Below are 54831 nucleotides of genomic sequence, written 5' to 3'. Positions count from 1 at the left end.
GTCACTCGCCGGTGCGGATGCGGGAGTCCGAACCCAGTGCGGCATCTCGTAACGTGCGATGTGTACATCCACGATATCCGGATCGATCAGGGTTGATGCAACCGCAAACTCGAGTCCGAACGGCTCAAATAGAGCCTCAAGGCTTTGCCGTACATTTTGTTCAATTGCCTCCCTCTTTGCTTGGCCCTTCATGGTTAGCGCCAGCACAAGATACCAAAAGATTTTCCCGAAATCGGGATTGGTCAAGGGAAGCCTCCCCTTTAGGTAGTTTACATCCGAGAAGATATCTCGGTCAGATCGCATTTTTTTTACCGTCGTTGCAAAAGCCTCATCCATATCCCGCCCTCTCTTGAGACCAAGGGAAAGGAGAGGCTTGTGATTAAAAGCCACAATGAAGACCTCATGGTCTATTTTAAATTTCTGAAACCTAGCCTCTGAATCCTTGCGAATCAGAGCCATTAGCGCTTGATCCATCTATTTTTCCTCGCATATCTTGCTCAAATAACGCGACTAAAATCGCTAGATTTTCTTGAAAGAGCACGTCCTCGCTCGAATAGCGAACATGATTATGAGCAAATCATGGCGACGGATGTCGGATGAGAGGATATCACGATACTTTTAGTCGGCAACGGAGATGCCTTCCACCCCCGATAAACATCCCTAATCTCCTCCCCCTGCACGCATCTCAAGCCCTGAATGACTAGTCACGCATTCCTTAACTGTCACTGGGCTCTATATGACAGAGAGAAAATCGCTAACCCGTTGCGCACCGCAACTTGCTTTCATTTGAGACCAACTCCTACACTCCGCCGCATCACAGGTGTCCTGCCGCCGTCACGTTGCGCAGGGTGAAACGGGAAGCCGGTCCGATGCCGGCGCTGCCCCCGCAACGGTAGGCGAGAAAGCCCGACGGACGACCACTGCGCGCAGCGCGGGAAGGTGTCGGATTGATGCGCGACGCATCGCTCGCAAGCCCGGAGACCGGCCTGTGCGGGATGTCTGGAAAGGCATCCCTCTCGGGCGTTGCGGTGGGCGACTCGGCGAGCTGATGGAGCCGCCTTGCGCGCCCGTCATCTTGTCCTGTCCTCCACCCCGCCTTCCTTCGCGGGTGTGCGATTCGGAGACAGGCAAATGAATGAGATGCATCGTGTTGCGGCCAGCGCCGCGACGGTCAAGCTGCTGATCGATGGCGAGTTCGTCGAGTCCGGCAGCACGCAGTGGCGCGACGTGGTCAACCCGGCGACGCAGGACGTGCTGGCGCGGGTGCCATTCGCCACCGCCGGCGAGGTCGATGCCGCCGTCGCCGCGGCGAAGGAGGCCTTCAAGCGCTGGCGCAGGACGCCCATCGGCACCCGCGCGCGCATCTTCCTGAAGTACCAGCAGCTGATCCGCGAGCACATGGGTGAGCTGGCCGCCATCCTCACCGCCGAGCAGGGCAAGACCCTGCCCGATGCCGAGGGCGACGTGTTCCGCGGCCTGGAAGTGGTCGAGCACGCCGCCGCCATCGGCAACCTGCAACTGGGAGAGCTGGCCAACAACGTCGCCACTGGCGTGGACACCTACACCCTGCTGCAGCCGCTGGGCGTGTGCGCCGGCATCACCCCGTTCAACTTCCCGGCGATGATCCCGCTGTGGATGTTCCCGATGGCGATCGCCACCGGCAATACCTTCGTGCTCAAGCCGTCGGAGCAGGACCCGATGGTGACGATGCGGCTGGTGGAACTGGCGCTGGAAGCCGGCCTGCCGAAGGGCGTGCTCAACGTCGTCCACGGCGGCGAGGACGTGGTCAACGCGATCTGCGACCACCCGGACATCAAGGCGGTGTCGTTCGTCGGCTCGACCAGGGTCGGCACCCACGTCTACAACCGCGCCTCGCTGGCCGGCAAGCGCGTGCAGTGCATGATGGGCGCGAAGAACCACGCGGTCATCCTGCCCGACGCCAACAAGGAGCAGACCCTCAACGCGCTGGCCGGCGCCGCGTTCGGCGCGGCCGGCCAGCGCTGCATGGCGGCCTCGACGGTGGTGCTGGTGGGCGAGGCGCGCAGCTGGATTCCCGGGCTCGTCACCAAGGTCAGGACGCTGAAGGTCAACGCCGGCACCGAACCCGGTACCGACGTCGGCCCGGTGATTTCCTGCGCCGCGCGCGAGCGCATCGAGGCGCTGATCGCCTCCGGCATCGAACAGGGCGCAACGCTCGAACTCGACGGCCGCAAGCCGAACGTGAGCGGTTACGAGAATGGCAACTTCGTCGGCCCGACGATCTTCTCCAGCGTGAAACCCGGCATGCGCATCTACGACGAGGAAATCTTCGGCCCGGTGCTGGTGATCCTCGAGGCGGACACGCTGGACGACGCCATCGCGCTGGTCAATGCCAACCCCAACGGCAACGGCACCGCCGTGTTCACCCAGAGCGGTGCGGCGGCGCGCAGGTTCCAGGAGGAGATCGACGTCGGCCAGGTCGGCATCAACCTACCCATCCCGGTGCCGCTGCCGATGTTCTCGTTCACCGGCTCGCGCGCGTCCAAGCTCGGCGACCTCGGCCCCTACGGCAAGCAGGTCGTCACCTTCTACACCCAGACCAAGACGGTGACGGCGCGCTGGTTCGACGACGAGACCGCCGGCCACGGCGTCAACACCACGATCAACCTGAAGTGATGGCCGCCGTCATGAACCTGCACGCCGCACGGCCGCCCGGACTGGGCGAAGAGCAGCTCGCATTCCGCGAGGCCGCGCGCGATTTCGCGCTGGCCGAGCTGGCCCCGCACGCGGCACGCTGGGATGCCGATGGCCTCTTCCCGCGCGAAGCCATCGCCAAGGCCGGCGAATTGGGCTTCTGTGGGCTTTACACGGACGAAGCCGCCGGCGGCAGCGGGCTGACCCGGCTGGACGCGGCCATCGTGTTCGAGGAACTGGCAACGGTCGATCCGTCCACCGCTGCCTACATCAGCATCCACAACATGGCGACGTGGATGCTGACCGCACACGCTCGCCCTGCCCTGCGCGGCATCTGGGGCGCGGCACTGGCGAGCGGCGCGAAGCTGGCTTCGTACTGCCTGACCGAACCGGGCGCCGGCTCCGACGCGGCCTCGCTGAAGACCCGTGCCGTGCGCGACGGCGACGACTACGTGCTGGATGGCAGCAAGGCCTTCATCTCCGGCGCCGGCGCGACCGACATGCTGGTGGTGATGGCGCGTACTGGCGGCGAAGGCGCGCGCGGCATCAGCGCCTTCGCGGTGCCCGCCGATTCCCCCGGCATCGCCTACGGGCGCAAGGAAGAAAAACTCGGCTGGAACAGCCAGCCCACGCGCGGCATCACGTTCGAGAACGTGCGCGTTCCGGCGGCCAACCTCCTGGGTGAGGAAGGCGAAGGCTTCAGGATCGCGATGAAAGGGCTGGACGGCGGCCGCCTCAACATCGCCGCCTGCTCGCTGGGTGCGGCGCAGGGCGCACTGGACGCCGCGCGCCGCTACCTGGGCGAGCGCCGCCAGTTCGGCAAGCGGCTCGCCGAGTTCCAGGCGCTGCAGTTCAAGCTGGCCGACATGGCGACGCAGCTGGTCGCCGCGCGGCAGATGGTGCATACGGCGGCAAGCAAGCTCGATGCGCATACCCGCGATGCCACCGTCTGGTGCGCGATGGCCAAGCGCTTCGCCACCGATGCCGGCTTTGCGATCTGCAACGACGCCCTGCAACTGCATGGCGGCTACGGCTACATCCGCGAATACCCCATCGAACGCCTGCTGCGCGACTGCCGCGTGCATCAGATCCTGGAAGGCACCAACGAAATCATGCGCGTGATCGTTGCGCGCCACCTGCTGGACACCGAAGAGGAATTGCGATGAGCACCGACGTCATCAAGCACTACCGCAGCCGCGAATGGGCGGGATTGAAACTGGAGATCGACGGCCACACCGCCGTCGTCACCCAGTACAACCCGCCGGCCAATACCTGGACGGTGCACAGCCTGGCGGCGCTGCGCGACCTGGTCAAGGCGCTGGACGAGGACCGCGACATCTACGCGCTGGTCGTCACCGGCGAAGGCGAAAAGTTCTTCTCCGCCGGGGCGGACCTCAAGCAGTTCGCCGACGGCGACAAGGCGCTGGCACGCGAGGCCGCGCGCCGCTTCGGCGAGGCGTTCGAGACGCTGGCCGCGTTCCGCGGCGTGTCGATCGCCGCGATCAATGGCTACGCGATGGGCGGCGGGCTGGAATGCGCGCTGGCCTGCGACCTGCGCATCGCCGAGGAACAGGCGCAGATGGCGCTGCCCGAAGCCACGGTCGGCCTGCTGCCCTGCGCCGGCGGCACCCAGAACCTGCCGCGCCTGGTCGGCGAGGGCTGGGCCAAGCGGATGATCCTGCTGGGCGAGCGCATCGACGCCGCCACCGCCCTGCGGATCGGACTGGTGGAGGACGTGACTCCCAGGGGCGAAGCGAAGGCGCGTGCGCTGGCCTGGGCGAAGCAGGCCGGGAAACAGAGCCCCAGCAGCGTGGCCGCGTGCAAGCGCCTGGTGCAGGCCACCCGCACGCAACACCACGCCACCGCGCTGGTATCCGAGCGCGAGGCCTTCGTCGACCTGTTCGATCGCGCCGACCAGGCCGAAGGCGTCAACGCTTTCCTCGACAAGCGCGCCCCGCAATGGAAGAACGCATGAACGCCACCGCCGAGGCACCGGCTTCCGAACCGTGCGTGCTGTTCGAGGAGCGCCCCACCGGCAACGGCATGCGCCTCGGCATCGCCACCCTGAACGCGCCGAAGACGCTCAACGGCCTGTCCCTGGAAATGGTGCGACTGCTGGACGCGCAGCTGGTGCAATGGGCCGGCGACGACGGCATCGCACTGGTCGTCCTGCAGGGCGCGGGCGAAAAAGCCTTCTGCGCAGGCGGTGACCTGCACGGCCTGTACCGCGGCATGCGCGAGCACCAGCAGCGCGATCGCTGGGAAGGCGATGCCTTTGCCGACCCCCGCGGCAACCCGCACGCCGAAGCCTTCTTCGCGACCGAATACCGCCTCGACCACCGCATCCATACCTATCCCAAGCCGGTGCTGTGCTGGGGCCATGGCATCGTGATGGGCGGCGGCATCGGCCTGATGTCGGGAGCCAGCCATCGCGTGGTCAGCGAGCGCTCGAAGCTGGCCTTCCCGGAAATCACCGTCGGCCTGTTTCCGGACGTGGGCGGTAGCTGGCTGCTGCATCGCGTGCCGCAGCGCGCCGGCCTGTTCCTGGCCCTGACCGGCGCGCCGCTGGATGCCGGCGATGCCATCCACGCCGGCATGGCCGACGTGTTCGTGCCGGAGGCGCGGCGCGCCGAGGTGTTCGACACGCTGGCCGCCGAAGCGTGGACGCTCGACGGCGCATGCGCGCAGCTCGAGGTCCTGCTCGCCCGCTTCGCGCAGCCGTCCGCGCCTGGACCGTTGCAGCGCCATGCGCAGACCATCGCCGCCGCCTGCGCTCACGGCGCGCTGGAAGCCATCGTCGACGCCATCGCCGCAATCGATGCCGGCGAAGACCCGTGGCTGCACAACGCGCAGGCCACGCTGGCCGCAGGATCGCCCGGCTCGGCGCGGCTGGGTTACGAGCTGCAGCAGCGCGCCGCCACGCTATCGCTGGCGGCGGTGTTCCGCCTCGAATGCGTCGTCGCCCTGCACTGCGCCGCGCACGGCGATTTCGCCGAGGGCATCCGCGCCCTGCTGATCGACAAGGACCGCACCCCACGCTGGCAGCCGGCGACGCTGGCCGCCGCCACGGCAGGCTGGGCGCAGGCGTTCTTCGCCGCGCCGTGGCCGGCCGACGCCCATCCACTGGCCGACCTCGGCCGCTGACGGAGAACCCCTTATGTCCCGCATCGCCTTCATCGGTCTCGGCAACATGGGCGGGCCGATGGCCGCCAACCTGCTCAAGGCCGGCCACGTGCTGCGCGTGTTCGACCTTGCGCCTGCCGCGGTGGATGCCGCCGTCGCTGCCGGCGCCAGCGCGGCGTCCGGCGCCATCGAGGCGGTGGTTGACGCCGAGATCGTAATCTCGATGCTGCCGGCCAGCCGCCACGTCGAAGGGCTGTACCTCGGCGACGCCGGCCTGCTGGCGGCGATTCCCGCCGGCGCGCTGGTCATCGACTGCAGCACCATTGCCCCGGCTTCCGCGCGCAAGGTCGCCGAGGCCGCCGCCGCGCACGGCCTGGCCATGATCGACGCGCCGGTCTCCGGCGGCACCGCCGGCGCGGCGGTCGGCACCCTGAACTTCATCGTCGGCGGCAGCGCCGAGGCGCTCGAACGCGCGCATCCCGTGCTGTCGGCGATGGGCAAGAACATCTTCCACATGGGCGACGCCGGTGCGGGACAGGTCGCCAAGCTGTGCAACAACATGGCGCTGGGCGTGATCATGGCGGCCACCGGCGAGGCCATCGCGCTGGGTGTGGCGCACGGGCTGGACGCCAGGGCGCTGTCGCAGATGATGGCGGTCAGCACCAGCCGCAGCTGGGCCACCGAGGTCTGCAACCCATGGCCCGGCGTGCTGGAGAACGCACCTGCCTCGCGCGGCTACAGCGGCGGCTTCGGCAACGACCTGATGCTCAAGGACCTCGGACTGGCCGCCGAGGCGGCGATGGGCACGGGCGCGTCGATCCCGCTGGGCGAGCTGGCGCGCAACCTGTACGCGATGAACAGCCGGCAAGGCAACGGTGGGCTGGATTTCTCCAGCGTGGTCAAGCTGGTGGCGAAAAACGCATGAACGCCACCCGCGAGAAATTGGTGCTTCCCGGCGGCGGCGACAAGCTGCTGCTGCATTCCTGCTGCGCGCCATGCTCGGGCGAGCTGATGGAAGCGTTCGTGGAATCGGGCATCGACTACACGATCTTCTTCTACAACCCCAACATCCACCCGCTCAAGGAATACGAGCTACGCAAGCAGGAGAACATCCGCTTCGCGCAGAAGCACGGCGTGCCGTTCGTCGATGCCGACTACGACACCGACAACTGGTTCGCCCGCGCCAAGGGCATGGAGAACGAGCCCGAGCGCGGCATCCGCTGCACCATGTGCTTCGACATGCGCTTCGAGCGCAGCGCGCTGTACGCGCACGAGCATGGCTTCCGGGTGATGACCAGTTCGCTGGGCATCTCGCGCTGGAAGAACATGGCGCAGATCAACGACTGCGGGCATCGCGCGGCCGCGCCTTACCAAGGCCTGCTCTACTGGGACTACAACTGGCGCAAAGGCGGCGGCAGTTCTCGCATGATCGAGATCAGCAAACGCGAGAACTTCTACCAGCAGGAGTACTGCGGCTGCGTCTATTCGTTGCGCGACAGCAACCGCCACCGCCGCGACCAGGGCCGCGACAAGATCCGACTCGGGGTAAAGTTCTACGGCGCACAGGACACGGAAGGATGATCCTGCGCGGCGCCCCACTACCGTTGCCGGTACGGAGCTGATGGCAAAGCCCACCTACCTGGTCACGGTGGTGTACCGGGGCAAAGAGGCGCTGTTCCGCGACTTTCTGAAACAGGAACGACATCAGCGCCAATCCGGTGTTGAAACCATCCTGCCTGCCGAGGAACTGGCTTTCATCGAACCCGTCCGCGCGAGCAACCGACACGAAGCCCTGGTTCTGGCCAGGGCGCTCCACCCGGGGCACGATATCGCGCCTCGAATCGTCAAGCGGGCGGCACGGCCTGGCCGGGGATGAATCGAAATTGGGCAACCGCTGGTTGCCCCTGCCCGTCCTTGTGCAAAGCACGCTCATGCGGACATACCGGCCATTGCTTTGGGGAACACTGCGGGAAGGTGAAGATGCCCCGCTCGGCACATCATGCGTGCCCGAGGTGGCTGCGAGCGCGGTAGTTCTCCGCCCATTCCACGGACTGGGCGATGCCTCCGAACGGAAAGAAATGCAGGTTCACCTTTCCGTGCGCTTCCGTCAGGCCATTGGCCAGGCGATCGACAAACAGATCCGGCCCGGCCGTGCCAAGCAGCTTGCCGATCGAGATACCGTACTTGGACCAGATCGATGCGCTTGCACTGACACCGCACATGGCCGCGTAACGCAACAGCACCGCCACACCTGCAGGACCTGGCACGCCCACGCGTACCGGATGCTCGATGCCACGCTCGCGCAATGCCTCCAGCCAAGCCACTACGGCGTCGGCATCAAACCCGAACTGCGTGACGATCAGCGGCGTCATGCCACGGCCTTCGATGCTGAGGCACTTGCGTGCAAGTACCTCCCAGCGAGTCGCCTCGCCCATCACCGGATGACCTTCCGGGTGTCCGCCCACCCCCAGAAGCTTGATGCCCGCACGTTCGAACACACCGGTTTCAATAAGCGAGGCGCTGTCGGGAAACGGCCCCTTGGGGCGGGACGAATCACCGGCGATCACGAAGCACCGCTCAGCCCCGGCCTCGGCGACCGCGCGCGCGACGAACGACTCCAGTTCAGCATGCGAGGCGATGCGACGTGCCGGGACATGCAGCATGGGCTCGAAGCCGAGCCCACGAACCGCAGCGGCTGCACTCAACCGTGCATCGTCGTCTTCGCCCGGCAGGTAGGGAATGAACACCGTTGTGCCGGGAGCTATCCGGGGTGCCACTGTGGCCAGCACAGGAATCGCTCTGGCGCTTACTTCCAGCGAATAGCCGTCGGTGATGATGCTGGCAAGCCTGGGCATATCGGGAAGCCGCGCGAGCGAGCTGCGACCGGTGTTGTCATTCATCGCCTGGCTCCCGGCCGGGCAGCAGCGACCGCGGCCGGGTGCCGGGCCAGGTCGATGAAGGCCCGCACGTAATCGATGCCGGTGTCCGCCTCACGCGCGCCAAGGAATATCTGCTTGGCGATGCCGCGTGCGCCCAGCCGCACCGGCACCACCTCCATCCTGCTCGCATACTCCTCCACCAACCAGCGGGGCAGCGCGGCCACACCGCGGCGGCTGGCTACCATCTGCACCATGATGTCGGTCGTTTCGATGGTCTTGTGCCGCCGCGGCGTCACGCCGGCGGGCAGCAGGAATTGGCTGTAGATGTCCAGGCGCTCGATATCCACGGGATAGCTGATCAGGATCTCCCGGGTCAGCTGCTGGGGCTTCACGTAAGTTGCCGACGCCAGGGGGTGATCCCTGGCCACGACCAGCACCTGCTCGTAGTCAAACACGGGCTCGAACTTCAGGCCCGGTTTGTACAGCGGGTCGGGGGTGACCAGCAGGTCGATCTCGTAGCCGAACAGCGCACCGATCCCGCCGAACTGGAACTTCTGCCTGACGTCCACATCCACGTCCGGCCATGCGGCCAGATAGGGCGACACCACCTTGAGCAGCCACTGGTAGCAGGGATGGCATTCCATGCCGATGCGCAGCGCCCCACGCTCGCCCTGTGCGAACTGGTCCAGGCGCTCTTCGGCCAGGTCCAGCTGCGGCAGCACACGGCTCGCCACTGCCAGCAGGTATTGACCGGCCTGGGTGAGACGCAGGCTTCGGCCTTCGCGCAGCCAGATATCCGTGCCCAGTTGCTGCTCCAGCTTCCGGATGCTGTGGCTCAACGCCGATTGGGTCAGATTCAATACGCCCGCCGCGGCCGTCAGCGAGCCCTGCTTTTCGACCTGCTGGACGATGTTGAGGTGGATGCGCTCAAGCATATTGATGAATTCCAATCATGGATTCTTGAATTAATACCATTTTACCTCATCGAACCTCATGGCTAGGATCGACTTTCGGCATCCATTCCCCCTCGGCTGCCGGACGAACCCGCTACATGAAAGGCGAAAATGACACCCCCATTTCCACTACGCGTCGTCGCGGTCTCCGGCGGACTACAACGGCCTTCCAGGGCTGCGACGCTGGCTGAGCATCTATCGGACCTGATCGCAGCGAAGATCCCCTGCCAACGCCACCTGATCGAGCTCGGCCAACTCGCCCCCCTGCTCGCCGGTACGGTCAGGCGCAGCCAATTGCCCGACACGGTGGAGCGGGAGCTCGCAGCGGTCGAACAGGCCGATGTCCTGGTAGTGGCCACTCCGGTCTACCGTGGCTCCTACACCGGGCTGTTCAAGCACTTCTTCGACTTCATTGACCAGGACGCCCTGGTCGATATGCCGGTCCTGCTCGCTGCTACCGGCGGCAGCGAGCGCCATGCGCTGATGATCGACCATCAACTGAGGCCACTGTTCAGCTTCTTCCAGGCGCGCACCCTGCCGCTGGGCGTATACGCGACCGACAGGGATTTCGCAGGCGACAGCCTGCGCAACGACGACCTTATCCAACGCGCCAGGTTGGCGGTCGAACGGGCCTTGCCGGTACTCGACCTGACCTGTCACGCAAGAACCCGCGCCACCGGGAACGTCGCCGCCGCCTGAAAGCCCCCTCCCCGCGCACCGGATCAGCATGACGCTGTGCCGGACTCCACCCGCAGAACCCACGGTAACGGGCCGCCATGAAAGAAAACTTCGAATTCAGCATCAAGCGCATCTGCTTCGATGAAAACTACCAGCCCTCGGACAGCACCCGCCTGACCACCAACTTCGCCAACCTGGCCAGGGGCATCAGCCGCCAGGAAAACCTGCGCAATACGTTGAAGATGATCGACAACCGCTTCAACAGCCTCGCCGACTGGGACAATCCCACCGGGGATCGCTATGCCGTCGAGCTGGAGATCATCTCCGTCGAGATGGAGGTGGGCGCCCATGGCGCGGCCGCCGCCTTCCCGCTGATCGAGATACTGAAGACCACCATCGTCGACGGCAGAACCGGAGCGCGCATCGAGGGCATTGCCGGGAACAACTTCTCCTCCTACGTGCGTGACTACGACTTCAGCGTGCTGTTGCCGGCGTACAACAGCACCCGGCCGGTGTTCGGCACGCCGGAGGATTTCGGCGACCTGCACGGCAAGCTGTTCAAGCACTTCGTGAGCTCCGACGCCTACAAGGCCCATTTCGGGAAGCCGCCGGTGATCTGCATCAGCGCATCGAGCAGCAGGATCTACCAGCGCACCGCGAACCAGCACCCGGTGCTGGGCGTGGAGTACCTGCAGAACGAGCTCTCCTCGACCGATCACTATTTCGCGAAGATGGGCATGCAGGTGCGCTTCTTCATGCCGCCGCACGGCGTTGCGCCGCTGGCCTTCTATTTCTTCGGCAACCTGCTCGGCGACTACACGGACCTGGAGCTGATCGGCACCATCAGCACGATGGAGACTTTCCAGAAGATCTACCGGCCGGAGATCTACAACGCCAACTCGGCCGCCGGGAGCGTCTATCAGCCCAGCTTGAAGCACCAGGACTACTCCCTGACCAAGATCGTCTATGACCGCGAGGAACGCAGCCAGTTGGCCGTCAAGCAGGGAAAATTCACGGAAGAGAACTTCATCACCCCATACCGCCAGACGCTTGAGCGGTGGGCCGCCAACTGCGCGCTCTGACCATCACCCGGAACAAGAAACCACCCGTCATGAAGAAACTGTTGCCCACTTCAACCGCCGGCAGCCTGCCCAAGCCGTCCTGGCTCGCTCAACCCGAAAAGCTCTGGTCCCCCTGGAAGCTGCAGGACGAGGAGCTGGTTGAAGGCAAGCAGGATGCATTGCGTCTTTCGCTGCACGAACAACGGCAGGCCGGTATCGACATCGTCAGCGATGGCGAGCAGACCCGCCAGCACTTCGTCACCACCTTCATCGAACACCTTGAGGGCGTGGATTTCGAGAAGCGCGAGACCGTACGCATCCGTGACCGCTACGACGCCAGCGTGCCGACGGTCGTGAGTGCGGTGAGTCGTCCGCAATCGGTCTTCGTTGACGATGCCAGGTTCCTGCGCCAGCAGACCAGGCAGCCGATCAAATGGGCCCTGCCCGGCCCGATGACGATGATCGACACACTCTACGACGCCCACTACAGGAGCCGCGAAAAGCTGGCCTGGGAGTTCGCCGGAATTCTCAACCAGGAAGCCAAAGAGCTGGAAGCGGCGGGCGTTGACATCATCCAGTTCGACGAACCCGCGTTCAATGTCTTCTTCGATGAAGTGAATGATTGGGGTGTTGCCGCCCTGGAACGTGCCGTTGAAGGACTGAAGTGCGAGACCGCCGTGCATATCTGCTACGGCTATGGCATCAAGGCCAACACCGACTGGAAAAAGACGCTGGGCTCGGAGTGGCGCCAGTACGAGGAATCCTTCCCGAAACTGCAACAGTCCAGCATCGACATCATTTCACTGGAGTGCCAGAACTCACATGTGCCGATCGATCTGATCGAGCTGGTTCGCGGCAAGAAAGTGATGGTGGGCGCCATTGACGTGGCCAGCGACACCATCGAGACGCCGGATGAAGTGGCAAACACACTGCGGAACGCCCTTCGGTTTGTCGACGCGGACAAGCTCTATCCTTCCACCAACTGCGGCATGGCCCCCCTCGCTCGTCGGGTCGCCCGAGGCAAGCTGCTTGCCCTCAGCGCAGGCGCAGAAATCATCCGGCGCGAACTGTTGACCTGATGGCCGGCGGAAGTCCCGCATGGTTCCGAGGGGTGGCGTCAGCGAGTTGAAGGCAGCAAAGTGCAGCCGGTGCAGTTGTCCTCCCCCTCGGACTTCAGCACCGTAGAACGGCACGACTTCACGGATCCGGGTGATCGAATCAACCGGCGATATCGACCGGCAGGACGTCAATGAAGTCCTGCTGGCTTTGCGCCGATATGGCAGCGAGCTGCGTTGGACAGGGACCGATTCGAGGTCGTGCCAGCGCAGTCCGCGCCTGGATGGGCTGCACGACCGGTCCACCAGAACCAACAGGGCCACTACGTCGCATTTCCGGCCTGCGCGTGCAGCGGGCCAGTCTCCATAGTCGCCGGCGCTTTCCGCGAGCAACGACAGGAGGCGCGGGTTCACTCGCTGGTGCTGGCCCACTCGTTACGGCAGGAACGTACCGCAGCTGGCAATCCCCGGTGCTCGCGACCGTTGGAGGGGGCAGACCGGGCCTGTGTTGACCACACTGCACTACTTTATCGATTGCATCCGGGTCGACTCTGCCGCCTGAAACGGAAGACGAATTCGCAAACCAATCGCCACCCCTGCTCGACATACCGCGCCGATTCCTCTCGTGGGAAAAGATCTACCTGCACGGAAACACAGAAGCGGCAAGCCGCATGCATCAAGAAAAGCCAGCGGTGCGCAAGGGCGCTGGGAGTCGGCCCGGATTGCCACCCCCGCAGCCATCTGCTGGATGCTCTTCAATGGAAGGAAAGCTGCACCAGCCCCTCCATTTCCCTGCTGATGGCATGGGACTGTGCATGGCACCGGGTGTCTTTTCCCCAACGCTGGTCCAGGCGATCCAGCATTCCATCGTCCCACTCCCATCCGCGATGCCAGCATCCGCGGTCACCGGCAGGCGTCGTGGACGTGATTGTCCCAGTAGCTGGACAGGGCGAACCCCCGCTTCAGGCCCGCTGCGCGATAGGCCGCATCCCTGCCCTCCCTGGCCTTGGTACAGGCATCGCCCCCGGGGCGCCGGGCACTCCGGCCGGAACCCGCGCCGGAATGACCGGCCCTGCGTCCGGCACGTACCGGTTTTCGTACTCCCGCCGTCGCCCCAGGCTCGATCGATGCCTGCGGAAGCACACTCCAGACCTTCAACGCTGCGCCATCGCAGGGCATCGATTGATAGGACGCCTGTCCCTGCTCCATGCATTTGAACACCTGCGTCTGCTGGGGTGTCGTCACACCAGCCGCAAGCAGAAGAAAGAGATCGAGAACCTTCATCATCCGGACCACCCGGCTCCACGGCGTGAGGTCCAACATTGGAGGAAGTGAGTGAGCCGAACCATCGGAGAAGCCGGTGCAACCCTGCCGGAAAATGCCGTACATCCAGGTCCGCAGTGGCAGCAGCAGGCGTGTGAAGATTTTTTTTCACAAATGGCTTGCTCGGCCCGAAAAGCCGGGCTATCATTTCTTTCTCGGCAACAACGGGGCCATAGCTCAGCTGGGAGAGCGCCTGCATGGCATGCAGGAGGTCAGCGGTTCGATCCCGCTTGGCTCCACCAAATCCGGGCATTAGGCCGTTCGGATAGTCGAAAAAACTTGATGAAGTTTCGCGTCCCCATCGTCTAGAGGCCTAGGACATCACCCTTTCACGGTGGCGACCGGGGTTCGAATCCCCGTGGGGACGCCATTCATCGAAAACAAAGACCCAGATTTTGCAGGGTCTTTTTTGTTGGAGAAGCTGCCTGCCCAACAGGCAATGAGGAAGAAGAAAAAGCTTCCACTCCGACAAAGAGTTCGGTATCATTCCGCGCTCGAAAATTTGGATACGGGGCCATAGCTCAGCTGGGAGAGCGCCTGCATGGCATGCAGGAGGTCAGCGGTTCGATCCCGCTTGGCTCCACCAAATCCGGACATTAGGCCGTTCGGATAGTCGAAAAAATTTGATGAAGTTTCGCGTCCCCATCGTCTAGAGGCCTAGGACATCACCCTTTCACGGTGGCGACCGGGGTTCGAATCCCCGTGGGGACGCCAATTCAAGGAAGCTCTGCCCAGGCAGGGCTTTTTTGTTGCCTGGAAGAACGCAGGCCTGCACCGCCGCCACTTCCCTATGGCTGCAGCACCCTGGACAGGGCCCCGCGCAGATCGCTTCCCGTGTAGGGTTTGGCCAGCTTCACGCCCGCATCGAAGATCGCAGGCAACCGCCCGGCCTCCATCCCGGTCGCGACGAGGAAAGGAATCCCGCGCCCGACCAGCACTTCCGCAACCGGCGTGCTGTCCTCGTTGTCGGCCAGGCAGAAGTCCAGGAAGGCGAGCTGCGGACGCAGCTCATCGATCATGCCCAAGGCAGACTGCACGGTGTCCGCGACACCGACGACCTGCAGCCCTTCGCGCTCGAGCTGCAACTGCAGCAGCGTTGCATTCAAGTCGTCGTTCTCCACGATCACCACCCGCACGGAGTGCAGCAAACCCATCGCAATCCCCTGATCCCGGATGACTTGAGTATAGCCACCGGCGCCGTCCGGCACTTTGCGAAAAATACCCGCAAATCCCTGCCCAACCATAAAGCCGTCCGCTATACTTGCGCCCCTGCCAGCCGAAGTGGCGGAATCGGTAGACGCAGCGGACTCAAAATCCGCCGCCCTTAAAAGCGTGTGGGTTCGAGTCCCACCTTCGGCACCAGCACAGCAAAGGCCAGGCAGCGATGCCTGGCCTTTTTGCATCCATCGCCACGGCCGAATGCCGGCGCCCCACCTTGCCGAAGAAAAAGAAGGCCCCGGATACCGGGGCCTTCCTTTCGTCTGCATGGGGAGGTCAGCGCATCAACTGCGGCGCGCGCGCGCGAACGCTTCGGCCAGGGCATTGTCCGCCGGCGGCGCCGAGCTGCCTGGACGTGCGCCCCGCGACGGTTCGCCGCGGCCGCCATCGCGCCGGACAGGATGACCCTGCCCCGCGCCCTTGTCCGGTCGTTTGGCGGGCGCCGGACTGTCGTCCAGCCGGCGGGTCAGCGCGATGCGCTTGCGGGCGACGTCGACCTCCAGCACCTTCACCTTGATGATGTCGCCGGCCTTGACCACGTCGCGCGGGTCCTTGACGAAAGTGTCAGACAGCGCGGAGATGTGGATCAGCCCATCCTGGTGCACGCCGATGTCGACGAACGCGCCGAAGGCGGCCACGTTGCTGACCACGCCTTCCAGCACCATGCCTTCGCGCAGGTCCTTGATGTCCTCAACGCCGTCAGCGAAGCGCGCCGCCTTGAACTCGGGACGCGGGTCGCGGCCGGGCTTTTCCAGTTCCTTCAGGATGTCGCGTACCGTCGGCACGCCGAACGTCTCGTCGGTGAACTGCTCGGCCTTCAGGCCGCGCAGGTAGCCGCCGTCGCCAAGCAGCGTCTTGATCGGCCGCTGCGCCGCGGCGACGATGCGCTCCACTACCGGATAGGCTTCGGGGTGCACGGCCGAGGCGTCCAGCGGCTCGTCGCCATCGGCGATGCGCAGGAAGCCGGCGCACTGTTCGAACGTTTTGTCGCCCAGGCGCGGCACCTTGAGCAGGTCGCGGCGGCGTTTGAACGGCCCGTTCTCGTCGCGGTGGCGGACGATGTTCTCGGCCACGGTCGACGACAGGCCCGACACGCGCGACAGCAGGGCCGCCGATGCGGTGTTGACGAACACGCCCACCGCATTGACGCAGTCCTCCACGCGCGCGTCCAGCGCCTTGGCCAGGCGGAACTGGTCGACGTCGTGCTGGTACTGGCCGACACCGATCGCCTTGGGTTCGATCTTGACCAGCTCCGCCAGCGGATCCTGCAGGCGTCGCGCGATCGACACCGCACCACGCAAGGACACGTCCAGACCCGGGAATTCCCTGGCCGCGAACTCCGATGCCGAGTACACCGACGCACCGGCTTCGCTGACCACGACCTTCTGCAGTTTCGGGTTGTTGCAGGCCTTGAGGACCTCGCCGGCCAGCTTGTCGGTCTCGCGGCTGGCGGTACCGTTGCCGATGGCGATCAGCTCGACGTCATGCTTGGCGCACAGGTGCCTGAGGGTCTGCAGCGACTGTTCCCACTGGCGCCGGGGCTCGTGCGGATAGATCGTCTCGGTGGCCAGCAGCTTGCCGGTGGCATCGACCACGGCGATCTTGCAGCCGGTGCGGATGCCCGGGTCCAGACCGAGCACGGCCTTCGGGCCGGCCGGCGCGGCCAGCAGCAGGTCCTTGAGGTTGTCGCCGAACACGGCGATGGCCTCGGCCTCGGCCTTCTCGCGGGCGTGGTTGAACAGGTCCAGCAGCAGGTGCATGTGCAGCTTGGCACGCCAGGTCAGGCGGCACGCATCGAGCAGCCAGCGGTCCGCCGCCCGCCCCTGGTCGGCGATGCCCGCCTTCCATGCCACGCGGCCTTCGGCGTACTGGTGGCCGGTCTCGGCTTCATTGCCCGGGTCCAGCTCCAGGAACAGGATTTCCTCGCGGCGCGCGCGGAACAACGCCAGCAGGCGGTGCGAGGGAATCTTCGCCAGCGGCTCGGCGTGCTCGAAGTAGTCACGGTACTTGGCGCCCTCGGTTTCCTTGCCCTCGGCGACACGGGCGCGGATCACGCCGACATCGCCCAGCCACTGGCGCAGTTCGCCGACCAGTGCCGCGTCTTCGCCCCAGCGCTCCATCAGGATCGCCCGCGCGCCTTCCAGCGCGGCCTTGGCATCGGCCACGCCCTTGTCCGTATCGACGAAGGCGGCAGCGAAGGCCTGGGGATCCTGCGTGGGATCGGCGAGCAGGCCATCGGCCAGCGGCTCCAGCCCGGCTTCGCGGGCGATCTGCGCGCGGGTGCGGCGCTTGGGCTTGTACGGCAGGTACAGGTCTTCCAGGCGCGACTTGGTGTCGGCAGCCAGGATGTCGTTGCGCAGCTCGTCGCTCAGCTTGCCCTGCTCGGCGATGCTGGCCAGCACCGCGGCGCGCCGGTCTTCCAGCTCGCGCAGATAGGTCAGGCGGACTTCCAGATTGCGCAGTTGGGTGTCGTCCAGTCCGCCGGTGACTTCCTTGCGGTAGCGGGCGATGAACGGAACGCTGGCGCCTTCGTCCAGCAGCGCGATCGCGGCCTTGGCCTGTGCGGGCTGTGCGCCGATCTCTTCGGCGATGGTCTGCGCGATCTGCTGCGCGAGCTTGCTGTCTTGCATGGATTCCAGGGACTACCGCTACTCGGGAAGCCTGCATTCTGGCAGCGCGTCCCGGGAGGGGAAACCCATTGACAGCCCGCCCCGGGATTGCTCTGCGCAGCCGCGGGCCGGGCTCCCCGCCTTCTATCCCAGGTGCCGGTTCAGCCGCTGGAACGCGATGTCGTCGCGCAGTGTTTCCAGCACCATCACCCGCATCCGGCCCTTGCCGCTTACATCCATTACCCGTTCCACATAGATTTCCGGACCATCGTCAGTATCCATGCGGGTCTTGCTGAAACCATAGGGCACCACGCCCTTCTTGCCATCCTTGCTGCCACCGATATAAAGAACGACTGCCATGGTGACCGGTACTCCTGTTGCGTTTGTAACGAGCCCACTCTAGGTGGGCAGGCGTTACCAGGATGTACAAAAAAGGTTGAGGCGCCATGACCGGCCGGTTGCGTTTTCAAGACCCGGGCCTGCGCCGGCTCGATTCAGGAACGGCCCGGCCACCAGCCGTGCCCGTGCATCGCATAGCGGTCGGCTGCACGCTCGAAGGGATTGCGGACGCTGACGCCACCGCACAGCAGGTAGACCGGCAGGAACAGCGGCCCCAGCACCATGTACTGGAATACGTGCGCGCGCTCATGGTCGCCGAGGCGGACCCGTGGATGCTCGCAGCGACCGGCGCGATGTTCGTAGGTCGTGCAGGACGCGTCCAGCGTATCGCCGGTATGCAGGATCACCATGCCCAACGTGATCGCGCCACCTGGTCCCCATGGCCAACGGTGGAATACCAGCGCGCAGTCGCGCCGGTTCCAATGCGGCCTTGCGCCGGCCGCCATGCCCGCCACCCCGGCCAGCAGGCCGGCCAGGGTGTTGGGCGACGTCCAGAGCGCACCCAATGCACGCGCCAATTGAAGGCCCCACGCCGCAGCGGATTCACGCATGCTCCTGCCCCGTCACCAGAACACCTTGCGCCGGAGTCGTCAGTGGCCGCGCAGCCGCACGAGCTGCTGCTGGAACCAGGGCGCCGAATCCTGTTCGGCATGCCCGGGGCACGATACCCGGTACGGCTTGCCGCTCATGCTGCTGCGGCTGGCAGCACGCTCGATGAACTGCTCGGCGGTGTCGGCCTGGTCGCGCTTGAGCAGGTAGTCGTACTTGCGCTGCAGATGGCTGCGCGCATCGCTGGCCGGATACCAGGTGCCGTTGCGCTGGAAGCGGCAACCCGAATCCTCGAGCGCCTGCATCAACCCGTCGATCTCGCGCTGGGCCGCAGCACCTGGCGCGGCATCGGCCGTGGCGGAAACCACGGCCAGGACCAAGAGCGCCGCAACGGGGATGCGATGCCTCATGCGCGCCTGCTCAGCCAGTCGTGGATGGCGCTCGGGACTTCACGTTGCGCCCGCGCCGAGACATAGATGCCGATGTGGCCGCCGCGGAAACCCAGCTCCGTATAGTCGGTGGTGCCTGTCTTTCCACGCAGCGCCTGCGAGGCCGCCGGCGGCACCAGATGATCCTGCTCGGCATAGATGTTGAGTACCGGCATCCGCAGTTGCGCCAGATCCACCGCCTCGTCGCCGATGCGGATGCTGCCGCGCATGAGGCCGTTGCCCTGGTAGAACTGCTTGACGAACTCGCGGAACGCCTCCCCCGCCAGGTCCGGCGAATCGAAGATCCACTTTTCCATGCGCAGGAAATCCTCCAGCGCCTGCCTGTCGTCGAGGATGTCCACCAGCCCCACGTATTTCTGCACGTTGAGCCGGAACGGCTTGAGCATCAGGTAGCTGGCATTCATCAGGTCGGCCGGGACATTGCCCAGCGTATCGACGAACAGGTCCACGTCCACGTGCCGCGCCCAGTGCGAGAGCATGTTGTCCGGGGTGTGGAAATCCACCGGCGCGACCATGGTGACCAGGTTGCGCACCTTGTGCGGACGCAGCGCGGCATAGCACAGCGAGAACACGCCGCCCTGGCAGATGCCAAGCAGATTCACCGGCCCGCCATGCTGGGCCCGCAGGTGATCGACGGCGCCGTCGACGTAGCGCAGCAGGTAATCCTCCAGCGTCAGGAAACGCTCGGAACGGTCGGGATAGCCCCAGTCCAGCACATATACGTCCTGGCCGGCGGCCAGCAGTTTCTGCACCAGCGAGCGGCCGTCCTGCAGGTCCACCATGTAGGGCCGGTTGACCAGCGCATAGACGATCAGCAGCGGCGGCTGCCCCGAGGGCGGCTGCGCGCCGATAAAGCGGTACAGCTTGACCTTGCCGTCGCTCCAGACTTCCTCGCGCGCGGTGGCGCCGTAACCGACATCCTCCACGTCCGGCAGCAGCTTCAGCCCGTCGGCAAGCTTGCGTTGCAGTTGCAGGGCTTCCTGCAGCAGATCGTCCATGCCGAAGCCCAGCGGACCCTTCATGCCTTGTCTCCGCGGCGCGGGGCGGCGGCGGGGCGCGATGCGCGCTTCTTCGCGATGCTCTTGGCCGGCTTGATAGGCGCCTTCACTTTCGTTGCGGAAGCCGGCTTCGTCTTTTTCGCGGGATCGCCGGCCGGCTTTGCCCGCGCAGGAGCGGGTTCGGCCCGGCGTTCGGCCCGGCCGGCGGCCATGCGCCGCATCCAGCGCTCCAGTTCGGCGATGCGGCGGTGGGCCACATCCATCTCAGTGCGCGTCGGCACGCCCATCATTTCGCAGGCGCGCTCCAGCTCCTGCCGGGTCGCCGCGCGCAGGCGCATCTGGGTATTGGCCAGATCCGCATAGATGCGCTGGAAATCCTCGGACATGGCCACCGTGGCATAGGCCTCCTCGGCCGCATCGATCCACAGGTCGAACATCGCGCGGGCGCTGGTCAGCTGGCTGCCCGGCGCCTCATGCTCGGCCAGCTTCGCCTCGAAGCGCCGGAACGCATCGTCCAGCACGCCACGGATCGACGCGACATAGGCCTCCATGCGCGCCTGGTGCTCGCGCTGCGCCCGCAGCAACGCCTGCCAGCGCGCCTGGTGCTCGCGTGCCGGGCCGAAGGCCGGTGCGTTCAACCAGTCCGCCTCGCCGAAACCGGACTGCAGCGCGTGGACGAAGTTGCGTACCCAGGGCTGGTCGCCCAGTGCGTTGCCACCACGGGCCGCGTCGAGCATCCAGCGCACCATGGCATCGCCCTGCCCTTCCACGGCTTCGCGCCAGGCGCCGGCGACCTCGCCGGCACTGCTGTCGCGGCCGGCGAACCGGGCCGCGACCTGCTGCATCATGCCCAGCCAGTCGCCAGCCTGCTGCTGAAAGCGGGCGCCAAGCTCCTGTACCTGCGGCGCGGCATCGGCACCGACCAGCCGGGTCCACTGCTCGATGCCTTCCCGCCAGGGAAAGGCACCGGAGGACATGCCGTCTCCCTGGCCCATGGCCTGCAGCCATGCCTCCCATGAGCGTTTCAGGCCGGCGTCGAAACCCGCGCTGTCGTTGTCGTCCGCCACTGCCATCGCCCTGCTTCGCTGTCGTCGCGACGATGATAGCAACGCGGCCGCGTTCCGGCGGTCAGGGCTTGGGAATATGCAGGGTCTTGCTGATCATCAGCGAACCGGACAGCGCGAACAGCAGCACCAGCGGATGCAGCTGCCAGGGCCCCAGTTGCCAGACGCCCCCCCAAAGAGTCGCGCCGATCGCCTCGAAATGGGCGGCCACCGCCAGCAGGATCACCAGCGCCAGGCTGGTGGGGATCGGCGTTCCCTCGAAGTAGGGAACCTTGTCCGAATCGCCGGCGATTTCCTCGGCGGTGACGTTGTAGCGCGCCAGCCGGCTCACCCCGCAGCAGACGAAGTAGCTCAGTACCAGCCAGTCCCACCCGCCCTGCATGCCGCAGGCGTATGCCAGCGCCGCAGGTGCGACGCCGAAGGAGATCACGTCGGCCAGCGAATCCAGTTCGCGCCCCAGGGTCGAGGAGGACTGCCGCCAGCGGGCGATCCGCCCATCCAGCGCGTCGAACACGAACGCCAGCGGAATCAGCGCCATGCCGAACAGCAGGAAACCGCGCTGGCCGTCCTGCAGGAAACGCATCGCGGCGAACACCGCGCCGGTCCCGCAGAACGCGTTGCCCAGGGTGAACCAGTCGGCGAGCCGGAACTCGCGCAGCATGGAGAAGTGACGTTTCATCTCGGGTTTCCGGATCATGGCCGCCCCAGCCTAGCGCGATTGCCGTGAATACCGCCATTTCTCATGCGCACGGCATACGTGCGGCCACGAGAGGCAGTGCGAGCCTCGCACGCAGGCCGCCCGGAGCTGGGCATCGGCGCCGTGCGCGCCCACCTACAACCGCGTGTAGCTCCACGACTGCATGCGCCCGTCGCGGTATGGCATCACCCCGTGGAAAGGCCGGGGATCGGCGTCGAACACCAGCGGCAGGAAATGCCGGTCGCCCTCCCACAGCGGCAGCGATTCGAGCTGGTCCACCGGCACCCATTCCAGCGTGCCTTCCGGATTCGACTGCAGCGGCGTACCGGTCCAGTCCTCGATAACGAATACGAAGGCGAACCAGTCCTCGCCCTGCTTGCCGAAGCCCGGCCAGCTGATGGTGCCGCGCAGTCGCGTGGTACCGCATTCGATGCCGGCTTCCTCGCGGATCTCACGGTGCATGCAGGCAAGTGCGTCCTCGTCCAGCTCCATCTTGCCGCCCAGCCCGTTGTACTTGCCCAGGTGCAGGTCGCCGGGACGGGTGTTGCGATGGATCATCAGGGCCTGGGTACCGTCCTTGGACAGCACGTAACCCAGGGTGGCGAGAATCGGCGTGTAGGGCATCGGAATCGGGGCTGAGCGGTGAAAGCGCGCAGTATGACCGATCGCCCGCGCCTTCTCAGTGCTCCAGCGGCAGCGAAGCCGGGCCGGGCGCCACCGCGTCGCGGATGCGATGCAGGGTCGCCACGCCATGCCCGCGCTCGGCCAGGTATTCCAGCCACTTGCCGAGGAAGGTGTTCATGCGCAGGCGGTGGCTGACCAGTTCGTCGGCCGGCGGGTACATGCCCATCACGTCCTGCCAGCGCCGCCCGACATAGCAGTGCGTGGTCTCCACCTGCTGCGCGTCGCGGTACAGGCGCACGTAGGCCGACGGGTCGGGCTCGCCGGTCAGCGGATCGAGGATGCCGTAGGTCATGCGCAGCTCGACCGTATAGCGGTGGCATTCGATCACGTCCAGGTACAGGTCCAGCCCGTCGCCGATGGACGAGGCGTAACGCCCCTCGTGGAGATGGTCCGGCGCGAACAACCGCACCAGGTGCAGGTAATTCTCCGCATACAACCCCATCAGCCAGCCGAGGCGGCTGAGCCGGGGAATGCGATCGACGCGGGAAAGAGCCTGTGTCATGGCCTGATCGTACACGGCCGGCATCGCGCCGGCATGCGGCGCGGCTTCAGAACATCTCCCGCTGCAGCCCCAGCGTGCCCAGCACCTTGCTGGAAATCTCCTCGATCGAGGTATGCGTGGTGCTCAGGGTCGGGATGCGCTCCATCCTGAACATGGTTTCGGCCGCGGCCACTTCGCGGCGGCAGACCTCGGCGCTGGCATAGCGGGAGTTCGGCCGGCGCTCCTGGCGGATCTGCTGCAGCCGCTCCGGGTCGATGGTCAGGCCGAACAGCTTGCTGCGGTATGGACGCAGGCGCGGCGGCAGGCGGTCGCTCTCCAGATCCTCCTCGGTCAACGGGTAGTTGGCCGCGCGGATGCCGTAGTGCAGCGCCAGGTAGATGCAGGTCGGGGTCTTGCCGGCGCGGGACACCGCCACCAGCACCACGTCGGCCTCGTCGTAGTTCACCGCGATGCCGTCGTCGTGGCTGAGAGCGAAGTTCATGGCATTGATGCGGCGGTGGTAAGTGTCGAAATCCACCATGCCGTGGGCCTGGCCGATCTTCGAATGACGGGCCGCATCCAGCTCCTGTTCCAGCGGGCCGATGAAGGGCACGAACACATCCAGCACCAGCGCCCCGCTCTCGTCCTCCAGGATCCTGCCCAGTGCCGAGTCCACGCAGGAACTGACCACGATAGGCCGCACCTGGTAGCGCTCCCCCGCGGCACGGATGCGGAGCGCGGCCTCACGCGCCTTGTCCGCATCGTCCACGAACGACATGCGATCGGTCACGAAACTGAAGCCTGAGAACTGGGTCAACAGGCTGTGGCCCACGGTCTCGGCAGTGATGCCGGTACCGTCCGAGACATAGAACACCGGCCGGATCGCCGTCATGCAGGACTCCTTGGAGGATTGAGGGTGGCGGGGCCGGCCGGGTGACCCGCCCCTGTCCCGGGAAAGACAAGCACAAGACAAAGTAATGTCACAAGCTTGTGCCGCTTAGGTGTGCACTGCATCATATTGGCTTCTTCCTACGGACGTGGCCATACCAGCCCGCCTCGGGCGATGGCCTCAACGGAGCATCGCGCTTGAACGAGAACATCCTGTGGTTGCATGAGCTGCGCCTGGCCGACCTGGCCCGCGTGGGTGGCAAGAATTCCTCGCTCGGCGAGATGATCGGCAACCTTGCCGGCCTGGGAGTCTCGGTGCCCGGCGGCTATGCCACCACCGCCGAAGCATTCAAGGATTTCATCGCCCACAACGACCTGTCCAAGCGCATCTTCGACCGGCTGGCGACGCTGGACGTTGAGGATGTCAACGCGCTGACCGCCGCCGGCGGCGAGATCCGCGGCTGGGTGATCGACGCCCCGCTGCAGCCGGCGCTGGACAAGGACATCCGCGACGCCTACGCCAAGCTGAGCGCCGACAACGGCGGCGGCGAAGTGGCCGTGGCGGTGCGCTCCTCGGCCACCGCCGAGGACCTGCCCGATGCCTCCTTCGCCGGCCAGCAGGAAACCTTCCTCAACGTCACCGGCGCCGACGACGTCGTGCGCAAGGTCAAGGAAGTATTCGCCTCCCTGTACAACGACCGCGCCATCGCCTACCGCGTGCACCACGGTTTCAAGCACGAGGACGTGTTCCTGTCCGCCGGCGTGCAGCTGATGGTGCGCTCCGGCGTGGGTTCCTCGGGCGTGCTGTTCACCCTGGACACCGAATCGGGCTTCCGTGACGTGGTGTTCGTCACCTCCTCCTTCGGCCTGGGCGAAATGGTCGTGCAGGGCGCGGTCAACCCGGACGAGTACTACGTCTACAAGCCCACCCTGCAGGCCGGCAAGCCGGCGATCCTGCGCCGCTCGCTCGGCAGCAAGGCGATCCGCATGGTGTATTCGGACGTCCCCGGCGAACGCGTCAGGATCGAGGACACCCCGGCCGAGCTGCGCAATACCTTCTCGATCAGCGACGAAGACGTGGCCGAGCTGTCGCGCCAGGCGCTGACCATCGAGAAGCACTACGGCCGCCCGATGGACATCGAATGGGCGAAGGACGGCGTAAGCGGCAAGCTGTTCATCGTGCAGGCGCGCCCGGAGACGGTGAAATCGCGCAGCCACGCCACCCAGATCGAGCGCTTCGCGCTGACCGGAAAGGGCGGCAAGGTGCTGGCCGAAGGCCGTGCCGTCGGCGCCAAGATCGGCTCGGGCACCGCCCGCGTGGTCAAGACGCTGGACGACATGAACCGCGTGCAGCCGGGCGACGTGCTGATCGCCGACATGACCGACCCCGATTGGGAGCCGGTGATGAAGCGCGCCTCGGCCATCGTCACCAACCGTGGCGGCCGCACCTGCCACGCCGCGATCATCGCGCGCGAACTGGGCGTGCCGGCCGTGGTCGGTTCGGGCAACGCCACCAAGGTCATCGAAGATGGCCAGCAGGTCACCGTCAGCTGCGCCGAAGGCGATACCGGCTTCATCTACGAAGGCAAGCTCGACTTCGAGCGCACCACCACCGATCTGGGCAACATGCCGCCGGCACCGCTGAAGATCATGATGAACGTGGCCAACCCGGAACGTGCCTTCGACTTCGGCCAGCTGCCGAACGCCGGCATCGGCCTGGCCCGCCTGGAAATGATCATCGCCAGCCACATCGGCATCCACCCGAACGCGCTGCTGGAATACGACCGCCAGGATGCGGTGACCAGGAAGAAGATCGACGAGAAGATCGCCGGCTACGGCGACCCGGTCAGCTTCTATGTGGACCGCCTGGCCGAAGGCATCGCCACCCTCACCGCCTCGGTTGCGCCGAACCCGGTGATCGTGCGCCTGTCTGACTTCAAGTCCAACGAGTACGCCAACCTGATCGGCGGCAGCAGCTACGAGCCGCACGAAGAGAACCCGATGATCGGCTTCCGCGGCGCCAGCCGCTACGTCGATCCGAGCTTCTCGGCCGCCTTCGCGCTGGAATGCAAGGCCGTGCTGCGCGTGCGCAACGAAATGGGCCTGGACAACCTGTGGGTCATGATCCCGTTCGTGCGCACCCTGGAAGAAGGCCGCAAGGTCGTCGAGGTGCTGGAGCAGAACGGCCTGAAGCAGGGCGAGAACGGCCTGAAGATCATCATGATGTGCGAAGTGCCGTCCAACGCGCTGCTCGCCGATGAATTCCTCGAGATCTTCGACGGCTTCTCGATCGGCTCCAACGACCTGACCCAGCTCAGCCTCGGCCTGGACCGCGACTCGTCGATCGTGGCGCACCTGTTCGACGAACGGAATCCGGCGGTGAAGAAGCTGCTGTCGATGGCGATCAAGGCCGCCCGCGCCAAGGGCAAGTACGTCGGCATCTGCGGCCAGGGCCCGTCCGACCATCCGGATCTGGCCGAGTGGCTGATGCAGGAAGGCATCGAGTCGGTGTCGCTGAACCCGGACACCGTGGTCGACACCTGGCTGCGCCTGGCCAAGAGCAAGGCCGCTTCCTGACGCCGGTACGCAACGCGAAAAACGGATCAAGGCCAGGCCCCGGGAATCCGGGGCCTGGCTTTTTTACAGGCGCCACCCTCATGCGCACCGCCGGCCACCCCACCCCGACCTGGTTGCCGGCAACGACACACCCGTAGTTCCGGCACCCGCAAAAAGACAACGCCCCGAGTGCGGGGCGTTGTCTGTAACGACTGCAGGCGGGAAGGTCACCCCTTCCGGCGAAGGCTCAGCGTCGGCTGGATGCCGTGTCCATCGCCGCGGTCTGCGTCACTACCTGGCCATCGATGACCGGCAGGCGATCGCTGGCCGGCTTGTCGTCCATGCGCACCTTCTTTTCCTGCCCGTTGAAGCGGTAGGTGACGTCGTAACCGACGGTCCGGCTGGCGTTGCCGAGGGCGACACGGTTGCCCGGCTGCTTGTCCATGCGCATGGTGCCGGTGCTGCCGTCGGCCTTGCGGTAGGTGACGTTGTAGCCGGTGACGCGCGACGACTCCGAAGCGGTCTGCTCGGTATGGCACTGGCGCTCGGTACGCTGCACGACGCGGCCGCCGACATGGCGCTTGTCGACCTGGTTGCCGATCACGCCACCGGCCACGGCACCCGCGGCGGTCGCCGCCTTGCGGCCGTTGCCCTTGCCCACCTGGTTGCCCAGCAGGCCACCGATGACCGCGCCGGCGACCGTGCCACCGACGTTGCCGTCGCGCTCAGGCAGGCGCTCCTGCACAACCACGTCTTCGCACACCTCGTGCGGCACCGTCGTGGTGGAGGTTTCGCGGACCGGCTCGGTGCCGATCACGGTGGCGTAAGCAGGCTCGCTGCGGCTGACCGGCTCGACCTTGAGCACGTCGGCGTATTCCAGCGCCGGTTCGTGCGGGGCGAGCGCGTTGCCGGCCGCGGCATCATCGGCCAGCGGCGTGGTGTCCAGCACCGGCTGCTCGGCCTGCATCGCCGGCAGGGGCGCCGCCTTGTCGCGGGCGCTCATGAACGCTGCGGTGGCGATGCCTCCCACCAGCAGGGCGCCGGCAGCTACCAGAACGGTGGTCGTATTGCTCTTCATCGTCTGCTCCCAGCGGGACGCCCGCCTGTTGACCTGGGGGCAATTCCAGCACGATAAACCTGAACAGAGGCATCCATCGCACCGTTCCTCTCATGAAAATCCGGCCGGCTGTCGCAATATTGGACTTCCCGCTCCACCACCGCCTCCAGGATTCCGCCATGTCCAGCCCCATGCTGCTGCCCTTCATGGAATGGGCGCGCAAGCTGCGCTACCCGACGCTGTTCAAGATCACGGCCACCCTGTTCGTGCTGAGCATGCTCCTGCCCGACCCGGTCCCCTTCATCGACGAGATCCTGTTCGGCATGGGCACCCTGCTGCTGGCCAACTGGAAGCGCCGCAAGGATCCGGTTGCCGGAACCGAGCCTCCCGCGCTTCCGCGCAAGCGTTGAGCCATGCACCTGGTAGACAGCCACTGCCACCTGGATGCGCCGGAATTCGATGGCGACCGTGACGCGATGCTCGCCCGCGCCAGGGCGGCGGGTGTGGCCGCGATGGTGGTTCCGGCGATAACCGCGGCGAGCTGGCCGGCACTGCGCCAGGCCTGCGCCAATGACGCTGCGCTGCACCCCGCCTATGGCCTGCACCCGATGTTCCTGGCCGACCACCGCCCCGCGCACCTGGACGAACTGCGGACCTGGTTGGAGCGTGAGAAGCCCTGCGCGGTGGGCGAATGCGGACTGGATTTTTTCGTGGACGGCCTGGACCCCACCACACAGCGCCACTACTTCGAAAAGCAGCTGCAGCTGGCCCGCGAATTCGAGCTGCCGGTGATCGTGCACGCCCGCCGCGCGGTGGAGGACGTGATCCAGACCCTGCGCCGCATCGGCGGCCTGCGCGGCGTCATCCACAGCTTCTCCGGCAGCCCGGAACAGGCCCGGCAACTGTGGGACATGGGCTTCCTGATCGGGCTGGGCGGGCCAGTCACCTACCCGCGCGCCAACCGCCTGCGCACGCTGGCGGCGACGATGCCACTGGAGTTCCTGCTGCTGGAAACCGATGCGCCGGACCAGCCCGATGCGGACATCCGCGGCCAGCGCAACGAACCCGCGCGCCTTGCCGCCATCGCCGCGGCCGTCGCCGCGCTGCGCGGACAGCCCGTGGAGGAGATCGCTTCGCAGACCACCGCGAACGCACGATACCTGTTCAATCTGCCGGCTTCGGCGCCCCTCTAGGAGCGGCTTCAGTCGCGATGGAGCCATGCGCCAGCGCACGCAGCGTGCAAGGGGCCATGACGGAAAAGCCCGGTCGCGACTGAAATCACTCTCACGGAAGGAGCCCTCAGCGCACCTTGGGCTTGAGCAGCATTTCAAGCGCCTTGCCGACCGCGGCGAAGGCGAATGCGCCGGTGATATGGGTCGCCGCGCCCAGGCCGGCGCCGCAATCGAGCTTGAGCGCCGCATCGGCGCCGAGGTTGGGCCGCAGCCCGCAGACGCTGCCATCGGCCTGCGGATACTTCACGTTCTCCAGCGAATACACCGCAGGCACGCCGAAATAGCGTTGCGGGTTCTTGGGGAAATTGAACTCGCCGCGCAGCTTCCGGCGGATCAGCGCCAGCATCGCATCGTGTTCGGTCCGTGACACATCGCGCACCCGCACCAGGGTCGGGTCGGTACGCCCGCCGGCCGCGCCCACGGTGATCAGCGGCAGCTTGCGGCGGCGGCACCAGGCGATGGTCTCGACCTTCACCCGGAAGCTGTCGCAGGCATCGACGACCAGGTCGAAACCGCGATCCAGCAGCTCGGCCATGTTGGAGCCGGTCAGGAACGCCTCCACCGCCTCGACTTCGGCGTCGGGGTTGATCGCGCGGCAGCGCTCGGCCATCGCCACCGCCTTGTTCCGCCCATACTGGCCCGCCAGCGCCGGCAGCTGCCGGTTGGTGTTGGACACGCAGATGTCGTCGGCATCAATCAGGGTCAGGTGCCCGACCGCCGAACGCACCAGCGCCTCGACCACCCACGAGCCGACACCGCCCATGCCCACCACGGCCACCCGGCAGCCTGACAGCCGCTCGATGGCGCCAGCCCCATACAGCCGGTCGATGCCGGCGAAACGTTCGCGCACTTGTTCTTTCATGCGCGCATTTTAACCGTGGCCGGAAACGCGCCGTGCGTCGTACCATCGACGCATCCCCAAGGAGCCCGGGCCATGACCGAACCCAGCCGTACCCAGTCCAACGCATCCCGTTACCTGTTCGTGCTGATCGCCGGCCTGCTGGTCGGCATCGTCGTCACCGTCATGGCGATGCGCGCCCTCCAGGCCCGGCAGGATCCGTTCCCGCACAGCCTGATGAACGTCATGGCGCGCCAGGCACAGCTGCTGGGCGACAGCCGCAAGCAGAACCGCTGCAGCGTCAATGACTCCACCCCGCGCCTGCAGACCCTGCGCTCGCTGACCAACGACCTGGACCTGGCCTTCCCGGGCCTGCGCGACGACACCCGTTTCCAGCAGCACGCCAGCCGCTTCCGCGCCACCTTGAACGACGCGCTGGCCTCGCCGCCGGCCGATTGCACCGCGCTGGCAGCGGTCACTGAACAGCTTGGAAACGACTGCAAGGCCTGCCATCAGGATTTCAGGTGAATCGACTTCCGTTTCACGCGTGGTTGGCCCGCCATTCACGTGCGAAAAGGGAGGATTCACCGTGCCGGGTATGGTCATACCCGCTACCCATCTGGCAAGGAGAATCACCATGAAGATCCAGTTGATCGCTGCGGGCGCCATCGCCAGCCTGGCCCTGGCCGGCTGCGCCACTTCCCCGGGTTACAGCGGCGGTGGCGGCTACAACAACGGCGGTTACAGCAGCGGCGGCTACAACAACGCCCGCTGCGCCGACTGCGGCATCGTCACCCGCATCGATACGGTGGCTTCGGGCCGTACCGCGCCCTCCGCTACCGGCGCGATCCTCGGCGGCATCGTCGGCGCCGTGGCCGGCCATGAAATCTCCAGCCACACCGGTGGCAGCAAGGGCAATCAGAACATCTCCGCGGCCGCTGGCGCGGCGGCCGGCGCCTTGGCCGGCAACAAGATCCAGCAGAACGTCACCGGCGACTCGTACGACATCCAGGTACGGATGGACGACGGCCGCGTGATCATGGTCAACCAGAAGGATCTCGGCGGCATCCGCGAGAACACCTACGTGCGCGTGGTCAACGGCCGCGTGGTGCTGCGCTGACCCAGGCTGCGCCCGCAAGGACGCTGCATGGAAAAGGCCCGCTTGCGCGGGCCTTTTCGCTTTCCTGTTCCGCGGGCTGTATCAGACCGGCTGCACGGCGTCAGCCTGCAGACCCTTCTGCCCCTGGACCACGGTGAAGGTGACCTTCTGGCCTTCCTTCAGGCTCTTGAAGCCCTGGGTCTGGATGGCGCGGAAGTGCACAAACACGTCTTCGCCATTCTCGCGGCTGATGAAGCCGAAGCCCTTGGCGTCATTGAACCACTTGACAATGCCGGTTTCGCGATCGGACATCTCGACTAACTCCCTGTTGCTCTCTCGTGTGATGGATACGCCCCGGAAGGCGGCTGACTGCAAGGAGGAAGCGAGGTGCAACGATGCAGCAAATCATGCGATCTACCCATCAGGCCACGATTCACGGTGACCTTGCCAAGCTCAGCGGCTGAAACTTAACCCGACCATAACCAAAAATCAATCGGGTAAAGACAATCTTGTCAACCCCTTTTGGCCATCGCCCGGAACCCGCATGGACTATTCATTCATATTGTATCTGCTAGCGGCCCTGCTGGTGATCGTCGGCATCGCCGGCGTGATCCTGCCCGCCCTGCCCGGCATCCCGCTGGTCTTCGCCGGCCTGCTGGTCGCGGCCTGGACCGACGGCTTCACCCATGTGGGCTGGCTGCCGCTGGTCGTTCTCGGAGTGCTGACCATCATCTCCATCGTGGTCGACGTGCTCTCCACCACCTTGGGCGCGCAACGGCTCGGCGCCAGCCGGCTGGCGCTGGTCGGGTCGCTGGTGGGAACCGTGGCCGGGCTGTTCTTCATGCCGATCGGACTGTTCGCCGGCCCCTTCCTCGGGGCGCTGCTCGGCGAATACCTGCACGGCCGCAAGCTGGGCCAGGCGACCAGGGTCGGCATCGGCACCTGGCTGGGCATCGTGCTGGGCGTGGCGCTCAAGCTCGGTCTGGCCGTGGCGATGCTCGGGGTTTTCGCCATCGCCTGGTTCGTCTGAACCGGGCCCGCGCCGGCGATGACTCCCGCTGCACACGGCAATGACCGACAATCCTGCCGATGGCCCCCGCCCTGAACGTGCAGGGGCCTTCCTCTACCTCGTCCGGATGGACCGCTCCCGCATGCATACGTCCCGCGCCCGCCCTGTCCTGCTGCTCGCCCTGACGGGCTGCTCCGCTGCCGCACTGGCGCAGGAATCGATCACCACGCCGGCCTCGCCGCAGGCCTGCTTCGCCCTGGACTCGGACGCCGCGCGCCTGAGCTGCTACGACCGTGCCCTGGGCCGCACGCCGGCCGACACCCGCGCGGCGGACGCCGCCGCCAGCGCCGCCCAGCAGACGCTCAAGGAAGCCAAGGCCAGCGCAAAGGAACTGGACCAGCCGCTGCCGCCCCGCAACGAGCTCTTCGCCCACGACGACCTCGCCTCGGCCGTAGCCAACGCCGGCCGCGGCTCGATGCTGGACAGCCGCTGGGAACTGGCCAAGGACTCCAAGCTCGGCCTGTTCCAGCTGCGCGCCTACAAGCCTGTGTACCTGCTGCCCGCGTTCTGGACCGACAAGCCGAACCGGATGCCGCACTCGCCCAACCCGGCCAACACCGTCACCGAGGCCGAGGAACTGGACAACACCGAGCTGAAGTTCCAGCTCAGCTTCAAGACCAAGGTCGCCGAGAACCTGTTCGGCGACAACGGCGACATCTGGGTCGGCTATACCCAGAGTTCGCACTGGCAGGCCTACAACAGCGAAATCTCGCGCCCGTTCCGCGAGACCAATTACGAGCCGGAAGCCATGCTCGTCTTCCGTAACGGCTATTCGCTGTTCGGCTGGAACGGCCGCATGACCGGCATCAGCCTCAACCACCAGTCCAACGGCCGCAGCGATCCGCTGTCGCGCAGCTGGAACCGGGTGATCCTCAATGTCGGCCTGGACCGGGACAACTGGGCGATCATGCTGCGCCCCTGGTATCGCATCCCGGAGAAAGCCAAGGACGACAACAACCCGGACATCGAGGACTACACCGGCCGCGGCGACGCCACCCTGGTCTACAACCGCAACGGGCATGAGTTCTCGGTGACCGCGCGCCACTCGCTGCGCAGCGGCGACCGCTCGCACGGCTCGGTGCAGCTGGACTATGGTTTCCCGCTCAACCGGCTGCTGCGCGGGCATGTACAGGTGTTCGACGGCTATGGCGAAAGCATGATCGACTACAACCACCGCGCCACCTATATCGGCGTCGGCATCTCGCTGTTGGAATGGTTCTGAAGGTAATGAACGCAACGATCTGGCACAACAACCGCTGCTCGAACTCGCGCGGCGCTCTGGCCCTGCTGCAGGAGGCCGGCGCCGACATCGAGGTCATCGACTACCTCGCCACCCCGCCCGATCCGGCGACCCTGCGCCAGCTGCTGGACGAGATGGGCATGCCCGCGCGCGACCTGCTGCGCAGCAAGGAAGCCGCCTATGTCGAACTGGGGCTGGCGGACAAGCTCGACGACGAAGCCGCGCTGGTCGAGGCGATGGCGATGCACCCGGCGCTGATCAACCGCCCGATCGTGCGCACGCCCAAGGGCACCGCGCTGTGCCGCCCACCGGAGACGGTGCGCACGCTGCTGTAAGTCCTGGGGAACGCCGCAGAAGCGGCTTCAGCCGCGAAACGACCGCCTCGACAAAGCTCCATCGCGGCTGCAGCCGCTCCTGTGGTCGGCTCCGCCTGCACGCATGAGCGGGCTTGCCGCCGTTGCTGGCGCGCAGGCAGAATCCTGCGATCTTCGACAGGAAGTCCCGCATGGCCCGACCGCACCGCTCCTTCTTCGCCCATGCCTCCGCGCTGCTGGGGCTGTTGAGCCTGATGGCGGTGGCCTGCTTCCACTTCCCCGAGCTGCTGACCAGCCGCGAGTTCCGCGCGGTCTACAACGAGCAGTTCGCCCGCCACCTGCTGCTGGTCGGGCTGGCCGCGGCTTTCATCCTCGGCACGCTGGCCATCCTGCGCGACCGCAACAAGCGCATCGCCACGATCGGCGTCGGCAGCGCGACCCTGGCGGTGCTGCTGGGCGGCACCAACGTGCAGTTCGACGCCATCGGCAGGACGCCCTATTCGCTGGGGCTGGACTGGTTCGTGCTGTCGCTGTTCTTCTCGGCGCTGGTGTTCGTGCCGCTGGAGCGCTACCTGGGCAAGCGCGCGCTGTCGCCGCTGCGCCCGGGCTGGCGCACCGACGTGGCCTATTTCTTCATGAGCCATGTGCTGGTCCAGTTCATCCTGATCCTGGTCACCGCCTCCACTTCCACCATCGCCGGGCTGGCCGCGTTCCCGTCGCTGAAGGCCGCAATCCAGTCGCTGCCGGTCTGGGCGCAGTTCCTGATCGCGGTGTTCGTGGCCGACATGGCGCAGGCGCTGCTGCACCGCGCCTACCACAACGTCCCGTGGCTGTGGCGCTTCCACGCTGTGCACCATTCCAGCCGGCACATGGACTGGCTGGCCGGCTCGCGTATCCATTTCATCGAAATCGTGATGACCCGCAGCGCGGTGCTGCTGCCGCTGCTGGTCCTTGGCTTCTCGACACCGGCGGTGAACGCCTACGTGATCCTGGTCGGCCTGCAGGCGGTGCTGGCCCACGCCAACCTCGGCATCCGCTTCGGCTGGCTGGAGTACCTGGTGGTGCTGCCGCGCTACCACCACTGGCACCACGCCCGGCAGAAGGAATACATCGACGTGAACTACGCCATCCACCTGCCGCTGGTGGACATGCTGATGGGTACGTTCAAACTGCCGCGCGACCAGGCGCAGTGGCCGCAGGAATACGGCGTGATGAAGCTGGAGACCGTGCCCAAGGGCATCGTCCGGCAGCACGTGATGCCGTTCCAGGGCGGGCGCCGGTTCGACGACTACGTGGATTGAAGGGCCGGTGGGTGCGCACCGCCTTCCGCTGGCCGCACGCGGGGACGGGCGCGACGCTTCAGGTCCAGTCGCTGATGCCCTCGCGACGGTAGACCTCGGCCAGCGCGGGGCGATCCTTCATCCGCCGCGCATGCGCGGCCAGCACCGGCCAGGCATCGGCCGGGCACGGCATGTTGCGCGACCAGCGCATCAGCATGGTCAACATGAAATCCACCGCCGAGACCTGCGCGCCCAGCATGTACGGCCCCTCGTCCTGCAGGTGATCGGCGACCTGCTGCCAGGCCGCCTCCAGCTTCACGCGGGCGCGCTCCTTCACCGCGTCGATGCTGGCCTCGCCGGCCGGCTCGTGCGGATAGAACCACGCGCGGTAGGCCGGCATCAGGGTGTAGACGCAGAAACACATCCAGCGGTAATAGTCGCCGCGCGCCGCCGTACCCGGCGCCGGCGCCAGCCCGGCCTGCGGATGCAGATCGACCAGGTGCATGGCGATGGCCGCCGATTCGGTGAGTACCTGCCCGTCGATCAGCAGCGTCGGCACGCGCCCGGCCGGGTTGATCGCGAGGTAACCGGGAGACTTCTGCTCTCCCCGCTCGAAATCGAGCTGGTGCAGTTCGTGCTCGATGCCCAGTTCGATCAACAGCCAGTGCACGACCAGCGAAGCGGTGCTTTGCGATCCATATAGGACGACAGACATGGGGCTCTCCCTGGCAGGCGGTGCGCCATCTTAGCGCCGGAGCGGCCGCCGCATTGCCGGGCGGAAACGCGCCATGGCGCTGCCGCCGGACCTCGCCCTCAGTTGCAGCTGGACATGCAGCTGTTCAACCTCTCGCCGCAGACCGCGGCCGCCGAGCGGTTCTGGCAGAACGCCTGCGAGGTCTGGCAGGCCCCGCGCAACTCAGGATTGGTGATCCTGTCGCACTGGTTGTCGCGGTTGGCCTCGCCGCAATCGCCATAGCCGCGCGGATTGGCGCTGCAGAGCTGATGGGCCTTCTGGCAGTAGCTCACGCAGGCGGCCGGGTCGTTGCGCGGCGGTTCGCGCGAACCCCCATCGCTGGAGCACCCGGCCAGCAGCAGCGATACGCCGATCAGCCCCGTCCACAGCCCTGTACGCATGTCCACAGCCCCATATGGAAACAGCCCGAGCATACGCCCGGGCTGTTTCGGTGCCACGTCGGACGTGGCGGCGCCTTATTCCACGATCACCGGAATCTTGCCGATGCGGGCCTGCCATTCGCGCGGACCGGTCTTGTGCACCGATTCGCCGGTGGAATCCACCGCCACGGTCACCGGCATGTCCTGCACGGTGAACTCGTAGATCGCTTCCATGCCCAGGTCGGCGAAACCGACCACCCTGGAGGCCTTGATCGCCTTGGACACCAGGTAGGCCGAGCCACCGACGGCCATCAGGTAGGCCGACTTGTTGTCGCGGATCGCCTCGATCGCCGCCGGGCCGCGCTCGGCCTTGCCGACCATGCCCAGCAGGCCGGTCTGCTCCAGGATTTGGCGGGTGAACTTGTCCATGCGGGTGGCCGTGGTCGGGCCGGCCGGGCCCACCACCTCGTCGCGCACCGGATCGACCGGGCCGACGTAGTAGATGAAGCGCCCCTTCAGGTCGACCGGCAGTTCCTCACCCTTGTTGAGCATGTCGACCATGCGCTTGTGCGCGGCATCGCGGCCGGTCAGCAGCTTGCCGTTGAGCAGCAGGGTCTGGCCCGGCTTCCAGTTGGCCACTTCCTCGGGGGTGATGGTGTCCAGGTCGACGCGGGTGCCCTTGGAGGCGTCGTAGGTGATCTGCGGCCAGTCTTCCAGCGACGGCGGGTCCAGCATCACCGGGCCGCTGCCGTCCAAGGTGAAGTGCGCGTGGCGGGTGGCGGCGCAGTTGGGGATCATCGCCACCGGCAGGTTGGCGGCGTGGGTCGGGAAATCCTTGACCTTGATGTCCAGCACCGTGGTCAGGCCGCCCAGGCCCTGCGCACCGATACCCAGCGCGTTGACCTTGTCGTACAGCTCCAGGCGCAGCTCCTCGGCACGGTTGGAAGCGCCGCGGGCCTTGAGGTCGTTGATGTCGATCGGCTCCATCAGCGCTTCCTTGGCCAGCAGCATCGCCTTCTCGGCGGTACCGCCGATGCCGATGCCGAGCATGCCCGGCGGGCACCAGCCGGCGCCCATGGTCGGCACGGTCTTGAGCACCCAGTCGACGATGGAGTCGGACGGGTTGAGCATGGCGAACTTGCTCTTGGCCTCCGAACCGCCGCCCTTGGCGGCGACGATCACCTCGACGGTGTCGCCCGGCACCACCTTCACGTTGACCACGCCCGGGGTGTTGTCCTTGGTGTTGGTGCGCTTGCCGGCCGGATCGGCCAGCACCGAGGCGCGCAGCTTGTTGTCCGGGTAGGCGTAAGCGCGGCGGATGCCCTCGTTGGCCATGTCCTCCACGCCCATGGTGGCGTCATCCCAGCGCACGTTCATGCCGATCTCGAGGAACACGGTGACGATGCCGGTGTCCTGGCAGATCGGGCGATGGCCCTCGGCGCACATGCGCGAGTTGATCAGGATCTGCGCCATCGCTTCCTTGGCCGCCGGCGACTCCTCGCGCTCATAGGCGGCGGCAAGGTTCTTGATGTAGTCGGCCGGGTGGTAGTACGAGATGTACTGCAGCGCGTCGGCGATGGACTGGATGAGGTCTTCCTGCTTGATCGATGTCACGGCTTGCTCGAGGCTGGCGGGGGTTGAGCCGGGTATTTTACGCCCTGCCATCCATGGCGGGGCTGCAACGCACCGTCCGCGGCCGCGCGCCGGCCAGTGAGGCAAAGTAGCGGCTTCCCGTTGTCACGCCTGCACGCCCTGCCGCGTCCTTCCCGCATGGACATGACCGCAACCTTCCAGCACCACCGCCCGCGCCTGCTGGCGCTGGCCTACCGCCTGCTCGGCAGCCGCGCCGACGCCGAGGACGTGGTCCAGGACGCCTGGCTGCGCTGGGCCGGTATCGATACCGCCGCGATCGCCGATCCCGAGGCCTGGCTGGTCACCGCCACCACCCGGCTCGGCCTGGACCGCCTGCGCATGGCCACCCGCCAGCGCCTGGACTACGTCGGGCCCTGGCTGCCCGAGCCGCTGCACATCGCCATGGAGCTGCCGCCCGCGCCCGATCCCGCGCAGGTCCACGCCCTGGCCGAGGACGTCTCGCTGGCCTTCCTGGCCCTGCTCGAACAGCTCGGCCCGGAAGAGCGTGCCGCCTTCCTGCTCAGGGAGGCGTTCGACCATGACTATGCGCTCATCGCCGGCCTGCTCGGCCACAGCGAAGCCAATTGCCGCCAGCTGGTGCATCGCGCGCGCAAACGCCTGCAGGAAGGGCGGCCGCGTTTCGCCTCCGATGCAGGCCAGCACCGCCGCCTGCTGGCCCGGTTCATGGAGGCCTCGCAACGGGGCGACAACGCCGCCCTCCAGGCCTTGCTGCATGCCAACGCACAGCTGGTCTCCGACGGCGGCGGCGTGGTCACCGCGGCGATCCGGCCGTTGCTCGGCGCCGAGCGCATCGGCCAGTTGTTCTGGGCCATCGCGCGCCGCGGCGGGACCCATCCGGCGCGGCTGGGCAGCGTCAACGGCGAGCCGGCGATCCTGCGCTTCGATGGCGACCACCTGCATTCGGTCACCACCATCGTGGTCGACGGCGACCGCATCGCGCGCATCTACAGCGTGCTCAATCCGCACAAACTGCGCGCCCTTGTCACAGCCGAGGACACGGGCGCGTCCTTGCAATGAAGGCGGCCACTGCGGCCGTCCACTGGAGCCCTCCCGATGAGCAGCACTTCCCCCCGCGTTCCCTACACCCGCCTGGCCGCCGATGCGTTCAAGGCCCTGCTGGCGACCAGCCAGGCCGTGCATTCGGCTTCGTTGGAGCCTGGCCTGCTGGAACTGGTGTTCCTGCGGGTCTCGCAGATCAACGGCTGCGGCTACTGCATGGACATGCATGCCACCGCGCTGCGCAAGGCCGGGATCGAGCCGCGCAAGCTGGACACCCTGCCCGCCTGGCATGAGAGCCGCTTCTTCGACGAGCGTGAGCGCGCCGCGCTGGGCTGGGCCGAGGCCCTGACCCGCCTGCCCGATGGCGCGCCGCCGCAGGCCGCGTTCGACGCGCTGGCGCCGCATTTCGACGAGAAAGGCATCAGCGACCTGAGCATGGCGGTGGCGGTGATCAATGCCTGGAACCGCCTCGGCGCCGGGCTGCTGCCGCCGTTGCCCTGACCTCTTCCGCGCCGCGTCCATCGCTGCTGGCGGCGCCCATGTGCCCGGGCACAATGGCCGCCGCCAGCGGCAGGCCGCACAATACGGCCGCATGGGAACCCTGGTACTGATCCTCGACCTCATCGGCACCTTCGTCTTCGCCCTGTCCGGCGCGACGATGGGGGTGCGCCGGCGGCTGGACATCTTCGGCGTGCTGGTGCTGTCCTTTGCCGCCGCACTGGCCGGCGGCATCACCCGCGACCTGCTGATCGGCGCCACGCCGGTGGCCGCGATCAGCGACTGGCGCTATCCGGCCATCACCCTGCTGGCCGGCGTGGTCACCTTCTTCTGGGCACCGCTGATCGAACGGCTGCAATACCCGGTGCGCATGTTCGACGCGATGGGCCTGGCGCTGTTCGCCGTGGCCGGCACGCAGAAGGCGCTGGCCTTCGGCATCGCCCCGCCGATGGCCGCCGCGCTGGGCATGCTCACCGGCATCGGCGGCGGCATCGCCCGCGACGTGCTGCTGGCGCAGGTGCCGCTGGTGCTGCAGGCCGAACTGTATGCGGTGGCCGCGCTGGCCGGCGCGGCGGTGGTGGCCCTGGGCTACTGGCTCGGGCTGCCTGCCCTGCCCCGCGCGCTGGCCGGTGCCGGGCTGTGCTTCGGGCTGCGGATGATGGCCATGCACTATGGCTGGCACCTGCCGGTGGCGCTGCAGTCCTCCGATCCGCCGCCGCCGGAAGGTCCGCGCCGCTGAGGTGACGGGACGCTCACGACGCCTGCGCCATGGTTGGGCTCCATTCCTGCAGGAGAACGCCATGGCCGCGGAACGTTCCGACACCCTGATCGGCGACGATGTGGTGCGCATGCTCGGTGCGCAGGGCCAGACCTCGCAGGTACTGGCGCAGGTCAAGGACGGCCATGTCACCCTGTCCGGCGACGTGCCGGATGCAGCGGCGAAACAGCAGGTCGAAGCGCAGGTGGCCGCCATCGAAGGCGTGCGTGGCGTGCGCAGCCACCTCAACATCGACAGCGGCCGGCGCTCCTTCGGCCCGCGTGGCCGCGCCGTGCGCGACAACCCGGACGGCACCGACGACGCACGCATGGGCGACATCGACCTGGATGAAAACGGCTGAACCCGGCGGGCAGCAGGTAACCTGATCCGGCCCTGCCGCCCGAGTCCCGCATGCCGCACGCGCCATCGCCCCCCGTTTCCGCCACTGGAAAGCGCCCCAGCTTCCGCGAGCGCATGAACGCCATGCGCAACCTGCCGCCGTTCCTGCGGCAGATATGGCAGACCAGCCCCGCCCTGACCCTGGCCAGCCTGTGCCTGCGCCTGGTGCGTGCGCTGCTGCCGGTGGCGATGCTGTACGTCGGCAAGCTGATCATCGACGAGGCCGTGCGCCTGGCCGGGGCCGGCGCCATGCCGCCGCTGGGCGAGGCATGGGCGAGCGGCCACCTCGATCTGCTGCTGGAACTGCTGGCGCTGGAACTGGGCATCGCCATCGGCTCGGACCTGCTGGGGCGGGTGGTCAACTACGCCGACACGCTGTTGTCCGAGCTGTTCACCAACGCCACCAGCGTGCGCTTGATGGAGCACGCCGCCGAACTGGACCTTGAGGACTTCGAGGATCCGGAGCTGCAGGACAAGCTCGACCGCGCCCGGCGCCAGACCATGGGCCGCATGAACCTGATGAGCCAGCTGCTCGGACAGGCGCAGGATGCGGTCACCGTGATCAGCTTCGCCGCCGGCCTGGTCGCCTATGCGCCCTGGCTGATCGCCCTGCTGGCGGTGGCACTGGTACCGGCCTTCCTCGGCGAGTCGCACTTCAACACGCTGGGCTATTCGCTCAACTACAGCTGGACTCCGGAACGGCGCCAGCTCGACTACCTGCGCCAGGTCGGCGCCAGCGTGGAAACCGCCAAGGAGGTGAAGATCTTCAACCTCCACCGGTTCCTGATCGACCGCTACAAGCTGCTGGCCGAACGGTTCTACCGCGCCAACCGCACGCTGGCGCGCAGGCGTGCGTTCTGGGGCACGCTGCTCGCGGCGCTGGGCACGCTGGGTTATTACACCGCCTATGCCTACATCGCCTGGCGCACGATCCGCGGCGATTTCAGCATCGGCGACCTGACCTTCCTGTCCGGCAGCTTCCTGCGCCTGCGCCAGCTGCTGGAAGGCCTGCTGACCGGCTTCTCGCAGGTCGCCGGGCAGGCCTTGTACCTGGACGACCTGTTCTCCTTCTTCGCCATCGAACCGGAAATCCGTTCGCGCCCGGACGCGCTGCCGGTGCCGCGGCCGATCCGCGCCGGCTTCGTGTTCGAGGACGTCGGCTTCCGCTACCCGGACGCCGAGCGCTGGGCCGTGCGCCATCTCGATTTCCAGCTGCGCGCCGGCGAGGTGATCGCCCTGGTCGGCGAGAACGGCGCCGGCAAGACCACCCTGGTCAAACTGCTGGCGCGGCTCTACGACCCGGACGAGGGCCGCATCCTGCTCGACGGCCGCGACCTGCGCGATTACGACCTGGACGACCTGCGCGCCAACATGGGCGTGATCTTCCAGGATTTCGTGCGCTACCACCTGTCGGCCGGCGAGAACATCGGCGTCGGCCAGGTCGAGGCGATGGACGATGCATCGCGCATCCGCGGCGCCGCGCGCCGCGCGCTGGCCGACGAGGTGATCGACGCCCTTCCCGAGGGCTACGCACAGTTGATCGGGCGCCGTTTCAAGAGCGGCGTGGACCTGTCCGGCGGCCAGTGGCAGAAGATCGCCATCGCCCGCGCCTACATGCGCGACGCGCAGGTGATGATCCTCGACGAGCCCACCGCCGCGCTGGACGCACGCGCCGAGTTCGAGGTGTTCCAGCGTTTCAAGGAGCTTTCCGAGCAGCGCACCGCGGTGCTGATCTCGCACCGCTTCTCGTCGGTGCGCATGGCCGACCGCATCCTGGTGCTGGCCGACGGCCGCATCGAGGCCAGCGGCACCCACGAACAGTTGATGGCCGAAGGCGGCCGCTACGCCGAACTTTTCGAGTTGCAGGCGGCCGGCTATCGCTGACCATCCATGTGCTCGTGGATCAGGGCCTGCCCCGCGTGCGGGCATTCCAGCGAAACGCCATGCGGGCAGGCCCCGCACCTGCAGGAGGAGGTCGCGATGCGCGACAAATCGTCGCATCCCGGCCGGAACGGGCCGGTTTGCTAGAATGCGGGGGTTTATCACACCCCACGAATCCCGGCATGTCTTCCGCTTACGGCACCGAGACGGTGCTTGAAGTCCGTCACTGGACGGACGCCTACTTCAGCTTCTCCACCACCCGCGACAACGGCTTCCGCTTCGAGAACGGCCAGTTCGTGATGATCGGCCTGGAAAACGAGGGCGCCCGCCCGTTGATGCGCGCCTATTCCATCGCCAGCGCCAACTGGGAAGAGCAGTTGCACTTCTTCAGCATCAAGGTGCAGGACGGCCCGCTGACCTCGCGCCTGCAGCACCTGAAGGTGGGCGACACCATCCTGGTCGGCAGGAAGCCGACCGGCACCCTGCTGATCTCCGACCTGCATCCGGGCAGGCACCTGTACCTGCTGGGCACCGGCACCGGCCTGGCGCCGTGGCTGAGCATCGTCAAGGACCCGGAGACCTACGAGCGCTTCGACAAGGTCATCGTCTGCCACGGCGTGCGCTTCGAGCGCGACCTGGCCTACCGCGACTACTTCGAGAAGGAGCTGTTCGAGGACGAGATACTAGGCGACATCGTCCGCGACAAATTGCTGTACTACCCGGCGGTCACCCGCGAACCGTTCCGCAACCAGGGCCGCCTGACCACGCTGATCGAAAGCGGGGAAATGCCCAGGACGCTCGGGCTGCCGGCGTTCGATCCGGCCAACGACCGCTTCATGATCTGCGGCAGCCCGCAGATGCTGGCCGACCTGCGCAGCGTGCTGGACGCGCGCGGTTTCGAGGTCTCGCCGCGCATCGGCTCGCCCGGGCATTACGTGTTCGAGCGCGCATTCGTCGAAAAGTAGACCCGTAGGGGATTCACCTACAGACGGGCGCCTTTGAAGCGCCATGTCGATCGTTTAACGTACCGGCCGGATCACGAAGATCCGGCCGTTTTCTTTCCAGGAAAAACATTCATGGGTCCAAGTGCTTCACGCAGCAGCTTCATCGACAACCAGCGCACCGTGCTGCTTGAAGAACTGGCCCAGTGCCGGCAACGCCTCGACAGCGCCAAACAGGCGCTTGCCACGGCCTATCCCAACGCCTGCCAGGCCGCGCAGGCCATGCGCCCGGCGTTCGAGCAGGGGCTGGAACAGGCACGCCGCGATGCGATGCAGGCCGCCCGCAAGGGCACGCTGGGAGCGGCGTTGAGCCTGAAGGCGACGCTGGGCACCGGTGGCTTGCGCCTGTTCGCCTGGGCAGCGTTGCTGGGCAGCCTGCTGATGTATGACCGGGTCGGCGGCCTGATCTACCACTTCCGCTACATGCTGCCGTTCCCGCTCGACCTCCTGCTGCTGCCGCTCGCGCTCATACCGCCGGCACTGGTCCTGTATGCCTTCCTGGTCTGGCTGGGCCGGCGCCGGCTGGCGCGGCGCAATGCCGCGCCCATCCTCGCGTCGATCGACGAACTGGGCAGGCGCCAGCTGCAGTTGAACGCCTTCGGCAAGAAGCACGAGGACGGCCGCTCCCATCCCTACCCGGTGGTGCGCGCGCCGGCACCGTCGGCGGATAAGCTCGGCACCAGCTGGCAGCTGTCCGACAAGCGCGACCATTCCAATGCGGCGATGGTCGGCCTGACCACCGACATCCCCGCCGACAAGGACTCGGACATCTTCATCCGCCTGCCCCTCAACGGCCATCCGGGCGGTTTCGTGCGGGTCCGCGCCGAGGTCGACGCGCACCGCGCCACGTGGGAACCGCTGGCCGCCGCGCTGGCGCCGCAGCTGGCGCCGTTCGCCCAGCCCATCATCGAACTGCAGCAACTCAGCGCCCCGTACGAACGCGAACAGCAGATACAGCAGTCGCTGCTCACCCGCCTGGCCTCGCTGGACAAGCTGGAGGCCAACTGGCAGGACGTGGCCATTCCCGAAACAACGCTGGAGCAGGTCATCAAGCTGGTCGACCGCTTCGCCGCCGGCCAGCCGCCGCTGCCCAAGGGCATGCTGCTGTGGGGGCCGCCCGGCACCGGCAAGACCCTGATCGCCCGCAAGCTGGCCCAGCACGTGGACTGCAACTTCGTGGCGGTGACCATCGCCGACCTGAAGGGCGAGCACATCGGCCATACCGGGCCCAAGGTCAAGAAGCTGTGGGAACAGGCGCGCGGCCAGGGCCCGACGATCCTGTTCGTGGACGAATGCGAGAGCGCCTTCGCCCGCCGCGGCAGCCGCGACACCGACAACTTCGGCAACGAGCTGGTGCAGACCTTCATCGCCGAGTGGGACGGCTTCAACCAGGGCGGCGGCAACGTGCTGGTGATCGGCGCGACCAACCGCCGCGAACTGATCGACGATGCGGTGCTGTCGCGCTTCACGGTTTCCATCGAACTGCCGGCGCCGGATGCCGGCGCCCGCGAACGCATCCTTTCGGCCGAGTTTGGCAAGGCCCAGCTGGCGCTGCCCGTGACCGAAGCGCTGGTGCGCGAAACCAGCGGCATGTCCGGGCGCGACCTGTCCACGCTGGTGACCAGCGTGGTCGCCACCCACCCGGCCGGGCGCCCGTCGCTGGAGGACTTCAGCGCCGCCATCGCCCGCCTGCGCGGCAAGAACTCGACCTCGGTGCAGGCGCTGGGCTGGGACGACGTGATCCTGCCGGCATCCACCCGCGCCGAGTTCGAGAGCCTGGGCAAGGAACTGCTGCACGCCGAGGAACTGGCGCGGATGAACATCCCGGTGCCGCGCGGCATCCTGCTCTACGGCCCGCCGGGCACCGGCAAGACCCAGATCGCGCGCGTGCTGGCGAGCCAGTCCGGGCTGTCGTTCATCGCCGCCTCCTCCACCGACGTGAAGGGGCAGTTCATCGGCGACGGCGGCGCACGGGTCAAGCAGCTGTTCGAAAAGGCGCGCGCGCAGGCGCCGTGCATCGTGTTCCTTGATGAGATCGACACCATCGCCCCGCCGCGCGGCAGCGGCAATTCGGACAAACTCAACGCCGAGATCGTCGCCCAGCTGCTGCAGGAGCTGGACGGCATCAGTACCCGCCAGGGGCAGGTCTTCCTGCTGGCCGCCAGCAATCACCCCGACGCCATCGACAGCGCCCTGCTCTCGCGCCTGGAACGCAAGATCCGGATCGGCCTGCCCGACGCCGACGCCCGCGCCGCCATCCTGCGCCTGCAGCTGGCCGGCAAGCCGCTGGATTTCGCGGTCGAGGACGTGCTGGGCGAACTGGCCGCCGCCACCGAAGGCAGGTCCGGCCGCGACCTGCAGTCGCTGGTCACGGCCGCCACCCGCCGCGCCCTGCAGCGGGCGATGGCGCAGGATGGCGACCCGACCCGGGTCAGGCTGCAGCAGCAGGATCTGCTCGAAGAAGCCGGCAACGCGACGCCGGCCTGAAGCGCCATGGCCCGGTGCGCAAGCGCACCGGGCCATCCTCCTGCATCCACACACCGGCCAGCCCCTTGAGGGAGGCCCAGCATGTTGCGCGATGCGCAACATGCTGTGATCGGATGCATGATCAAGTCGTTCCGGCACAAGGGACTGTGCAGACCCTTCGAGACAGGAAGCACCGCCGGCGTGCAGTCCGATCATGCCAAGCGGCGGCGCATACAGTTGGCCGCGCTTGATACCGCGCAGACCATCGAGGACATGGACATTCCGGGTTTCCGCCTGCACCCGCTGAAAGGCGGAATGAAAGGGCGCTGATCCATTGCCGTCAACGGCAACTGGCGCATCACCTTCGAGTTCAAGGACAGCAATGCCTACGTGCTGGACTATGCGGACTACCACTGATGAACATGCACAATCCCCCGCACCCCGGTGAATTCATCACCGGGGTCTACCTCGAACCCAACGACATCAGCGGCCGCGAACTGGCCGGGAAGCTGGGGGTCGCGGACTCCACGCTCAGCCGCGTGCTCAACGGCGGCAGCCGGATCAGCCCGGAAATGGCGCTGCGCCTGTCCAAGGTCCCGGGCCGCAGCCCGGAAAGCTGGCTGGCGATGCAGGATGCCTACGACCTGTGGGTAGCGCGCCAGCATGTCGACCTGAAGAACGTCCGCCGGCTGGAACTGGTGACCTGATTCAGCCCAGCGCCGCCCGGATATCGTCTTCCAGCGATTCCGGGCGCGCGGTCGGCGCATAACGGGCGATCACCCGCCCGTCGCGGCCGACCAGGAACTTGCTGAAATTCCACTTGATCGCGGCGATCCCGAGCGCGCCGCGCTTCTCGCGCTGCAGCCAGCGCCATAGCGGGTGGGCATCGGCGCCGTTGACCTGCAGCTTGGCCGACATCGGGAAGCTGACGCCATAGTTGAGGCTGCAGAACGCGCCGATTTCGGCCGCGTCGCCCGGCTCCTGGTGACCAAACTGGTCGCAGGGGCAGCCCAGCACGACCAGTCCACGCGGTCCGAACTCGCGCCACAGCCGTTCCAGCCCCTCGTATTGCGGGGTGAAGCCGCACTTGGAGGCGGTGTTGACGATCAGCAGCGCCTTGCCGGCGAACGCCGCCAACGGCAGCCGCGCGCCATCCAGCGCAGTGAGTTCGAAATCGAAGGCTATGGCCATGGCCGGCTCCCTGAAGCGGGCGTCCAGCCTACGCCATCAGGAGGCCAACGGTTTGCAACAGACGGCTTTTCGCCGCAACCCTGCCATTCGACACACCCCCCGGCCACTGTCGCCGGGTTAACCTGAGGGTTCAGTATTTTCCGGAGTTTCCGACTTGAACACCCGCCTCGCTCTCGCCCTCGCCGTGTCCCTGGGCGTTGCCCTGCCGGCCTACAGCCTGGCCGCGAATGCCGCCGCCGGCCAGCAGGCCCAGCAGGCCAACCCGTTCTTCGCCGAGAGCCCGCTGCCGCTGCATTACCCGCAGTTCGACAGGATCAAGGACAGCGACTTCGCGCCGGCCTTCGACGCCGGCATGGCGCAGCAGCTCAAGGAAGTGGAGGCGATCGCCAACAATCCGGCCGCCCCGACCTTCGACAACACCCTGATCGCGCTGGAGAAGAGCGGCGCCGTCCTCGACCGCGCCACCACCGTTTTCTTCTCGCTGATCGGCGCCGACACCAACGACGCGCGCAAGAAGCTGCAGGCCGACTATTCGGCCCGCTTCGCCGCCCACAGCGACGCCATCAACCTCAATGGCAAGCTGTTCTCGCGCATCCAGGCGCTCTACGGCAACCGCGCCAAGCTGGGCCTGGACGCCGAAGGCCTGCGCCTGGTCGAGAAGTACCACGATAACTTCGTCCGCGCCGGCGCCAAGCTGTCCGATGCCGACAAGGCCAAGCTCAAGGACATCAACGCCGAACTGGCCAACCTGGGCACGAAGTTCAGCCAGAACGTGCTGGCCGAGGTCAACGCCTCTTACATCGTGGTCGATGACGTGAAGCAGCTGGACGGCCTGTCGGCCGGCCAGATCGCCGCCGCCGCGGAAGCCGCCAAGGCGCGCAAGCTGGACGGCAAGTACGTCATCGCCCTGCTCAACACCACCGGCCAGCCGGCGCTGACCAACCTCACCGACCGCGCGCTGCGCCAGAAGATCCACGAAACCTCGGTCTCGCGCGGCAGCAAGGGCGGCGAGTACGACAACACCGCGCTGGTCTCGCGGATCATGACCCTGCGTGCGCAGAAGGCCGCGCTGATGGGCTTCCCGAACTACGCTGCCTACGGCCTGGGCAACCAGACCGCCAAGACCCCCGAAGCGGTCAACGCCATGCTGGGCCAGCTGGCCCCGGCCGCAGTGGCCAACGCCAGGCGCGAGGCCGCCGACCTGCAGGCCATGATCGACCGCGAGCAGAAGGCCGCCGGCAAGCCGGGCTTCGAGCTGCAGCCGTGGGACTGGGCCTTCTACAGCGAGAAGGTGCGCCAGGCCAAGTACGACTTCGACGAATCGCAGCTCAAGCCGTACTTCGAACTGAAGAACGTGCTGGAGAACGGCGTGTTCTTCGCCGCCGGCAAGGAATACGGCCTGAGCTTCAAGCAGCGCACCGACCTGCCGGTGTACCACGACGACGTCACCGTCTACGACGTGTTCGATGCCGATGGCAGCCAGCTGGCGATCTTCATCTTCGATCCGTATGCGCGCGAGTCCAAGCGGGGTGGCGCGTGGATGAACTCCTACGTGTCGCAGTCGGCGCTGACCGGCAACAAGCCGGTGGTCGCCAACCACCTCAACATCCCCAAGCCGCCGGCCGGCCAGCCGACCCTGCTGACCTGGGACGAGGTCAACACCACGTTCCACGAGTTCGGCCATGCCCTGCACGGCATGTTCTCGAACGTGAAGTACCCCTACTTCTCGGGCACCGCCGTGCCGCGCGACTTCGTCGAGTTCCCCTCGCAGGTCAACGAGATGTGGTCCGACGAGCCGACCATCCTGGCCAACTACGCCAGGCACCACGAGAACGGCTCGGCGATGCCGCAGGCGCTGCTGGACAAGGTGATCGCCGCTTCCAAGTTCAACCAGGGCTTCGCCACCACCGAATACCTGGGCGCGGCGATGCTGGACCAGAACTGGCACCAGATCGGCGTGGACCAGGTCCCCGCGCCGCACGACGTGGTCAAGTTCGAGCATGACGCCCTGGTCAAGGACGGCATCTACTACGCAGCGGTGCCGCCGCGTTACCGCACCACTTACTTCAGCCACATCATGGGCGGCTACTCGGCGGGCTATTACGCCTACATCTGGTCCGAAGTGCTCGACGCCAACACCCAGAAGTGGTTCCGCGACCACGGCGGTCTGTCGCGCGCCAATGGCGACCACTTCCGCAAGACCCTGCTGTCGCGCGGCGGCAGCGTCGATGCGATGCAGCTGTTCCGCGACTTCGCCGGCCACGATCCGCAGATCGGGCCGCTGCTGGAGAAGCGTGGCCTGAGCGGCGCCGAAGGCAAGTAAGCCTCCGTATCGCCGCCTGCCTGAAGCCGCCCGGTTCGCCGGGCGGCTTTTTTGTTGCCGCGTCCCATGGCCGTGGCCCTTCGGGCCTCATCCGGGCGACGCCGGAACGGTCGCCGACGCTCTCCCGCCCCGTCCGCACTAGCGTGGCGCGACGTAGCCACCCGCCACGCCGCGCGGCGACAGCACCAGTTGCCAGAGCTGCGCGTGGCGGGTGCGGAAGCTCGCCATCGAGGCGGCCAGGTAGAAACGCCACATGCGCCGGAAACGTTCGTCGTAGCGCGGATCCAGCCGTTCCCAGGCCGCTTCCACGTTGGCCTGCCATGCCTGCAGCGTACGGTCGTAGTCGGTGCCGAAGTTGTGCCAGTCCTCCAGCACGAACAGGCCCTCCATCGCCGCGGTGATCTGCGCGGCCGAGGGCAGCATCGAATTGGGGAAGATGTAACGGGCGATCCATGGGTCGGTGCGATCGCGGCTGACGTTGCCGCCGATGCTGTGCAGCAGGAACAATCCGTCCTCGCGCAGGCAGCGCCGCGCCACGTCGAAATAGCCGCGGTAGTTCTTGACCCCGACGTGCTCGAACATGCCTACCGACAGGATCGCGTCGAATGGTTCGTCCAGCTCGTGGTAATCCTGCAGGCGGATTTCCACCGGCAGGCCGGCACACAAGCCACGCGCGAATTCGGCCTGTTCCTGCGAGATGGTGATGCCCACGCCTTCCACGCCGTGGCGTTCGGCGGCGTACTTCAACGCCTCGCCCCAGCCGCAGCCGATGTCCAGCACGCGCATGCCCGGGCGCAGCTCGAGCTTGCGGCAGATCAGGTCGAGCTTGGCTTCCTGCGCGTCGTCCAGGTTGCCGGCCTGGCGCCAGTAGCCGCAGCTGTAGACCAGCCGCTTGCCGAGCATCGCCCGGTACAGGTCGTTGCCAAGGTCGTAATGGCGCCTGCCGACTTCATAACTGCCCTGCCCGGCCTGCAGGTTGAACAGTCTGGCCTTGAGCGCATCCCAGACTTCGCCGCCGCCGTGCACGCGCTCGTCCAGCCGCGCCGCCAGCAGGTGGGTCAGGAAGGCATCGAGCGAACGCACCTGCCACCAGCCATCCATGTAGCTCTCGCCCAGGCCGAGCGAGCCTTCGGCCAGCACCCGCGCATGGAAGCGCGGGTCGAGGATCTCGATGTCCTGCGGGCGCTCACCGCCGGGGGTGATGCCCGCCTCGTGCAGCAGTGCTTCGACACGTCGTTGCAGCCCTGCATCCATCGCTGGCCTCCACGGCTCAAGGGTGTGCGAACAGCTCCCGGTAGTCGGCCGCCACGTATGGCAGCAGCACGGCGGCCGGCACGTCCACGGTCTGCGTTCCGTCCGAATACGGACCGACCTGGTACGGCGGGAAAACGAAACGCAGCGCAGCGATGCGCCCAGCGGCGTCCATCACCGGCTGGAACTGCGCGAAATTGGCGGCCTCCGGCGCCGTGCCCTCGTCGATCATCTTCGACAGGTTGCGCACCTGGGCCTGCTGCTCCTCCGGCGTCATCTCCTCGCCCTGCGCGCGGACCGTCGCCTGCTCCAGCAGCTTGTCGCTGGTGTAGTCGCTGACCGCCTGCCAGCCCTTGGGCGAATCGAGCAGGGACTGCGCGGTCAGCAACTGCGCCTTCTCCGGCAGCCAGACGAAACGCGCCTCCAGCGGCTGGCCATGCGCGCCGCCGGTGTAGCTGCTGCCTTCGGCCGACACCGCCACCACGCGCGGCGTGTCCACGGCCATGTCGAAGGCCAACGACAGTTCATACGGCGCGGTGGGCTTGTCGTTGCCGAGTTCGTCCACCGCCTTGAGCAGTTCGGCCTTGGCATGCTCGGCATAGTCGGACAGGGCCTGGGCCAGGCCGGGGTACTTGTTGGCGGCAGGCGGATAGCTGATGCCCAGCACATAGCGGGCATTGGTCTCGATCACGTCATGCAGTTCCACCGCCGTCGGCGCGGCATCGGCCGGCGCCGCTGCGGCCGGCGCCCCGTCCGTGGCTACCGCCGGCGCCTGCGTGTCGTCCTTCCTGCATCCGGCCATCGCCAGCACGACCAATGCCGCCGCGCAGGCTCCCTGTCCCAACCTTTTCATGTCCTTTCCTTTCTCGATGGATCGCGCGGTTCCACCCGGAACCGCGTCCGGCGCGGATTATCCCAGCAGGTCCGCATATTCTCCATGGCGCTGCATGAAGGCCGACGCATAGCTGCATTCGGGAACCACCTTGAGGCCGCCTGCGCGCGCGTGCGCCAGCGCGGCGCGGGTGAGCAGCGCAGCGATGCCGCGGCCGCCGAGCGCGTCGGGTACGCCGGTGTGGGTGATGACCATCGCGCCGTCGCGCAGCTGGTAGTCGAGTACCGCCTGCTGGCCGTCGACGGCGAGGGTGAAGCGATGCGCGGCCGCGTCGTGCGCGACGGGCGGAAACGCGGAATCGTCGTGGCTCATGGCAGGGCTCCCCGGGCTGGATGCGCCCATTGTGCCGGGGTTGCACGCCGGTGTGACGTGAAAAGCAGGCAGTGTCGCCGCAGGGCGTCACTTTCCGACGCCAACCTGCACACTGCAATGCCTGTCTCCCTTGCTGTCCAAGGGACAGCACACACTGGCATGCGGCTTGCTCCACGGCCCGGACATTTCTTCCTTGCCGCGCCATGCCTGTACCGTTCGACGCTTCGCGCACGCCGCCCTCCGACGACCATGACGCAATCCTGCTGGAAGGGCTGTTCCAGCTTGCCTTCAGCGGCGAAACCCGGGGCTGGGAATTCGAGAAGATCGACGAGGAAGTCCACGCGCGGCTGCTGCAGGCCTATCCGGCCTGAGCGCCCGCCGCGCGCGTCCTCAGCGCCCGAAGCGTGGGTTCATCAGCTGCTCCAGGAACACCTGCATCACCTGCGGTTCCATGAACAGCATGAACATCACGCCGAACGCGGCGCCGGCCAGGTGCGCGCTGTGGTTGACGTTGTCGCCGCCGCGCTTGTCCATCCAGATGCTGTAGCCCACGTAGAACACGCCATAGAGGATGGCCGGGGCCGGGATGAAGAACACGAAGATCAACGACCACGGCGAGATCAGGATGAAGGCGAACAGCACCGCCGATACCGCACCGGATGCCCCCAGGCTCAGGTAATTGGGGTTCTTCTGGTTCTTCAGGTAGCTGGGCAGGATCGAGACCACCAGCGCCGCCAGGTAGAACAGCGGATACGTCCACCAGTTGCCGGTCACCCGCAGCATGATCTGCTCGATCAGCCGCCCGAAGAAGAACAGCGTGACCATGTTGAACAGCAGGTGCGAGAAATCGGCGTGGATGAAGCCGTAGGTCACCAGCCGGTCGTACTGGCGATGCCGGTCGACCGCCGGCGGCCACAGGATCAGCCGATCGGCCAGCTTGCGGTTGCTGAAGGCCAGCCACGAGACCAGGCTGGTGACGGCGATCAGTAGCAGGGTTATCGGTCCTTGCATGTTCAGGCTGCCCGGTAGTTGTCGACCATCCTGTAGCGGCGCGCGTACAGGCCGAACGCCAGCGCCGCCACGAAAGCGAAGCCGGCGAAGAAGAACATCAGGAACGCGGCCTCGCTCAGCCCGGTGCCGGCGATGCGCTCGGTCACCGCGCCGTTGCGCACCGCCGCGTTGGACAGCAGCACCCACAGGTTGCCGATGGTGGTGGTCAGGTTCCAGAAACTCATGACCACGCCCTTCATCGACGCCGGGGCCTGGCTGTAGGCGAACTCCAGGCCGGTGGCCGACACCAGCACCTCGCCGAAGGTGAGCAGCGCGTACGGCAGGATCTGCCAGAAGATGGACAGGGCGTTCCCGCCGTCCATCACCACCTGCAGGCCGCCTACCACTACCCAGGCCAGGCCGCTGAAGGCGATGCCGGCGGTCATGCGCCGCAGCGCGGTCGGCTCGAAGCCGAAGCGGCGCAGCGCCGGGTACAGCACCAGGTTGTTGAAGGGGATCAGGATCATCACCAGCAGCGGATTGATCGCCTGCATCTGCGAGGCGGTGAACCACGTCGGCATCGCCATCTGCTGGCCCTGCAGTACCCAGGTCGAGGCCTTCTGGTCGAACAGCGAGAAGAACGGCGTGGTCAGGGCGAAGATCACCAGTACCTTCAGCACCGAGCGCACGCCTTCCACTGCGGCATCGGGATGCGCGCCGCGGGCGCGCTCCAGCTGCAGCATGGTGCCGCCGCCGATGCCGGCCAGCAGCGCCACCAGCGCCAGGCACAGGTAGATGACCACGCCCAGCCCGCCTTCGCGCAGGCCGGCCAGGGTCATCACCGCCAACGCCAGCGCCCACAGCGCCAGCGCGGCACCTGTCAGCGCCACCAGCAGGCCGGCGTTGCCCTGCCCCGGCGCGCGCGCCAGCAGCGCGGTGCGCACCACATTGGCGAACGAATGCGGGTCCTTCGGCGGCAGCGGCACCAGCACGTAGCGGCGGCGCCCCAGCCAGAACACGAACGTGGCCACGAACATCAGGATGCCGGGAATGCCGAAGGCCCATTGCGGCCCCAGGTTCTTCAGCGCCAGCGGGATCAGCAGCGAGGCGAACAGCGAACCGAAGTTGATGATCCAGTAGAAGGCGTCGAACACGATCTTGGCCAGATGCTTGTTCGACTGGTCGAACTGGTCGCCCATGAACGAAGCCACCAGCGGCTTGATGCCGCCGGCGCCCAGCGCGATCAGGCCCAGACCGAGGAAGAAGCCCTGGCGGCTGCCCTCGAACAGCGCCAGGCACAGGTGGCCGACGCAGTAGATCAGGCTGAACCACAGGATGGTGCGGTACTTGCCGAAGAAACGGTCGGCCAGCCAGCCGCCGAGCAGCGGGAAGAAATACACGCCGATCATGAAGCTGTGCATGACGTCCTTGGCCTCGCCGGCGCGGCCGCTGGCGGTGACCTCCTGCAGCAGCAGCGAGGTGATCAGGAACTGCACCAGGATGTTGCGCATCCCGTAGAAGCTGAAGCGCTCGCAGGCTTCGTTGCCGATGATGTAGGGAATCTGGCGGGGCATGCCGGCCTTGCCGGCGGGCGCTGCTGCCACGTCGTTGCTCGTCATCTGTGAGGCGGTCCTGCGGATGCAAAGGGGGCAAGCGTAACGCAAGCGGCCCTCAGCGCGCCTGCCGCACGGCGCCGGTGGAGCGCCTGCACGGCTCCTAGACAGGGCCGCACGCTAGCATGGCGGCAGATCCGTACTGGTCGTCGCAATGAAGCACTGGGGCTGTCTGGCGCTGTTCGCCTTGTCCTTCGCCGTGGCCGCCGAGCCGGCCACGCCGGTGCTGCGGATCGCCAGCCTCCGCCTGCCGCAGGACAACGCGCAGTGGAACCAGCAGCGCGAACGGATCCAGGCCCTGCTGGCGGACCTGCGCGCGGACGTGATCGCGGTGCAGGACGTACAGCAGTCGCCCGATGCGCCCAATCCCGCGTGCTGGCTGGCCACCCGGCTCAGGTACAGCTGCGACTTCATCACCGCCGACCCGCCCAGCCATGCGCAACGCCGCGGCAGCGCGGTGCTGGCCGGCCTGGACGTGCTGGAAGACGGCATCACCCTGCTGCATGGCCAGGGCCAGCTGACCGCCGCCGGCATGCAGCGCGTGCGGCTGGACCGCAAGGTGGTCAACATCTACATCGCACGCATCGCGCCGGACGGCAACGACGAGGAGGTGCGCGCGCAGCAGGCGGCGGACCTGCTCGCCTGGATCGGCGCGACCGACGCGGACCAGCCGTCGCTGGTCGTGGGCGAGTTCTCCGCGCCCACCGATGAGCTGGTCAGGCAGCTGCCGGGCTTCCAGCCGGCGCGCAGGAACCCTTCCGCACGGCGAACGGCAGCCAGCGGCGCGGCGGGCGTCCGCCCGCACGGGCTGGACGTGCTCTACCAGGTGCGCAGTTTCGCCGACGTCGCCCAGCAGACCGTGGAACTGGCCCCGGCCGGGCAGGAACCGGCGCCGCTGGCGCTGGGCGTGATGACGACCCTGCGCCTGATCGGTGGCGTGGCGGCGGATTCCCCCGCCCCCTGAACGACGAAGCCCGGCGGTTGCGCCCCGCGTGGCGTGCAAACTCCAGCCGGCCCGCGCCGGCA

57 protein-coding genes, 5 tRNA genes, 1 pseudogene and 1 riboswitch (1 of these 64 only partly in view) are annotated in these 54831 nt (G+C 66.7%); of the genes and pseudogenes, 36 read left to right on the top strand and 27 right to left on the bottom strand.

The annotated features are described in order from the left end of the window. A protein-coding gene (locus tag QMX80_RS04385) for a hypothetical protein (protein WP_282275492.1) crosses the window boundary here: on the bottom strand, nt 1–474 show its beginning. It extends 654 nt beyond the left edge of the window; only the first 474 of its 1128 coding nucleotides appear in the window; its start codon is at nt 472–474; its stop codon lies beyond the left edge, outside the window. Between the two features lie 327 nt (nt 475–801). Then, nucleotides 802–1005, top strand: a riboswitch (cobalamin riboswitch). A 135-nt stretch (nt 1006–1140) separates the two neighbouring features. On the opposite strand from QMX80_RS04385, the gene QMX80_RS04380 reads away from it, so the two are divergent. From QMX80_RS04380 to QMX80_RS04350, 7 genes are read left to right on the top strand one after another with little or no spacing between them, the layout of a single operon-like run. Then, on the top strand, nt 1141–2655 hold the full coding sequence (locus tag QMX80_RS04380; RefSeq protein WP_282275506.1) for a CoA-acylating methylmalonate-semialdehyde dehydrogenase: 1515 nt from the start codon (nt 1141–1143) through the stop codon (nt 2653–2655). An 11-nt stretch (nt 2656–2666) separates the two neighbouring features. Continuing rightward, a complete protein-coding gene (locus QMX80_RS04375) occupies nt 2667–3839 on the top strand; it encodes an acyl-CoA dehydrogenase family protein (RefSeq protein ID WP_282275505.1) in 1173 nt (390 codons plus the stop codon). Next, nucleotides 3836–4648: an enoyl-CoA hydratase gene (locus tag QMX80_RS04370; protein ID WP_282275490.1), complete on the top strand. Its 813-nt coding sequence runs from the start codon at nt 3836–3838 to the stop codon at nt 4646–4648. The genes QMX80_RS04375 and QMX80_RS04370 overlap by 4 nt, the downstream gene beginning before the upstream one ends. Continuing rightward, entirely contained in the window at nt 4633–5817 is a 1185-nt protein-coding gene (locus QMX80_RS04365; RefSeq protein WP_282275488.1) for an enoyl-CoA hydratase/isomerase family protein, read from the top strand. The genes QMX80_RS04370 and QMX80_RS04365 overlap by 16 nt, the downstream gene beginning before the upstream one ends. A 13-nt stretch (nt 5818–5830) precedes the next feature. Beyond that, entirely contained in the window at nt 5831–6721 is an 891-nt protein-coding gene (gene mmsB, locus QMX80_RS04360) for a 3-hydroxyisobutyrate dehydrogenase (protein WP_282275486.1), read from the top strand. Continuing rightward, a complete protein-coding gene (locus QMX80_RS04355) occupies nt 6718–7377 on the top strand; it encodes an epoxyqueuosine reductase QueH (protein WP_282275484.1) in 660 nt (219 codons plus the stop codon). The genes mmsB and QMX80_RS04355 overlap by 4 nt, the downstream gene beginning before the upstream one ends. Before the next feature lie 40 nt (nt 7378–7417). Then, on the top strand, nt 7418–7672 hold the full coding sequence (locus QMX80_RS04350; protein WP_282275482.1) for a hypothetical protein: 255 nt from the start codon (nt 7418–7420) through the stop codon (nt 7670–7672). Between the two features lie 121 nt (nt 7673–7793). Here QMX80_RS04350 and QMX80_RS04345 read toward each other — a convergent pair whose 3' ends face one another. Together QMX80_RS04345 and QMX80_RS04340 are read right to left on the bottom strand one after the other, a co-directional pair. Beyond that, on the bottom strand, nt 7794–8696 hold the full coding sequence (locus tag QMX80_RS04345; protein WP_282275480.1) for a methylenetetrahydrofolate reductase: 903 nt from the start codon (nt 8694–8696) through the stop codon (nt 7794–7796). Continuing rightward, on the bottom strand, nt 8693–9610 hold the full coding sequence (locus QMX80_RS04340; RefSeq protein ID WP_282275503.1) for a LysR family transcriptional regulator: 918 nt from the start codon (nt 9608–9610) through the stop codon (nt 8693–8695). Before QMX80_RS04340 ends, QMX80_RS04345 begins: the two co-directional genes overlap by 4 nt. 129 nt (nt 9611–9739) lie before the next feature. On the opposite strand from QMX80_RS04340, the gene msuE reads away from it, so the two are divergent. From msuE to QMX80_RS04325, 3 genes are all read left to right on the top strand, one after another. Further along, complete coding sequence (gene msuE / locus QMX80_RS04335; protein WP_282275478.1) at nt 9740–10327, top strand: FMN reductase; 588 nt, start codon at nt 9740–9742, stop codon at nt 10325–10327. Between the two features lie 77 nt (nt 10328–10404). Then, nucleotides 10405–11388 (top strand): DUF1852 domain-containing protein, encoded by a 984-nt coding sequence (locus QMX80_RS04330; protein ID WP_282275477.1) that lies wholly within the window; start codon nt 10405–10407, stop codon nt 11386–11388. Between the two features lie 29 nt (nt 11389–11417). Then, nucleotides 11418–12446, top strand: a complete 1029-nt coding sequence (locus QMX80_RS04325) for a methionine synthase (protein WP_282275474.1) — start codon at nt 11418–11420, stop codon at nt 12444–12446. An 879-nt stretch (nt 12447–13325) separates the two neighbouring features. On the opposite strand, the gene QMX80_RS04320 is transcribed toward QMX80_RS04325, so the two are convergent. Further along, nucleotides 13326–13745, bottom strand: coding sequence for a hypothetical protein (locus tag QMX80_RS04320; RefSeq protein ID WP_282275472.1), 420 nt, complete (start codon nt 13743–13745; stop codon nt 13326–13328). A 166-nt stretch (nt 13746–13911) separates the two neighbouring features. On the opposite strand from QMX80_RS04320, the gene QMX80_RS04315 reads away from it, so the two are divergent. The 4 genes from QMX80_RS04315 to QMX80_RS04300 all read left to right on the top strand — a co-directional run bounded on the left by QMX80_RS04315 (nt 13912) and on the right by QMX80_RS04300 (nt 14459). Continuing rightward, a tRNA-Ala gene (locus QMX80_RS04315) sits at nt 13912–13987 on the top strand. Nucleotides 13988–14039: 52 nt separating this feature from the next. After that, nucleotides 14040–14115, top strand: a tRNA-Glu gene (locus tag QMX80_RS04310). 140 nt (nt 14116–14255) lie between these two features. Continuing rightward, nucleotides 14256–14331: transfer RNA gene (locus tag QMX80_RS04305), tRNA-Ala, on the top strand. Nucleotides 14332–14383: 52 nt separating this feature from the next. Next, nucleotides 14384–14459, top strand: a tRNA-Glu gene (locus QMX80_RS04300). A 74-nt stretch (nt 14460–14533) separates the two neighbouring features. On the opposite strand, the gene QMX80_RS04295 is transcribed toward QMX80_RS04300, so the two are convergent. Next, the gene (locus tag QMX80_RS04295) at nt 14534–14989 is read right to left on the bottom strand and encodes a response regulator (RefSeq protein ID WP_235504295.1); all 456 of its coding nucleotides are present in this window, start codon (nt 14987–14989) and stop codon (nt 14534–14536) included. Between the two features lie 31 nt (nt 14990–15020). Here QMX80_RS04295 and QMX80_RS04290 point away from each other — a divergent pair. Further along, a tRNA-Leu gene (locus QMX80_RS04290) sits at nt 15021–15107 on the top strand. Between the two features lie 140 nt (nt 15108–15247). Here QMX80_RS04290 and QMX80_RS04285 read toward each other — a convergent pair. From QMX80_RS04285 to QMX80_RS04240, 10 genes are all read right to left on the bottom strand, one after another. Further along, nucleotides 15248–17593 (bottom strand): Tex family protein, encoded by a 2346-nt coding sequence (locus QMX80_RS04285; protein ID WP_282275469.1) that lies wholly within the window; start codon nt 17591–17593, stop codon nt 15248–15250. A gap of 123 nt (nt 17594–17716) precedes the next feature. Continuing rightward, a complete protein-coding gene (locus QMX80_RS04280) occupies nt 17717–17932 on the bottom strand; it encodes a hypothetical protein (RefSeq protein WP_055769208.1) in 216 nt (71 codons plus the stop codon). A gap of 134 nt (nt 17933–18066) precedes the next feature. Continuing rightward, nucleotides 18067–18522: a hypothetical protein gene (locus tag QMX80_RS04275; RefSeq protein WP_282275467.1), complete on the bottom strand. Its 456-nt coding sequence runs from the start codon at nt 18520–18522 to the stop codon at nt 18067–18069. 39 nt (nt 18523–18561) lie between these two features. Continuing rightward, complete coding sequence (locus QMX80_RS04270) at nt 18562–18930, bottom strand: DUF5329 domain-containing protein (protein WP_282275465.1); 369 nt, start codon at nt 18928–18930, stop codon at nt 18562–18564. Continuing rightward, nucleotides 18927–19991, bottom strand: a complete 1065-nt coding sequence (gene phaC, locus QMX80_RS04265) for a class III poly(R)-hydroxyalkanoic acid synthase subunit PhaC (RefSeq protein ID WP_282275463.1) — start codon at nt 19989–19991, stop codon at nt 18927–18929. Before phaC ends, QMX80_RS04270 begins: the two co-directional genes overlap by 4 nt. After that, a complete protein-coding gene (gene phaE / locus QMX80_RS04260) occupies nt 19988–21040 on the bottom strand; it encodes a class III poly(R)-hydroxyalkanoic acid synthase subunit PhaE (RefSeq protein WP_282275462.1) in 1053 nt (350 codons plus the stop codon). The genes phaC and phaE overlap by 4 nt, the downstream gene beginning before the upstream one ends. 55 nt (nt 21041–21095) lie before the next feature. Beyond that, complete coding sequence (locus QMX80_RS04255) at nt 21096–21710, bottom strand: CDP-alcohol phosphatidyltransferase family protein (protein WP_055769224.1); 615 nt, start codon at nt 21708–21710, stop codon at nt 21096–21098. Nucleotides 21711–21863: 153 nt separating this feature from the next. Continuing rightward, a complete protein-coding gene (locus tag QMX80_RS04250; RefSeq protein WP_055769227.1) occupies nt 21864–22352 on the bottom strand; it encodes an 8-oxo-dGTP diphosphatase in 489 nt (162 codons plus the stop codon). Nucleotides 22353–22407: 55 nt separating this feature from the next. After that, nucleotides 22408–22914, bottom strand: a complete 507-nt coding sequence (locus tag QMX80_RS04245; RefSeq protein WP_055770295.1) for a DUF1249 domain-containing protein — start codon at nt 22912–22914, stop codon at nt 22408–22410. A gap of 46 nt (nt 22915–22960) precedes the next feature. Continuing rightward, entirely contained in the window at nt 22961–23785 is an 825-nt protein-coding gene (locus tag QMX80_RS04240) for a pyruvate, water dikinase regulatory protein (protein ID WP_282275461.1), read from the bottom strand. Nucleotides 23786–23979: 194 nt separating this feature from the next. On the opposite strand from QMX80_RS04240, the gene ppsA reads away from it, so the two are divergent. Next, complete coding sequence (gene ppsA, locus QMX80_RS04235; protein WP_282275460.1) at nt 23980–26358, top strand: phosphoenolpyruvate synthase; 2379 nt, start codon at nt 23980–23982, stop codon at nt 26356–26358. A gap of 226 nt (nt 26359–26584) precedes the next feature. Here ppsA and QMX80_RS04230 read toward each other — a convergent pair whose 3' ends face one another. Beyond that, nucleotides 26585–27415 carry a glycine zipper 2TM domain-containing protein gene (locus QMX80_RS04230; RefSeq protein ID WP_055769236.1) on the bottom strand — a complete coding sequence of 277 codons (831 nt, stop codon included), beginning with the start codon at nt 27413–27415 and terminating at the stop codon, nt 26585–26587. Nucleotides 27416–27573: 158 nt separating this feature from the next. Here QMX80_RS04230 and QMX80_RS04225 point away from each other — a divergent pair, with 158 nt between their 5' ends. Continuing rightward, entirely contained in the window at nt 27574–27804 is a 231-nt protein-coding gene (locus tag QMX80_RS04225) for a DUF6116 family protein (protein WP_282275459.1), read from the top strand. 3 nt (nt 27805–27807) lie between these two features. Then, nucleotides 27808–28587 (top strand): TatD family hydrolase, encoded by a 780-nt coding sequence (locus QMX80_RS04220; protein WP_282275458.1) that lies wholly within the window; start codon nt 27808–27810, stop codon nt 28585–28587. A gap of 106 nt (nt 28588–28693) precedes the next feature. Here the strand turns inward: QMX80_RS04220 and QMX80_RS04215 are convergent, their stop codons facing one another. Continuing rightward, the gene (locus tag QMX80_RS04215; RefSeq protein WP_282275457.1) at nt 28694–29488 is read right to left on the bottom strand and encodes a tRNA threonylcarbamoyladenosine dehydratase; all 795 of its coding nucleotides are present in this window, start codon (nt 29486–29488) and stop codon (nt 28694–28696) included. Between the two features lie 72 nt (nt 29489–29560). On the opposite strand from QMX80_RS04215, the gene QMX80_RS04210 reads away from it, so the two are divergent. Further along, nucleotides 29561–29992, top strand: a complete 432-nt coding sequence (locus tag QMX80_RS04210) for a cytochrome c (protein ID WP_055769245.1) — start codon at nt 29561–29563, stop codon at nt 29990–29992. A gap of 109 nt (nt 29993–30101) precedes the next feature. After that, nucleotides 30102–30584: a glycine zipper 2TM domain-containing protein gene (locus QMX80_RS04205; protein ID WP_055769248.1), complete on the top strand. Its 483-nt coding sequence runs from the start codon at nt 30102–30104 to the stop codon at nt 30582–30584. A gap of 81 nt (nt 30585–30665) precedes the next feature. Here the strand turns inward: QMX80_RS04205 and QMX80_RS04200 are convergent, their stop codons facing one another. Beyond that, nucleotides 30666–30875 carry a cold-shock protein gene (locus QMX80_RS04200; RefSeq protein WP_054665365.1) on the bottom strand — a complete coding sequence of 70 codons (210 nt, stop codon included), beginning with the start codon at nt 30873–30875 and terminating at the stop codon, nt 30666–30668. Between the two features lie 232 nt (nt 30876–31107). Here QMX80_RS04200 and QMX80_RS04195 point away from each other — a divergent pair, with 232 nt between their 5' ends. From QMX80_RS04195 to QMX80_RS04180, 4 genes are all read left to right on the top strand, one after another. Beyond that, a complete protein-coding gene (locus tag QMX80_RS04195) occupies nt 31108–31593 on the top strand; it encodes a DUF456 domain-containing protein (protein WP_055769251.1) in 486 nt (161 codons plus the stop codon). A gap of 121 nt (nt 31594–31714) precedes the next feature. Next, nucleotides 31715–32854, top strand: coding sequence for a phospholipase A (locus QMX80_RS04190; protein ID WP_273083544.1), 1140 nt, complete (start codon nt 31715–31717; stop codon nt 32852–32854). Between the two features lie 5 nt (nt 32855–32859). After that, on the top strand, nt 32860–33207 hold the full coding sequence (arsC, locus tag QMX80_RS04185) for an arsenate reductase (glutaredoxin) (protein ID WP_282275452.1): 348 nt from the start codon (nt 32860–32862) through the stop codon (nt 33205–33207). A gap of 170 nt (nt 33208–33377) precedes the next feature. Further along, entirely contained in the window at nt 33378–34487 is a 1110-nt protein-coding gene (locus tag QMX80_RS04180) for a sterol desaturase family protein (RefSeq protein WP_282275451.1), read from the top strand. A gap of 58 nt (nt 34488–34545) precedes the next feature. Here the strand turns inward: QMX80_RS04180 and QMX80_RS04175 are convergent, their stop codons facing one another. The 3 genes from QMX80_RS04175 to QMX80_RS04165 all read right to left on the bottom strand — a co-directional run bounded on the left by QMX80_RS04175 (nt 34546) and on the right by QMX80_RS04165 (nt 37193). Beyond that, nucleotides 34546–35181, bottom strand: coding sequence for a glutathione S-transferase family protein (locus tag QMX80_RS04175; RefSeq protein ID WP_282275450.1), 636 nt, complete (start codon nt 35179–35181; stop codon nt 34546–34548). Between the two features lie 98 nt (nt 35182–35279). Beyond that, nucleotides 35280–35600, bottom strand: coding sequence for a hypothetical protein (locus QMX80_RS04170; RefSeq protein ID WP_282275449.1), 321 nt, complete (start codon nt 35598–35600; stop codon nt 35280–35282). Between the two features lie 75 nt (nt 35601–35675). Continuing rightward, the gene (locus QMX80_RS04165) at nt 35676–37193 is read right to left on the bottom strand and encodes a fumarate hydratase (protein WP_282275448.1); all 1518 of its coding nucleotides are present in this window, start codon (nt 37191–37193) and stop codon (nt 35676–35678) included. 156 nt (nt 37194–37349) lie between these two features. On the opposite strand from QMX80_RS04165, the gene QMX80_RS04160 reads away from it, so the two are divergent. From QMX80_RS04160 to QMX80_RS04120, 9 genes and pseudogenes are all read left to right on the top strand, one after another. Beyond that, the gene (locus QMX80_RS04160; RefSeq protein WP_282275447.1) at nt 37350–38249 is read left to right on the top strand and encodes an RNA polymerase sigma-70 factor; all 900 of its coding nucleotides are present in this window, start codon (nt 37350–37352) and stop codon (nt 38247–38249) included. A 36-nt stretch (nt 38250–38285) separates the two neighbouring features. Further along, nucleotides 38286–38732 carry a carboxymuconolactone decarboxylase family protein gene (locus QMX80_RS04155; protein ID WP_282275446.1) on the top strand — a complete coding sequence of 149 codons (447 nt, stop codon included), beginning with the start codon at nt 38286–38288 and terminating at the stop codon, nt 38730–38732. A 91-nt stretch (nt 38733–38823) separates the two neighbouring features. Continuing rightward, nucleotides 38824–39468, top strand: a complete 645-nt coding sequence (locus QMX80_RS04150) for a trimeric intracellular cation channel family protein (protein ID WP_282275445.1) — start codon at nt 38824–38826, stop codon at nt 39466–39468. A gap of 61 nt (nt 39469–39529) precedes the next feature. After that, nucleotides 39530–39847: a BON domain-containing protein gene (locus tag QMX80_RS04145; RefSeq protein ID WP_055769277.1), complete on the top strand. Its 318-nt coding sequence runs from the start codon at nt 39530–39532 to the stop codon at nt 39845–39847. A gap of 50 nt (nt 39848–39897) precedes the next feature. Further along, nucleotides 39898–41769, top strand: coding sequence for an ABC transporter ATP-binding protein (locus tag QMX80_RS04140; RefSeq protein WP_282275442.1), 1872 nt, complete (start codon nt 39898–39900; stop codon nt 41767–41769). A gap of 179 nt (nt 41770–41948) precedes the next feature. Next, entirely contained in the window at nt 41949–42731 is a 783-nt protein-coding gene (locus QMX80_RS04135) for a ferredoxin--NADP reductase (RefSeq protein ID WP_055769280.1), read from the top strand. 111 nt (nt 42732–42842) lie between these two features. Beyond that, nucleotides 42843–45254, top strand: coding sequence for an ATP-binding protein (locus tag QMX80_RS04130; RefSeq protein WP_055769282.1), 2412 nt, complete (start codon nt 42843–42845; stop codon nt 45252–45254). Between the two features lie 81 nt (nt 45255–45335). Further along, nucleotides 45336–45650: pseudogene (locus QMX80_RS04125) on the top strand (type II toxin-antitoxin system RelE/ParE family toxin). Further along, complete coding sequence (locus tag QMX80_RS04120; RefSeq protein WP_282275437.1) at nt 45650–45940, top strand: HigA family addiction module antitoxin; 291 nt, start codon at nt 45650–45652, stop codon at nt 45938–45940. The pseudogene QMX80_RS04125 and the gene QMX80_RS04120 overlap by 1 nt, the downstream one beginning before the upstream one ends. A 1-nt stretch (nt 45941) precedes the next feature. Here the strand turns inward: QMX80_RS04120 and QMX80_RS04115 are convergent, their stop codons facing one another. Then, nucleotides 45942–46424 (bottom strand): glutathione peroxidase, encoded by a 483-nt coding sequence (locus tag QMX80_RS04115; RefSeq protein ID WP_282275436.1) that lies wholly within the window; start codon nt 46422–46424, stop codon nt 45942–45944. A gap of 154 nt (nt 46425–46578) precedes the next feature. Between QMX80_RS04115 and QMX80_RS04110 the strand changes: the two genes are divergently transcribed. Next, entirely contained in the window at nt 46579–48747 is a 2169-nt protein-coding gene (locus tag QMX80_RS04110) for a M3 family metallopeptidase (protein WP_282275435.1), read from the top strand. A 138-nt stretch (nt 48748–48885) separates the two neighbouring features. On the opposite strand, the gene cfa is transcribed toward QMX80_RS04110, so the two are convergent. The 3 genes from cfa to QMX80_RS04095 are packed head-to-tail and all read right to left on the bottom strand — an operon-like array spanning nt 48886 to nt 51232. Then, nucleotides 48886–50001 (bottom strand): cyclopropane fatty acyl phospholipid synthase, encoded by a 1116-nt coding sequence (gene cfa / locus QMX80_RS04105; protein ID WP_282275434.1) that lies wholly within the window; start codon nt 49999–50001, stop codon nt 48886–48888. A gap of 16 nt (nt 50002–50017) precedes the next feature. Continuing rightward, complete coding sequence (locus tag QMX80_RS04100) at nt 50018–50851, bottom strand: DUF3298 and DUF4163 domain-containing protein (RefSeq protein WP_282275433.1); 834 nt, start codon at nt 50849–50851, stop codon at nt 50018–50020. A 57-nt stretch (nt 50852–50908) separates the two neighbouring features. After that, complete coding sequence (locus QMX80_RS04095) at nt 50909–51232, bottom strand: GNAT family N-acetyltransferase (protein WP_200911370.1); 324 nt, start codon at nt 51230–51232, stop codon at nt 50909–50911. A gap of 173 nt (nt 51233–51405) precedes the next feature. Between QMX80_RS04095 and QMX80_RS04090 the strand changes: the two genes are divergently transcribed. Next, the gene (locus QMX80_RS04090; protein WP_162838906.1) at nt 51406–51573 is read left to right on the top strand and encodes a hypothetical protein; all 168 of its coding nucleotides are present in this window, start codon (nt 51406–51408) and stop codon (nt 51571–51573) included. Between the two features lie 19 nt (nt 51574–51592). Here QMX80_RS04090 and QMX80_RS04085 read toward each other — a convergent pair whose 3' ends face one another. Further along, nucleotides 51593–52213 carry a rhomboid family intramembrane serine protease gene (locus tag QMX80_RS04085; protein WP_055769296.1) on the bottom strand — a complete coding sequence of 207 codons (621 nt, stop codon included), beginning with the start codon at nt 52211–52213 and terminating at the stop codon, nt 51593–51595. 2 nt (nt 52214–52215) lie between these two features. Then, nucleotides 52216–53811: an oligopeptide:H+ symporter gene (locus tag QMX80_RS04080; RefSeq protein WP_055769298.1), complete on the bottom strand. Its 1596-nt coding sequence runs from the start codon at nt 53809–53811 to the stop codon at nt 52216–52218. 148 nt (nt 53812–53959) lie between these two features. On the opposite strand from QMX80_RS04080, the gene QMX80_RS04075 reads away from it, so the two are divergent. Then, the gene (locus QMX80_RS04075; protein ID WP_282275423.1) at nt 53960–54769 is read left to right on the top strand and encodes an endonuclease/exonuclease/phosphatase family protein; all 810 of its coding nucleotides are present in this window, start codon (nt 53960–53962) and stop codon (nt 54767–54769) included. Nucleotides 54770–54831: the final 62 nt, after the last annotated feature.

Source organism: Stenotrophomonas sp. PS02297 (assembly GCF_029959705.1).
GTDB lineage: Bacteria > Pseudomonadota > Gammaproteobacteria > Xanthomonadales > Xanthomonadaceae > Stenotrophomonas > Stenotrophomonas nitritireducens.
The sequence above is the reverse complement of the archived record's forward strand: the minus strand, read 5'-3'. Positions and strand labels throughout refer to the sequence as shown.

Coding starts and splice junctions, on each gene's coding strand:
- QMX80_RS04350 (WP_282275482.1), top strand. CDS start 7,418: ATGGCAAAGCCCACCTACCTGGTCACGGTGGTGTACCGGGGCAAAGAG.
- QMX80_RS04240 (WP_282275461.1), bottom strand. CDS start 23,785: ATGACGGCGATCCGGCCGGTGTTCTATGTCTCGGACGGTACCGGCATC.
- QMX80_RS04325 (WP_282275474.1), top strand. CDS start 11,418: ATGAAGAAACTGTTGCCCACTTCAACCGCCGGCAGCCTGCCCAAGCCG.
- QMX80_RS04365 (WP_282275488.1), top strand. CDS start 4,633: ATGGAAGAACGCATGAACGCCACCGCCGAGGCACCGGCTTCCGAACCG.
- QMX80_RS04180 (WP_282275451.1), top strand. CDS start 33,378: ATGGCCCGACCGCACCGCTCCTTCTTCGCCCATGCCTCCGCGCTGCTG.
- QMX80_RS04280 (WP_055769208.1), bottom strand. CDS start 17,932: ATGGCAGTCGTTCTTTATATCGGTGGCAGCAAGGATGGCAAGAAGGGC.
- QMX80_RS04215 (WP_282275457.1), bottom strand. CDS start 29,488: ATGAAAGAACAAGTGCGCGAACGTTTCGCCGGCATCGACCGGCTGTAT.
- QMX80_RS04345 (WP_282275480.1), bottom strand. CDS start 8,696: ATGAATGACAACACCGGTCGCAGCTCGCTCGCGCGGCTTCCCGATATG.
- QMX80_RS04090 (WP_162838906.1), top strand. CDS start 51,406: ATGCCTGTACCGTTCGACGCTTCGCGCACGCCGCCCTCCGACGACCAT.
- QMX80_RS04205 (WP_055769248.1), top strand. CDS start 30,102: ATGAAGATCCAGTTGATCGCTGCGGGCGCCATCGCCAGCCTGGCCCTG.
- QMX80_RS04145 (WP_055769277.1), top strand. CDS start 39,530: ATGGCCGCGGAACGTTCCGACACCCTGATCGGCGACGATGTGGTGCGC.
- QMX80_RS04200 (WP_054665365.1), bottom strand. CDS start 30,875: ATGTCCGATCGCGAAACCGGCATTGTCAAGTGGTTCAATGACGCCAAG.
- QMX80_RS04375 (WP_282275505.1), top strand. CDS start 2,667: ATGAACCTGCACGCCGCACGGCCGCCCGGACTGGGCGAAGAGCAGCTC.
- QMX80_RS04170 (WP_282275449.1), bottom strand. CDS start 35,600: ATGCGTACAGGGCTGTGGACGGGGCTGATCGGCGTATCGCTGCTGCTG.
- phaE (WP_282275462.1), bottom strand. CDS start 21,040: ATGGCAGTGGCGGACGACAACGACAGCGCGGGTTTCGACGCCGGCCTG.
- msuE (WP_282275478.1), top strand. CDS start 9,740: ATGACACCCCCATTTCCACTACGCGTCGTCGCGGTCTCCGGCGGACTA.
- QMX80_RS04225 (WP_282275459.1), top strand. CDS start 27,574: ATGTCCAGCCCCATGCTGCTGCCCTTCATGGAATGGGCGCGCAAGCTG.
- QMX80_RS04320 (WP_282275472.1), bottom strand. CDS start 13,745: ATGTTGGACCTCACGCCGTGGAGCCGGGTGGTCCGGATGATGAAGGTT.
- arsC (WP_282275452.1), top strand. CDS start 32,860: ATGAACGCAACGATCTGGCACAACAACCGCTGCTCGAACTCGCGCGGC.
- QMX80_RS04210 (WP_055769245.1), top strand. CDS start 29,561: ATGACCGAACCCAGCCGTACCCAGTCCAACGCATCCCGTTACCTGTTC.
- QMX80_RS04190 (WP_273083544.1), top strand. CDS start 31,715: ATGCATACGTCCCGCGCCCGCCCTGTCCTGCTGCTCGCCCTGACGGGC.
- QMX80_RS04080 (WP_055769298.1), bottom strand. CDS start 53,811: ATGACGAGCAACGACGTGGCAGCAGCGCCCGCCGGCAAGGCCGGCATG.
- QMX80_RS04245 (WP_055770295.1), bottom strand. CDS start 22,914: ATGACACAGGCTCTTTCCCGCGTCGATCGCATTCCCCGGCTCAGCCGC.
- QMX80_RS04220 (WP_282275458.1), top strand. CDS start 27,808: ATGCACCTGGTAGACAGCCACTGCCACCTGGATGCGCCGGAATTCGAT.
- QMX80_RS04150 (WP_282275445.1), top strand. CDS start 38,824: ATGGGAACCCTGGTACTGATCCTCGACCTCATCGGCACCTTCGTCTTC.
- QMX80_RS04250 (WP_055769227.1), bottom strand. CDS start 22,352: ATGCCCTACACGCCGATTCTCGCCACCCTGGGTTACGTGCTGTCCAAG.
- QMX80_RS04380 (WP_282275506.1), top strand. CDS start 1,141: ATGCATCGTGTTGCGGCCAGCGCCGCGACGGTCAAGCTGCTGATCGAT.
- QMX80_RS04100 (WP_282275433.1), bottom strand. CDS start 50,851: ATGAAAAGGTTGGGACAGGGAGCCTGCGCGGCGGCATTGGTCGTGCTG.
- QMX80_RS04255 (WP_055769224.1), bottom strand. CDS start 21,710: ATGAAACGTCACTTCTCCATGCTGCGCGAGTTCCGGCTCGCCGACTGG.
- mmsB (WP_282275486.1), top strand. CDS start 5,831: ATGTCCCGCATCGCCTTCATCGGTCTCGGCAACATGGGCGGGCCGATG.
- QMX80_RS04135 (WP_055769280.1), top strand. CDS start 41,949: ATGTCTTCCGCTTACGGCACCGAGACGGTGCTTGAAGTCCGTCACTGG.
- QMX80_RS04075 (WP_282275423.1), top strand. CDS start 53,960: ATGAAGCACTGGGGCTGTCTGGCGCTGTTCGCCTTGTCCTTCGCCGTG.
- QMX80_RS04085 (WP_055769296.1), bottom strand. CDS start 52,213: ATGCAAGGACCGATAACCCTGCTACTGATCGCCGTCACCAGCCTGGTC.
- QMX80_RS04155 (WP_282275446.1), top strand. CDS start 38,286: ATGAGCAGCACTTCCCCCCGCGTTCCCTACACCCGCCTGGCCGCCGAT.
- QMX80_RS04340 (WP_282275503.1), bottom strand. CDS start 9,610: ATGCTTGAGCGCATCCACCTCAACATCGTCCAGCAGGTCGAAAAGCAG.
- phaC (WP_282275463.1), bottom strand. CDS start 19,991: ATGAAGGGTCCGCTGGGCTTCGGCATGGACGATCTGCTGCAGGAAGCC.
- QMX80_RS04160 (WP_282275447.1), top strand. CDS start 37,350: ATGGACATGACCGCAACCTTCCAGCACCACCGCCCGCGCCTGCTGGCG.
- QMX80_RS04095 (WP_200911370.1), bottom strand. CDS start 51,232: ATGGGCGCATCCAGCCCGGGGAGCCCTGCCATGAGCCACGACGATTCC.
- QMX80_RS04130 (WP_055769282.1), top strand. CDS start 42,843: ATGGGTCCAAGTGCTTCACGCAGCAGCTTCATCGACAACCAGCGCACC.
- QMX80_RS04195 (WP_055769251.1), top strand. CDS start 31,108: ATGGACTATTCATTCATATTGTATCTGCTAGCGGCCCTGCTGGTGATC.
- QMX80_RS04295 (WP_235504295.1), bottom strand. CDS start 14,989: ATGGTTGGGCAGGGATTTGCGGGTATTTTTCGCAAAGTGCCGGACGGC.
- QMX80_RS04175 (WP_282275450.1), bottom strand. CDS start 35,181: ATGTCTGTCGTCCTATATGGATCGCAAAGCACCGCTTCGCTGGTCGTG.
- QMX80_RS04120 (WP_282275437.1), top strand. CDS start 45,650: ATGAACATGCACAATCCCCCGCACCCCGGTGAATTCATCACCGGGGTC.
- QMX80_RS04330 (WP_282275477.1), top strand. CDS start 10,405: ATGAAAGAAAACTTCGAATTCAGCATCAAGCGCATCTGCTTCGATGAA.
- QMX80_RS04115 (WP_282275436.1), bottom strand. CDS start 46,424: ATGGCCATAGCCTTCGATTTCGAACTCACTGCGCTGGATGGCGCGCGG.
- QMX80_RS04230 (WP_055769236.1), bottom strand. CDS start 27,415: ATGAAGAGCAATACGACCACCGTTCTGGTAGCTGCCGGCGCCCTGCTG.
- QMX80_RS04140 (WP_282275442.1), top strand. CDS start 39,898: ATGCCGCACGCGCCATCGCCCCCCGTTTCCGCCACTGGAAAGCGCCCC.
- QMX80_RS04355 (WP_282275484.1), top strand. CDS start 6,718: ATGAACGCCACCCGCGAGAAATTGGTGCTTCCCGGCGGCGGCGACAAG.
- QMX80_RS04270 (WP_282275465.1), bottom strand. CDS start 18,930: ATGAGGCATCGCATCCCCGTTGCGGCGCTCTTGGTCCTGGCCGTGGTT.
- QMX80_RS04285 (WP_282275469.1), bottom strand. CDS start 17,593: ATGCAAGACAGCAAGCTCGCGCAGCAGATCGCGCAGACCATCGCCGAA.
- QMX80_RS04370 (WP_282275490.1), top strand. CDS start 3,836: ATGAGCACCGACGTCATCAAGCACTACCGCAGCCGCGAATGGGCGGGA.
- QMX80_RS04275 (WP_282275467.1), bottom strand. CDS start 18,522: ATGCGTGAATCCGCTGCGGCGTGGGGCCTTCAATTGGCGCGTGCATTG.
- cfa (WP_282275434.1), bottom strand. CDS start 50,001: ATGGATGCAGGGCTGCAACGACGTGTCGAAGCACTGCTGCACGAGGCG.